The organism is Pseudoclavibacter sp. CFCC 14310 (genome assembly GCF_008831165.1).
In the GTDB taxonomy this organism is placed as follows: domain Bacteria; phylum Actinomycetota; class Actinomycetes; order Actinomycetales; family Microbacteriaceae; genus Pseudoclavibacter_A.
Window position 1 is genome coordinate 1 of the sequence record NZ_WBKC01000005.1, and the last position, 57,671, is coordinate 57,671.

Here is a 57,671-nt window from a genome sequence, read left to right on the forward strand (position 1 = left end):
CAGCAGGCACATGCACCGCACGATCAGCGCTGTCATTCGCCACACCATTGCCAGACTTCACAACAGTCAGACCAGTCGTCGTGCCGAACCCGAACCACTCATCCGAAGCCTGCAGATCCTTCCCCTCAGACTGACCCGTGACCGTCGCCGTGTTCTTGTAATCACCAGCAGCAACCGGACCATCAGCAGTGAACGTCACCGACGCACCAGCAGCCAACGTCCCGTCAAAACCAGCCGGGCTCTCGACCTGGCCAAGCCGATCATCATTGAGCACGACGCCTTCAGCAGGAACGTTCCCCGTATTCGTGACGGTGTAGTTGAACTTCACGTCGGAGGCGGCAGGAACTCTCACCGCTTTGTCCGCGGTTTCCGCTCGCGCACCGTTGCCAGTCTTGACAACCGTCAGACCGGTCTTCGTACCGAATCCGTACCAATCGTCATGCGCGGTGACGTCCTGTCCCGCCGACCTAGCCGTAGCGGTCGCCGTGTTCTTGTAATCGCCAGCAGCAACCGGACCATCAGCCGTGAACGTCACCGACGCACCAGCAGCCAACGTCCCATCGAAACCAGCCGGGCTCTCGACCGGACCAAGCCGATCATCATTGAGCACGACGCCTTCAGCAGGAACGTTCCCCGTATTCGTGACGGTGTACTTGAACGTGACATCAGACTCAGCGGGAACCCGAACAGCATCATCAGCACTCTCGTTGGACACCCCATTGCCGGTCTTCACCACGGTGAGGCCGGTCTCCACGGGGAACGGGTCGACGTTTGCAACCATTGTGTCTCCGTTGCCAGCCTCGTTCCAGGCCGAAACCCTGAACTGATAACTCTTCGACGGATCGAGTCCGGTGACCGTCGAAGAGTTCACAGTGTCGACCGGGGTATTGACCACTGCCCAGGTGACACCGTTGTCGGTCGACTGTTCGACGACGTAGTCCTTCAGCGGCGACTGTGCGACTGCGGTGACGCCAGTCGCCAATGCGTCCCAATCGAGCTTCACCGACGTGTTCGTCTGATCTGCGTACTGGGCTTTCAGCCCGGTGATGGGGTCAGGCGTTCGTGCGAAGATCTCCACCCGTGCGCTCGAAGTCCCTTCTGCGACGGTGAGATACATGAAGCCGCGGGAATCGAACGCGATGCCACGCACTGTGCTGAGCTGGCCGTCGGCGTTGCCCTGCCCGAAGGCCGAGAATCTTCCTGCGAACGTGCCACCAGAGGTGAAGACCGAAATCTGTCCGGATCGTTGCCCGACGTAGATGTCTCCGGAGCTCGGCTCGACCTGGATGGCGAAGGTCGCGTTAGTCTGATTGTCGCCGGTTGCGAGGTCGCCCAAGCCGATGGTGTCGATCACCTCGCACCGATCTCGGAGCGAGCCGGTCGGGTTGCCGACAGACTCAGTGGCGCACTTCGTCGGGTCGATCCGCTGGATGAAGCTCTGATTGCCGGCTCCCGGGTCGACATAGCCGACCAGCAGCGTGCCATCCTTCGGGTCAACCGCAATCGAGTACGGCGAACGGTAGCCGGCGTCAGCAGGATACAGCGTTGCAGCAGCCTGGTTGAGGTAGATATTGCGCACGAAGGTGCCATCTGCGTGATACTGCTTCAACAGTTCAGGAGTCTGACTCGTGACGATCATGTCGCCGTTCAGCATGCGTGCAATACCGACTGGGTAGTCGAACGACTGCGGGTCGTTGCGATTCGCCCAGTTATTGCCGGTGGGCCAGGTGGTCTTGCCGATCGCGCCAGCCTCGGTTCCGTCGGGGTTGACCATGCGGAGGGCGTGATTGGCGTGGTTCAGCCAGGCGTACCCGGCATCGGAGTCAAGCGTCCAGGCGACGCCGTCGTTGCTGACGGCCACACCACGCACTCCGCCGAACTGACCGCTTGGCATGTCGTTGCCGTCGAGAACCTGCGCGTCGGCGAGCGCGGCATAGTTCGCGCCGAGACCCGCGTTGATGCCATTGGCAGCGGCGCTGTAGGTTCCGTCGCCCTGATACTGCCCGATGCCCCAGTCAGGGTCAGTCGCGAGCGCATAACGATGAAGTTTGGAGTCGCCGACATAGCAGGCGTTTGAAGACTTCATGGTGCCTCCGTACCACACGCGACAGAGAAAACTGCTCGACGTCCACACGATCTTCGCGCTGTCGGTGACCCACAGCGACCCGTCTTTCGGGCTCAATGCGAGCCCATAGTTGTACACCGAGCCGGTGTCGGCCGAACGCGTCTCCACGTCGCCGGCGTAGCCCCAAAGGCCAGACCCGCGGGCCTTCCCGTCGGTCTGCGCAACGCTGGTCACGCCTTCGGGAGTCGACGAGACATCGACTCTTCCCACTTCCGCCTGCGCCGCCGCTGGCTGCACCAGAGCCATTCCTGATATAGCGATGGCACCGCTTAACAGCACCGCGCCAACTCGTCGCACACGCTTTGAGAGCGTCCTCTGCCATGAGAACTTCATGATTTCTTCCCCTAAACACAGCTGAAATGCACTTCGAATCGTGCACGCATGTTTCAACGCTATCAGAGGGACGCGACGGTCGACACCGTCATCTTCTCAGCTCTCGCCTCACCGACACTGACTCCTGACGCCGAGCATTCAACAGATGCCGACTCAGACGCACCGAGACGACGAAAGCCCCGGGCGAACCGGAGGGTTCGTCCGAGGCTTTCGAGCCGAATCGCAGGGCTGCTGCGTACCTCGGCAGAAGTCAGCTGGGTCTCAGCGGCGCAGGCCGAGGCGCTCGATCAGCTTGCGGTAACGATCGATGTCGACCTTCTGCAGGTAGCCGAGCATGCGACGGCGCTGGCCGACGAGCAGCAGCAGGCCACGACGTGAGTGATGGTCGTGCTTGTGCTCTTTCAGGTGCTCGGTGAGGTCGGTGATGCGACGGCTCAGCAGCGCAACCTGCACCTCGGGTGAGCCGGTGTCACCCTCGTGCGTCGCGTACTCGCTGATGATCTGCTGCTTGACATCAAGTGCCAGTGCCATGGTGATTCCTCTCACTCGCTGCGCGGTGCCGCTGAGGGAATTCTCAGTGGCGCTCTGGTTCCGCGGCCGATATACGGCGAACACTCGACTGTAGCACAGCCCGCGTCTCGTCGCAGTCCCGATGCATCTGCTCGATCAGCGGTTCGAGGCCCGTGAACGCGACCATACCGCGCAGCCGAGCCACGAAGACCACGCGAGCCCAGCGTCCGTAAAGATCGAAGTCGCCCACATGATCGTCGTCACGATCGATGACATGCGCCTCGACGGTTCGCGGCACGTCGTCGAAGGTCGGGTTCGTGCCCACCGAGACGGCCGCCGGGTACCGATGTACCTCACCCGTGTCTGCGCCGTCCGGCCCGCCGGCCGAGACGTCCAGCCAGCCTGCGTACACCCCGTCAGCGGGAACGAACCCCTCGACGCCACGCTGCTCGTGGGTGGCGGGGTCCTCCCCCGGCCCCAAGTTCGCCGTCGGGAACCCGAGCTCGCGACCGCGCTTCGCCCCGTGCACCACGAAACCGCCGACACTGGGCGACCGCCCGAGCACAGCGGCCGCCGTGTCGACGTCGCCCGCGCTCAGCGCCGCACGCACGCTCGACGACGAGAACTTCGGCTCGCCCGGCTGCGAGCGCAGCACGTCGGCGGCGATCACGTCGAATCCCAGGCGCACGCCTGCCTCGCGCAGCGTGTCGACATTGCCTGCGCCGAAGTGTCCGAAGCGAAAGTCCTCACCCACCAGCACCAGCTTGGCCTCGAGCCGCTCGACGATCACCTGCTGAATGAACTCCTCCGGCGTCAGCGACGCGAACGCACGGTCGAATGTCATGATGGCGAGCGCGTCAACACCGGTCTCGGCGATCAGCTGTGCCTGTCGGCGTTCGTCGGCCAGAGGCTGCGGGCATTTGTCCGGTGCGATCACGGCGAGCGGATGCCGATCGAACGTCGCGACGATAGAGGCCAGGCCGCGCTGTCGGGCCAGTTCGGTCAGCTGCGCGATGATCGCCTGATGACCACGATGCAGACCGTTGAACTTGCCGATCGTGACGGCGCTGGGCCCGAGATCCGACGCCTCTCGGTCGAGGTGCAGAACGCGCATCAGACGTTGTGCTCTGTGTCGGTCTTCGCCGCAGTGTCGGCAGAGCCGGCGACGCTCTGCGTACCCGGGCGGTGTCTGGCCAGCCACCAGAGGCCCAGCAGCGGCAGCACCAGCGGGATGAACCCGTAGCCCATGCCGAACCACGACCAGACCGTGCTCTCGATGCGTCCGTTCGGAGCATCAGGAGAGATGAACAGCTGCGGTGCCCAGGTCGTCAGCGCACCCACGACGAGCACGCCGACCAGCTCGAAGCCGATGGTGAGCAGCGCGATGCGGTGCCAGCCCGGCCGGTGATGGCGAGCCAGCGCGACGGTGGCCAGGATGTACACGAGAGCGGCGACTGCGCTCAGCGAGTACGCAAGCGGAGCGTGATTGAACTTCGTGAGAATCTGCACCAGTGACCGTGCGGTGGCCGCGAGCGCGAGAATCGCGTAGACCACGACCAGCAGTCGGCCGGCTCCGCTCAGCCGTGGCGATTCGTCGGCGTCACTGCGCGCGTCTTCGCCGCTCAATGGGGTGTGTGGGGTGAAAGCAGTCATCGGTCACTCATTCTAGTCAGCGTTCGAGGTGTCGCAGCAGCCGCTTCAGCCGACGCCGAGCGCCGTGGGCGCCAGGCCGGTCGCGCCCTGCAGAAACCAGATCTGGTCCATACGCCAGATCATCACCGCGATGGTGAGGGCCGCGATCGCGAGCACGACGTTCGACCACTTGGTGCGCTCGATGAGCCCCCAGAACACCGCGGCCGGCGGAATGATCAGCGCAGTCACCAGGTAGCCGACGAACTCGACTCCGCTGCCGGTCGGGCCGGGTCCCGTGTTCCACACCACGACCGTGACGACGATCTGTGCCACCAACAGCAGCTCGACCAGTGCGAGGCACCCAAGCGTCAGGTCGCTGGGAGCTCGCCCGACGAGCCCGAGCACGAGGCACAGAACGCCGACCCCGCAGCTCACGATGATCTGGGTCCACGTGAACCAGTCGATCAATGGTCTCGGCTTTCTTTCTGGACGTCTTCGCGCTTCGCGCGCTCTGTGGCCTGCGGTACGACGAGCACCGCCCGCGCCCGACCCCCGCGATTCTCCAGGATGCCGCGCAGCCCGCCAGCGTCGTCGAGGGCTGCGGTGAGCACCTTGGCGGTCGACGGATGCCGTGCCGCGCTGGCAGTGACCTGCTGCGGCGCCCCGGTCGGCTCGACACTCGGTGCCAGTCGTTTGCCGTGGCCGAGGTCGACGGCCTCCTGACTGGTCAGCAACCGGGTCGGGAAGACCGCGCTCGCCGCCTGGCCGAGCGTGAGCGTGGGCGGCGTCTCGACCTGCTCGATCGGCACCTCACGGCCGGGCAGAACCGCGGCATCCGCCACATCGAACGGCCCCACGCGCACACGCCGCAACGCGGTCAGGTGCCCGCCCACGCCCAGCGCACGACCGAGGTCGCGGGCGAGCGCACGAATGTACGTGCCCGAGCTGCAGTGCACCCGCGCATCGACGTCGACGAATCCCTCTTCGCCGCGGCGCACGTCGGTCACGGCGAACTCGTGGATCGTGACCGGCCGAGGTTCGAGTTCGACGCCCTCGCCTGCTCGCACCCGTGCATACGAACGCACGCCGTTCACCTTGATCGCACTGACCGACGAGGGCACCTGGTCGATGGCGCCGCTCAGCTGCGTCGCAACGATCTCGCGAATGCCGCTCTCGGTCACCGTGCGCAGCATCGCGGCGTCGGCCTGCTCGGTGATGTCGCCCTCGGCGTCATCGGTGACGGTCGCCTGGCCGAGTCGAATGGTCGCCTCGTAAACCTTGTCGAGCCCGACCAGATAGGTGAGCAGCTTCGTGCCGCGGTCGACGCCCAGTATCAGCAGCCCGGTGGCCATCGGATCGAGTGTGCCCGCGTGCCCCACGCGTCGCGTGGCGAAGATGCGCCGGCCTCGGGCGACCACGTCGTGGCTGGTCCAGCCCTGCGGCTTGTCGACGAGAACGATGGCATCGGGCATGGTCTCCAGTCTGCCACAGGGTTTCACCCGGCTTTCGCATACAGCGGTCTCTGCGCCGTAGAATCGCCCCATGAACGACGAGGTCACCCCCGCACAGACGCACGCTCCCCATCGCTCCAGCGACTCCTCTCCCGGCTCGGAGTCCTCTCCCGGTTCGGCTTCACCGGCACGCATCGCGGTCATCGGCTGCGGATCGATCGGGGGCGCGATGGCTGCGGCTCTCGATCGGGCAGGCTTCCAGGTCACCGTGACCGCTCGCGGTGCGCACCTGGCGGCGATTCAGGGCGAGGGGCTGCGAATGACCGGAGCGTTCGGCGACCATGTGGCGCACGTGCAGGCGGTGCCGGTGCTCGATGCGGCTCCCGATCTCGCCATCCTCACCACGAAGGCGCAGGATGCGGCAGCGGCGTTGGCCGACAACGCCGCGTGGCTGCGTGGTGTGACGCTGCTGGTGGTGCAGAACGGAGTCGAGGGCCCCACCACCGCCCACGAGGTGGTCGACGGGGCGAGCGTGCTGAGCGGCACCTCGTCGATCGGTGCCAATGTGCCTCGCCCGGGCGTCGTCGACGTCACCACGCCGGGCCCGACAGTGGTGTGCCCCGGCCCCGGCAGCGATCTGACCGAGGCTCGACGGGTCGTCTCGCTGCTGCAGTCGGCACTGCCCGCGCGTGCCGTCGAGAACACCGACGGCGTGCTCTGGACGAAGCTGATCGTCAACCAGGTCAACGCACTGCCTGCGATCACGGGGCTGAGCATTCAGCAGACGATCGCCGACGACCGACTGCGCCGGGTGCTCGTCGCCTCGATGCGCGAGGCCGTGCGGATCGCGCACGACTCAGGCATTCGCTTCGGCGGCGCGCAGGGGCTCGACGACAGCATGCTGACCGTGCTGGCCGAGGCACCGGCGGTCACGGCCGAATTCGTTCCGCTGCTGCTGGCTCAGCGCATGGGCGACGTGCCGAACACCGGCTCGACGCTGCAGTCAGTCGTCAGCGGCCGCACCACCGAGATCGATCACCTGCACGGAGCGGTGGTGCGCGCAGCCGAGCAGATCGGCCGACGTGCGCCCGTCAACGCGCTGTTGGTGCGGCTCGTGCACGAAGTCGAGAACGCCGCCCGGAGCGTTGACGGCAGGCCGGCGTTCCGCACGATCGACCAAGTCTGGGCCGAGGTCGAAGACCTGCTCTGACCGAGGCTTGTTCAGGCCTGACCTGCCGATTCGTCCTCAGACTCTTCGCCCGGCTTGCGGTAGGGATCGGCCTCGCCTGCGAAGCTCGACCCCTCTGAGGCCTTGCGTGCCGCATCGTCGCGCTCGTGCGCCGTCTGCAGCAGCGCCTCGATGTGTGCGGCGTTCTCGGGAATGGCGTCGAGGATGAACTCGATCGACGGGGTCAGTCGCAGCTTGATGTTGCGCCCGATCTCAGTGCGAATCATGCCGGTCGCGCTGCGCAGCGCGGCCTCGGTGTCAGCGCGCTCCTCGTCTGTGCCGAGCACCGTGTAGAAGATGCTCGCGTGCTGCAGATCGCCGGTCACCTTCACGTCGGTCACCGTCACGAAGCCGAGTCGAGGGTCTTTGACTCCGCGATCAAGCGTCTGAGCGACGACGACCTTGATGCGGTCGGCGACTCGTTCTGCGCGGCCAGCGGTCTGAGCCATGATGTTCTCCTCGGTTCGGTCTGTCGGGGCGATGGTGTCGGCCCCGTGTCGATGGTAGTTCACTCCCGGTCTCGCCGTGAACTGTGCGCAGAACGGTGGTCGCGGGGTGCGTCCGGTGACAGAGAAGCGCCCGCACCGCCGGGTTCCGGTGGTGCGGGCGCTTCTGTCAGAGCCTCAGCCGCTCAGGCTGGGTTCAGTCGCGCGGCTTCTCGCGCATCTCGTAGGTCTCGATCTCGTCGCCGACCTGGATGTCGTTGAAGCTGCCGAGCCCGATGCCGCACTCGACGCCCTTGATCACCTCGGTGACGTCGTCTTTGAAACGACGCAGCGATTCGATCGTGAGGTTGTCGCCGTGCACGACGCCGTCGCGCAGCACGCGCGCCTTCGAATTGCGCGTGACCTTGCCGGTCTGCACGAGCGTACCGGCGATGTTGCCGAACTTCGACGAACGGAACACCTCGCGGATCTCGGCCGTACCGGTGTGCACCTCTTCGAACTCCGGCTTGAGCAGGCCCTTGAGGGCCCCCTCGATGTCGTCGATCGCATCGTAGATGACCGAGTAGAACCGGATGTCGACGCCCTCTTTGTGCGCGGCCTCACGAGCCTTGCCGTCAGGACGCACGTTGAAGCCGATGACGATCGCGTTGTCGACCGTGGCCAGGTTGACGTCGCTCTCGGTGATCGCGCCGACACCACGGTGGATGATGCGCAGCTGCACCGAGTCGTCGACCTCGATCTTGAGCAGCGACTCCTCCAACGCCTCGACGGCACCGGAGACATCGCCCTTGATGATGAGGTTGAGGGTCTCGACCTTGCCTTCTTCGAGAGCCTTGGTGAAGTCTTCCAGGCTGATGCGCTTGCGGCTCTTGGCGAGCAGGGCGTTGCGCTGGGCGGCTTCACGCTTCTCGGCGATCTGACGGGCCGTGCGGTCGTCTTCGGTCACCAGGATGTTGTCGCCGGCGCGGGGCACCGAGGTGAGCCCCAGCACCTGCACCGGACGCGATGGCCCGGCATCCTGCATGTTCTCGCCGTTCTCATCGAACATGGCGCGCACACGCCCGTAGGCGGTGCCCGCAACGATGGCGTCACCGACGTGCAGGGTGCCGTTCTGCACCAGCACGGTGGCGACCGCACCGCGACCCTTGTCGAGGTTCGCCTCGATCGCCACGCCGCGCGCCTCACGCTCGGGGTTCGCGACCAGATCAAGCCCGGCATCCGCCGTCAGCAGAATCGCGTCGAGCAGATCGTCGATGCCGATGTTGCTCTTGGCCGAGACGTCGACGAACATCGTGTCGCCGCCGTACTCTTCGGCGACCAGGCCGAACTCGGTCAGCTGCTGGCGGATCTTCGCCGGATTCGCATCGGGCTTGTCGATCTTGTTGACGGCGACCACGATCGGCACGTCAGCGGCCTGGGCGTGGTTCAGCGCCTCGACCGTCTGCGGCATCACGCCGTCGTCAGCGGCCACCACCAGCACGGCGATGTCTGTCACCTTGGCACCGCGGGCACGCATGGCGGTGAACGCCTCGTGACCGGGGGTGTCGATGAAGGTGATGGCACGTTCGTGACCCTCATGCTCGGTCTGGACCTGGTAGGCACCGATGTGCTGGGTGATGCCGCCGGCCTCACCGGCGAGCACCTTGGTGTGCCGGATCGCATCGAGCAGTCGCGTCTTACCGTGATCGACGTGCCCCATGACGGTCACCACCGGAGGACGCTCCACGAGATCTTCGGGATCGTCGGCGTCTTCGAGGTCGATGTCGAACTGCTCGAGCAGCTCTTTGTCTTCGTCTTCAGGGCTGACGATCTGGATCTTGAAGCCGAGCTCGGCCCCAAGCAGCTGGAACGTGTCTTCGTCGAGCGACTCGGTGGCCGTGGCCATCTCGCCCAAGTGGAAGAGCACGGTGACCAACGATGCCGGGTTCGCACCGATCTTGTCGGCGAAGTCGGTCAGAGAGGCACCGCGACGCAGACGAATGATCTGCTCGCCGTTGCCGCGTGGCACCTTGACGCCGCCGAGCGTCGGGGCCTCCATCTGCTCGAACTCTTGCCGTTTCGTCCGCTTCGACTTGCGAGACTTGCCCGAGCGGCCTCCGCCGCGTCCGAACGCACCAGCTGTGCCGCCACGACCGCGACCACCGGGGCCGGGACGACCGCCGCCACCGCCGCGATTCGCGAAGCCGGGACCGCCACCCTGACCAGGACGATGCGGCCCACCGCTGAAGCCGCCCTGACCGGGACGCGGCCGAGCGCCGCCGCCCTGGCCGACGCGGTGCGGACCGCTGCCGCTGCCAGCGCCGCGACGCGGACCGAAGCCCTGTCCGGGACGCGGAGCGTGCGGGCGAGGACCGCCGCCGGCACCGGGACGCGGGGCGTGCGGACGAGGACCCGGACGGGGACCGCCGCTGTGCTTGGGCGAGAACGGGTTGTTCGCCGGTCGCGGCGCGCGCGGGCGCGGAATCGAACCGGGCGAAGGCCGCGGGATCGGCGAATGCGGCTTCTGCCCGTCGGAGTCAGACGTGCCTGCCTCTGCGGCCTGCGGTGCCGGACGGGCCGGTGCCGGAGCGGCAGGGGTACGCTTCTCGGCAGCGGGCTTCGGCGCCGCCGGAGATGCCGGTGCCGACGGAGCCGGCTGAGCCGAGCGCCCGGGACGAGCGGCTCTGGGAGCCGGGCTGGGCGTCTTGTCCGGAGCAGATGCCGTATCGGCCTCGGCTGCTGACTTCGCAGCAGTCGTGCGGGCGCCGGGCTTCGGCGCCGAGCTCTTCGCCGCCGTGCTGCGAGCAGCAGGCTTCTTGGCCGCGGCGGGCTTCTTGTCGTCTGCGGATTTCTGCTGCGGGAAGGCAGCCTTCAGTTTGCGCACGACTGGTGGTTCCAGGCTCGAAGAGGGGCCCTTGACGAACTCTCCCATGTCGTTGAGCTTGGCCAGCAGCTCTTTGCTCGTGACGCCGAGTTGCTTCGCAATCTCGTGTACGCGTGGTTTTGCCACAATTCTCCTGTCTCAGGTCTGCACCCGAGAGCGGGAGCAGACAATTACCTCTGACGTCTCATTTCGAGCCGTTCATTATGCGTCCATAAGCCGAATCAGCCTGTTCTGTGTGGATTCCGACATGCACATCGGGCACATGTCCAGTACGTCATCCTAGCGTGTTCTGGCTCAGACGCACAGCACCGGCGTGCCGTCTCGTGAAGACGGACACGCCGGCGCTTCGCGAAACCGAATCAGTTGTCGGCTTGGATGTCGATCTTGGCTCCGGTGAGCTTGGCCGCGAGACGGGCGTTCTGCCCCTCTTTTCCGATGGCCAGGGAAAGCTGGCTCTCTGGCACGAAGGCCCGCACAGCCCGCTGATCGGCGTCGAGCACCTCGGTGCGCGTCACCTTGGCGGGCGAGAGCGCACTGGCCACGAAAGCACCCAGGTCCTCGTTGGAGTCGACGATGTCGATCTTCTCGCCGTTCAGCTCTGCGGTCACCGCGCGCACACGCTGCCCCAGCTCGCCGATGCAGGCGCCCTTGGCGTTGATGCCGGGCTCGGTCGCACGAACCGCGATCTTGGTGCGGTGACCCGCCTCACGTGCGAGCGAGGTGATCTCGACGGCACCGGCGTGGATCTCAGGCACCTCGAGCTCGAAGAGCCCGCGGACCAACCCTGGATGGGTGCGGCTGACGGTGATGGTCGGCCCTTTGGCTGTGCGTGCGACCTGCGCGATGAACACGCGCAGGCGATCACCGTGGCGGTAGTGCTCGCCGGGCACCTGCTCTTCGGGCGGAAGCACCCCTTCGGCCGACCCCAGGTCGATCGGTATCAGACGAGGATTCTGTCCCTGCTGCACCACGCCAGCGGCGATGGTGCCCTCGCGATCTTTGTACTCGCCGAGCAGACTGTCGTCGGCCAGCGCGCGCAGGCGCTGGTTGATCTCCTGCCGAGCGGCGAGCGCGGCGACGCGTCCGAAGTCGTGCGGGGTGACATCGGTCTCACCGATGTCGTTGCCGTCTTCATCGGTCTGCCGTTCGAGAACGGCGACCTGCCCGGTCTTGCGATTGATCTCGACTCGGGCCGCAGACGTGTGGCCGGTGTGCTTCTGGTATGCAGTGAGAATCGCCTGCTCGAGAATCTCCAGCAGTTCGTTCAGGGGAATACCCTGTTCGCTCTCGAGAAGACGAAGTGCACTCAGATCGATATTCATACCGCCTCCTCTATTCAGCTGAGATGTTCAGTGTCGAACACCCTATCTTAGCGGGTCGTCAGACCTGCCGCTCCATGTGCGCCGGCAGCTCAGTCGCGACCGAGACGACGACGCAGCTCAGCCACGGCATCCTCGAGCGCGATCGGCTGCTTCGTGCCGGCGCGACGGTCCCAGAGCTCGAGCTGACCGTCGGCGAGACCTTTGCCCACCACGAGCACGTGCGGCATGCCCAGAAGCTCGGCGTCTTTGAACTTCGCTCCGGGCGAGACCTTGGGCCGATCGTCGAAGAGCACCTCGATGCCGACGCGCTCCAGCTCGTCGGCCAGATCGGAGCCGACGCGGTAGACATCGTCGCCCTTGCCGGTCGAGACGATGTGCACCTGGAACGGAGCGACCGCCTCTGGCCAGACCAGCCCTTTCTCGTCGCGATTCGCCTCGGCGAGAACGGCGAGCAGACGTGTGACCCCGATGCCGTATGACCCCATGGTCACAGTGACGAGCTTGCCGTTGCGATCGAGCACCTGCAGCCCGAGGGCCTCGGCATACTTACGACCGAGCTGGAAGACATGCCCGATCTCGACGCCGCGCGCAGCTCTCAGCGGGCCTGACCCGTCGGGAGCAGGGTCGCCGTCGCGCACGTTCGCCACATCTGCGATGCCGTCGGCGACGAAGTCGCGACCGGCCACGACGTGCAGCGCATGGCGGCGCTCGGCATTCGCGCCGGTGACCCACTCGGTGCCGGCTGAGACGCGAGGATCGACCAGATAGCGGATGCCGTCGACCGAACGCTCCCCCAGCGCGTAGGTGCCGGTCTCATCGGCCTGCGGACCGATGTAGCCGCGCACCAGGCCCGGATGGTGCTCGAAGTCGGCTTCGACAGCGGGTTCGACCTCTGCCGGAGCGAAGGCGATCTCGGCACGTTTCAGATCGACGTCGCGGTCACCGGGCAGGCCGACGACCACGAGCTCGCGCTTGCCGTCAGGGTGTGTGAGAGCGAGCACGACGTTCTTCAGCGTGTCGCCCGCCTGCCACTGTCCGTCGTGTTCGTCTGCATAGCGGTCGTTCAGCAGTGCGACCAGCGACTCGATCGTCGGGGCGTCAGGGGTGTCGACCGTCTGTGCCTCAGGCACGTGGCTGGCGTCGACCGGGTCTGCCGGATGCACGCTGACGGCCTCGACGTTGGCGGCGTAGCCGGCGTCGGTGTAGACGAAGGTGTCTTCGCCGATCGGCGACGGCGAGAGGAACTCCTCGCTCTTCGAACCGCCCATGGGCCCCGCGTCGGCCTTGACTGCGACGTATTTGACGCCCAGTCGGGTGAAGATGCGCTCGTAGGCGTCGCGCATGATCTGGTAGCTCTCATCGAGCCCCGCGTCGTCGACGTCAAACGAGTAGGCGTCTTTCATGACGAACTCTCGGCCGCGCAGCAGACCGGCGCGAGGGCGCGCCTCATCGCGGTACTTGGTCTGAATCTGGAAGAGGCTGACCGGCAGGTCTTTGTACGACGAGTAGAGATCTTTCACCAGCAGCGTGAAGACCTCTTCGTGCGTGGGGGCCAGCAGATAGTCGGCCTCTTTGCGGTCTTTGAGCGTGAAGATGTTGTCGCCGTATTCGTCCCAGCGCCCGGTGACTTGGTAGGGCTCACGCGGCAGCAGCCCGGGAAAGTGCACCTCCTGCGAGCCGGCGGCCTCCATCTCGGCGCGCACCACGGCCTCGACCTTGCGCAGCGCGCGCAGCCCCAGCGGCAGCCATGCGAAGATGCCCGGCGCCTCGCGTCGGATGTAGCCGGCGCGCACGAGCAGTTTGTGGCCCGCCACCTCGGCATCGTTGGGGTCTTCGCGCAGGGTGCGCAGGAACAGGTTCGACAGGCGTGTGGGCACTGGGCTGGGTCTTTCTCTGAACGGTCTGGGCTGTTCGCTGTGAGCAGCCAGCTCTCATCGTACCGCGTCGACCCAGCCGTCTCACATGAAGCGGTCGGGCAGGTTCTCCGGGTCTTTCTCAGGAGGCGGCCCTTTGAAACGAATCGCTGCGCCGAGCAGGATCATGATGCAGAGACCGTCGAGAATCCACCACAGCCACATCTGCATCTGCCAGAGCGGCAGGAAGACCAGTGCCACGAAGCTCAGGGCGACGCCCCATGCCCGATGCTGTGTGCGATACATCAGCGAGGCCATGATGATCGACATGACCACCACGGCCATGCCGAAGATGCGGTGCAGCAGCACCGCCTGACCGTCGAGCTGCACGAAGACGAGCACGATGCCGATGGCCGCCGACACGATGCCCATCGGCCGAAAGCCCCGCATGCCGTCGGGAACATGACTCTGATCGCTCATGCCGTCACCACCTCTACTCCGGAGCCTTCACTGGGGGTCATGCCCTCGGCGAGACGGTTCGCCTCGGCGATGAGCGTCTCGACGATGTCGGCCTCGGGCACCGTCTTGACGACCTCGCCCTTAACGAAGATCTGCCCTTTGCCGTTGCCGCTGGCCACTCCGAGATCGGCGTCGCGAGCTTCGCCCGGGCCGTTGACCACACAGCCCATGACGGCCACGCGCAGCGGCACCTTCATGCCTTCGAGGCCCTCGGTGACGCGTTCGGCCAGCGTGTAGACGTCGACCTGGGCGCGACCGCACGACGGGCACGAGACGATCTCGAGCTTGCGCTCTCTGAGGTTCAGCGACTCTAGAATCTTCAGGCCCACGCGCACCTCTTCGATCGGCGGTGCCGAGAGCGACACACGGATCGTGTCGCCGATGCCCTGTGCCAGCAGCACACCGAACGCGACCGACGACTTGATCGTGCCCTGGAACGCCGGCCCTGCCTCGGTCACACCGAGGTGGAGCGGCCAGTCGCCCTGTTCGGAGAGCATGCGATAGGTCTCGATCATCACGACGGGGTCGTGATGCTTGACCGAGATTGCGAAGTCGTGAAACCCCACTTCTTCGAACAGCGACGCCTCCCACACGGCAGACTCGACCATGGCCTCCGGAGTGGCCTTGCCGTACTTCTGCATCAGTCGTTTGTCGAGCGAGCCGGCGTTGACGCCGATGCGCAGCGCGACCCCGGCATCCGACGCCGCCTTGGCGATGTCGGCGATCTTGTCGTCGAATTTGCGGATGTTGCCGGGATTCACGCGCACTGCGGCGCAGCCCGCCTCGATCGCCTGAAAGACGTAGCGTGGCTGAAAGTGGATGTCGGCGACCACGGGGATGTTCGACTGCTGCGCGATGATCGGCAGCGCGTCGGCGTCGTCCTGGCTGGGCACGGCGACACGCACGATGTCGCAGCCCGCCGCGGTGAGCTCGGCGATCTGCTGAAGTGTGCCTCCGATGTCGGTGGTCTTGGTGGTGCACATCGACTGCACGCTGATCGGAGCGTCACCGCCGACGGCGACCTTTCCGACCTGGATCTGACGGGTCTTGCGTCGGGGCGCCAGCACGCGGGCCGGCCCCTTGGGCATCCCGAGATCGACAGCGGTCACGATGGCCTCCTTCATTCGGCGCGCGATGCGCCGATGCTCTGCAAGTCTAGAACGCCCGACCAATTCGATCTGCTGAGATCAGGCTGATGGGTGTCAGCCTCGTCAGCCGAGCACCTGGATCGGTTTCACGAGGTCGGCGTAGATCAGCAGCACACCCATCAGGGTGAGCGCGCCGAAGACGACCAGGGTGAGCGGCATCAGGCGGGCGGTGTCGAACGGCCCTGGGTCTCGACGCCCGAACAGTCGCGCGAGGCGGCGACGCAGCCCCTCGTAGAGCGCCCCGATGATGTGCCCGCCGTCGAGCGGCATCAGCGGAATCATGTTGAACGCGAAGAGCACCACGTTGAGCGATGCGGCCAGACCGACCAGGCTGGCCACCTTGTCGGTCAGGCCGATCTGGTCGCTCGAGGTGAGCTCACCGGCGACCCGGCCGACGCCGACGATGCTCATCGGCCCGTCGGGGTCGCGGGCTTCGCTGCCGAAGGCGGCCTGGGCGGCTCCGACCAGCTTCTGCGGCATCGAGATGATGCCCTCCCACGCCAGCTGCAGGTTGTCCCGCATCGCTGGAACGGCTGCGGTCACCGGCTGACGCACGCGTTCTGACGTGGGTGTGATGCCGATGAAGCCGACCGTCTCAGTCTTCTTCTGCCCGTCGGCGTCGCGTTCGACTCGACCGAACTTGTCGTAGACGAATCGCTCAACCGGCTGCGGGGTCAGGCTCACCGTCTGCACCTGCCCGTCGCGAAGCAGGGTCACGCTGACCGTCTGCCCGGCGAGCGGCTGCACGATCGACTGCACGTCGCTCCACCGTTCGACGTCTTCGCCATTGATGACGAGCAGCTGGTCTCCCGGCTTCAGGCCGGCTTCGGCGCCGGGTGCCGCCGGGTCGTCGGGTCGGCAGTCGCTGCGCTGCTCGGTCGTCGGCAGCACGCACTGGCTGACGCTCGACAGCGACGTCGTCGACTGCACCGTGCCGAAGGCGCTGACCAGCACGGCGTAACAGACCAGAGCGATGATCAGGTTCATCAGCGGCCCGCCGAACATGATCAGCAGTCGCTTCCAGACCGCCTGTCGGTAGAACGCCCGATGCTCTTCGCCGGGCGGGATGGTCTCGGCGCTGGCACGCCGTGCTCCGCGCACCATCTCGGCCAGTCGCCCCCGGGAGACCCGCACCGGCTCGCCGTCCGGCCGCGCGTCTGGGGCCGGCGGGTACATGCCGATCATCGAGATGTAGCCGCCGAGGGGAATCGCTTTGAAGCCGTACTCGGTCTCGCCGCGCCGCCACGAGAAGAGCGTCGGCCCGAAGCCGATCATGTACTGGTTGACGCGAATGCCGAAACGCTTGGCCCAGAAGAGGTGCCCCAGCTCATGCAGGGCGATCGACGCTGCCACGACGAAGGCGATCGCGACGATGCCGATGATGTACCAGAGAACCTGCATGATGACCGAGCCTAGACCTGATTGCTGTGAGCGAGCTGACGATTCGAGACGTGCTCAGACCTCGTCGAAGGTGGGTGCACCGACGCCGGCGACGACGGCGTGCGCCGCCCGTCGCGCCCACCGATCCGCGGCGAGCACAGCCTCGACCGTGAGCTCGGCATCCGGCTGACGCCACTGTTCGAGCACCCGGGAGATGCCGTCGACGATCATGGTGAAGCCGATGCGACCGGCGAGGAACTCGGCCACCATGACCTCGTTGGCGGCGTTGAAGACCGCCGGCCAGGTGCCGGCGCGCTCCCCCACCTGCTTCGCGACGCGTACCGCCGGAAACGCGTCGTGATCGATCGGCTCGAACGACCACTGCTGCGCCTGAGACCAGTCGACGGCGGGCACCGCGTCGGCAAGCCGGTGCGGCCAGTCGAGCGCCATGCTGATCGGCAGTCGCATGTCTGGCGGCGAGAGCTGTGCGACCGTCGCACCGTCGACGAACTGCACCATCGAGTGCACGATCGACTGCGGGTGCACCACGGCGTCGATGCGTTCGTACGGCGTGTCGAAGAGGTAGTGGGCCTCGATGATCTCGAGGCCTTTGTTGACCATCGTCGCCGAGTTGACGGTCACCAGCGATCCCATGTTCCAGGTGGGGTGGCGCAGTGCCTGCTGCGGCGTCACGTCTTCGAGTTCGGCTCTGCTGCGCCCCCGGAACGGGCCGCCGGATGCGGTGAGCACGAGTCGCGAGACCTCGTGGCGGCTGCCGGCGCGCAGGCACTGGGCGATCGCGGAGTGCTCGGAGTCGACGGGCACGATCTGTCCAGGTGCGGCCGCCGCCGCGACCAGGTCGCCGCCGATGACCAGGCTCTCCTTGTTGGCCAACGCCAGGGTCGCGCCGCAGTGCAGCACGGCCAGTGTCGCCGCCAGACCCGCTGCGCCGTCGATGGCGTTCAGCACCACGTCGGCCGTCACCTCGCGCACCAGACGCACGGCGGCATCCGTACCATGTCGAATCGTGACCGACGGGTCGACGCGACCGGCTTCGCGCTCGTCGACGCTCGGTTCGGCGACGGCAAGATCACGACAGCCGTGACGCCGGGCCAGATCGCGAAGAGCTGTGGTGTCATGGCCTGCGGCAAGGCCGACGACCTCGAACCGATCAGTCGCAGCGATCAGCTCCGACGCCTGTGTGCCGATCGACCCGGTCGCGCCCAGAATGATGACTCTGCGGCTCATTCGGCGCCGTCGCCTCGCCTCTCGACGCTCTCGGCCGGTGCGACCTTCTCCGTCGCCTGTGGCGTCTCAGGCTGTGCCTGAGACTCGGCACCCGATGTCGGTTCCGTCGCCGGGTCTTCTTCAGTAGCGGCCGACGGCGCGGTGACGGTGGAGTCGACGACGATCACCGAGACGTTGTCACGCCCGCCGTTCTCGAGGGCCTGCTCGACGAGGCGCTCTGCGGCGGCGAACGCTTCGTCGTTGTCGCGCAGAATCTCTTCGATGCGTTCGTTCGAGACCTCTTTCGTGAGCCCGTCGGAGCACACCAGCAGCCGCACCTGAGGCACGAGGTTGAGATGCCAGAAGTCGGGCCGCGGATCCATGCCGAAGCCGATGGCGCGCGTGATCGAGTTGCGCGCCGGGTGGCGTTCGGCGTCTTTCTCGCTGATCTGCCCGCTGTCGACCAGCCCCTGCACGACCGAATGGTCATGCGTGACCTGACGCAGCTGCCCCTCGTAGAAGCCGTAGGTGCGCGAGTCGCCGATGTTGAAGACGAGCCAGCCGGGCTCGTCTTTCACGACGTCGAACGCCACACCGGTGACCGTGGAACCGGACTGCCCGCCCGATGCGGCCGAGATCTGCTCGACGTCTTCGCTGGCGCGTCGCAGCGCCGCATAGATGTCTTGTGGCTGAGGGTCGCGCTCGAGCTGCGAAAGCTCTTCGACGATGGCTGCCGATGCCCGGTCGCCGGCTTCGTGCCCGCCCATGCCGTCGGCGACGGCGAGCACCGCTTCGGTCGCGACCACACTGTCTTCGTTCCGCTGACGCAGCAGGCCCGTGTCGGTCAGCGCTCCCCAGCGGGCACGCAGCCGGCTGCCGTCTGACAGTCTCGTCTCGAAGCTGCCTTGTGCAGCGCCAATCAGGGTCATCGATTGCCTTTCCCAGTGGGATTAGAGATGTCTCAGGCGCGGCGGCCAGGCCTCCGGCGAAGACAGACACCTGTCTCAGTCTACGGGTGATCGCCCAGATCAGCCTGTCGACGGGCGCAGTCGCACGCGAACCGACGCTGATATTCAGCAGATGATCACCCCTGATCATGCATGGATCCCGCTCACCACGCCCTTTTCACAGCGAGTCTTCCCTTTTGAGGGTCGCCTAACCTAGACTGTGGTCGTTATGAGTATCGAGTATTCAGCGTCAGCGTGGCATCCTTCGCAGTCACGGCGCTTCATGATCGCCGGAGACGACAGCGACCTTGCTGTGATCCAGCTCATGCTGTCAGCTCTGCCCCAGCGCGCCCATGGCCAGGTCTTCATCGAATACTCGCCCGAACACTCCGAGCCCGTGGTTCTGCACGGGCCGACACGCGTGAGCGTGCACTGGATTCCCACTCGCGACGACGCGCATGGCGAAGCCCTCGCGCAGGCCATCGATCTGTGGCGTAGCGAGTTTCTGACCGCGCCCGACTTCGATGACCCGAGCGAGTTCAAGGTCTGGATCGGCTGCGCCAGCTGCCCGATCGTCGCCGAGCTGAATCGCCAGATCGAATCGCAGATCCAGCCGCTCTGAGCGCACGTTCGGGCTGGCCGCGCACGCAGTTCGCGATCTTTCGGTGAAAGCCGCTCCACAGATCGTCCGCAGACGATGCTGGGTCCTTCTCACTCTTCCCTGATCTCCAGCAGCCAGTCAGTGCCCTCACCGCCACAGATGAGTCGCGCCCCGATACGATCGGCCGCCGCGACCAGCAGTGACTGATCGCTCTCGGTTCCCGTCGCCTCCGCCGCACGCTCTTCGGCACACTCGGCCAGAGCCCGGGTGAACGCGCCCTTCGACTTCTTGTTGAAGTGATTCAGCGGCCGATGCCGCCCGTCTTCGTCGCGCACCACGACTTCGACGACGTGGGCGTTCGGGTGCTTCGGCAGAGGTGCGAGCGCCGCGTAGGCCTTGGAGCGCAGGTCGATCACAGTCGCTCCGTCTGCGAGCAGGCGGTGCAGCACGGCCGCGCACGGCTCGTGCCAGACGGCGCTCAAGTCGTAGACCGACTTTCGGGTGCCGGCGGAAAGCCGGTAGGCCGGTATCTCGTCACCGAGCGAGATCAGCCCGAAGAGCGCAGACTGCACCAAGACATGGTCACCGAGCCAGGAGCGCATCTGTGGGGTCAGCGTCTGCTCACCGATCGCGTCGTAGAGCACGCCGGTGTATCGCTGCAGGGCAGGTTTCGTGGCTGCCTCGGCAAGGTCGCGATCGTCTTCGAGTGAGCGGGCCTGGCGCGCAGTCAGGCGCAGCGCCTGCGCCGCCGCATCGGGATCTCGACAGAGCTGAGTCAGCCAGCCGATCGTCTGTCTGCGTGCAGCCGTGAGCTCCGGTGCGAACGAGAGTCGTGCCGTGTCGAGTGCGAGCCCGCTGCCTCCCGTGGACTTGGTCTCGCTCGGCGGCAGCAGCAGCATGATGTCGGGCTTCTGCTGCGGGGACGGGGTCGCTGATGCGGCCGCAGAACTGGGCGAGACACTCCGCTGCACGCCGGGCTTGGTGCTGCTGGGTTCGGTACGTTGCATGGCACTGCGGGGTTCGGTACGCTGCTTCGCACTGCTGGGTGAGATGTTCTGCTGGGTCTGCACGATCTGGTGCTCCTGTACGTTTCACGCTCTCGGCTCAGTGACGCGGATTGGACGATATGGCCGCCGTTTGCAGGGAATCGGGCGATTTCGTCCAGTCCGTGGCGGCCCGGTCCAATCCGTGGTGGTGGCTCCGAGCGATCCGCGGTGAGGCTGCGGGGACATGCAAGAAGGGCGCCCACCCAGAGGTGGACGCCCTTCAGACACATCAGAGCAGAGCACTCGGCTCCGGCCGGTGAGCTCAGGCAGCGAGCTCGGCCACGCGAGCGACGACTCGCACAGCGTGGCGCTCGACCGAGAGGAAGCCGTCAGCGGCGGTCGCCTCGACCGTCTTGCCGTCTTCCAAGGTCACTCGAACGGGGCCATCGCCCAGCACGGCCAGCAGAGGCTCGTGGCCAGCCAGAACGCCGATCTCGCCCTCGATGGTGCGGGCGGTGATCTGCGTGGCACGGCCAGACCAGATGAGCTGCTCTGCCGAGACGATCTCGACGTCGAATGACTGAGCCATGGTTTACTCTCCGAGTTCCTTCTTGATCTGATCCCACTTGCGGAACACATCGTCGAGCGGGCCGACGTTGTAGAAGGCCTGCACCGGGATGTTGTCCACCTCGCCGTCGGCGATGGCGCGGAAGCCCTCGATCGTGTCTTTGATCGGCACGGTCGAACCCTCGACGCCCGTGAACTTCACGGCGGTGTAGGTGTTCTGCGACAGGAACTGCTCGATGCGACGTGCGCGCTCGACTACGATCTTGTCTTCTTCAGAGAGCTCGTCGACACCGAGGATGGCGATGATCTCCTGGAGTTCCTTGTTCTTCTGCAGGATCTGCTTGACGCGGATGGCCACGTCGTAGTGCTCCTGACCGACATACTGCGCATCGAGGATGCGCGAGGTCGAAGCGAGCGGATCGACAGCGGGGTACAGACCACGGCTGGCCAGGTCACGGGTCAGGTTCGTCGTCGCATCGAGGTGCGCGAACGTCGTCGCCGGGGCCGGGTCGGTGTAGTCGTCTGCGGGAACGTAGATCGCCTGCAGCGACGTGATCGAGTGACCACGCGTCGAGGTGATGCGCTCCTGCAGCAGACCCATCTCGTCAGCCAGGTTGGGCTGGTAGCCCACGGCCGAGGGCATACGACCCAGCAGGGTCGAGACCTCAGAACCGGCCTGAGTGAAACGGAAGATGTTGTCGATGAACAGCAGGACGTCCTGGGCCTGCTCATCGCGGAAGTACTCCGCCATGGTCAGGGCAGAAAGCGCGACGCGAAGACGCACGCCCGGCGGCTCATCCATCTGGCCGAAGACCAGGGCGGTCTTGTCGAGCACCCCTGCGTCGTCCATCTCGTGGATCAGGTCGTTGCCCTCACGGGTACGCTCGCCGACACCGGCGAAGACCGAAACGCCGTCGTGGTCTTTGGCCACACGAGCGATCATCTCCTGGATCAGCACGGTCTTGCCGACACCGGCACCACCGAACAGACCGATCTTGCCGCCCTGCACGTAGGGAGTCAGCAGGTCGATGACCTTGATGCCCGTCTGGAACATCTGGGTCTTCGACTCGAGCTGGTCGAAACGCGGGGGCTCGCGGTGGATTGACCAACGCTTCTCGAAGGTGATGTCTTCGCCTTCGGCTGCGTTGAGCACGTCGCCGGTCACGTTGAACACGTGGCCCTTGGTCGCGTCGCCGACCGGCACCGTGATCGGTGAACCGGAGTCGAACACGACCTGGCCGCGCACGAGGCCGTCAGTCGGCTTCAGCGCGATGGCGCGCACGAGATCGTCGCCGAGGTGCTGAGCAACCTCGAAGGTGATCGTGTACGTCTCGGCGCCGACGGTGACCTCGGTGCTCAGAGCGTTGTTGATCGGGGGCAGCGCGTCGTGAGCGAACTCGATGTCGACCACCGGGCCGGTCACTCGCACGATGCGCCCGACGTTACCGGTGGCCTCGGCCGCCGGCGTCTGGGTGCTTGATGCAGTTGCCATGTCTCTCTTCTCTTCTGTGTCGTCGTCTAGTTGGCGAGGGCGTCGGCGCCACCGACGATCTCACTGATCTGCTGGGTGATCTCGGCCTGTCGAGCGTTGTTCATCAACGTCGAGTAGGTGCGGATGAGCTTGTCAGCGTTGTCAGAGGCCGACTTCATGGCCTTCTGGCGACTGGCGTGCTCGCTGGCTGCGGATTCGAGTCGCGCATGGTAGATGCGTGATCCGATGTAGCGCGGCAGCAGCAGGCTGAGCACCTCGTCGGGATCCGGCTCGAACTCGTAGAGCGGCTCTTCGCGCTTCTCGGCGGGATCCGCACCCGCGTCGACGAGCTCGAGCGGCAGCAGTCGCAGCACGTCTGGAGTCTGCGAGACCCGGTTGAGGAACTTCGTGTAGACCAGATGAATCTCGTCCACGCCGCCCTCTGCCCCACCCTTGAGGTAGGAGTCAACCACTGCGCTGCCGATCTCATGAGCGACCTCGGTGCTCGGCTTGTCAGTGTCACCCGTCCAGCTGCGCACGAACTCGCGATCACGGAACTGGAAGTAGCCGACCGCCTTGCGCCCGATCAGGTAGAAGTCGACCTCACGCCCGTTCTGCCGAAGCATGTTGGCGAGACGATCGGTCTCTTTCAGGATCGCTGAGGAGAAGGCACCGGCCAGACCGCGGTCAGAAGTGAACACGACGACCGCGCTGCGGCGGATCTGCTCCCGCTCGCGCAGCAGCGGATGATCGATGTCTCCCGACAGCGCCGCCACCGCACCGACCGCGCGAGTGATTGCCTCGTCGTACGGTCGGGCGGCGTCGGTGCGCTGCTGAGCCTTCTGAATGCGGGAGGCTGCGATGAGCTCCATGGCGCGGGTGATCTTCTTAGTCGTCTGAGCAGACTTGATCTTCTGCTTGTAGACGCGAAGCTGCGCTCCCATGTGTTACTCCCTCGTCTCTCGACTACTTGCTCTGCTTGACGAGCTTGGCCTGGCCGACCTTGCTCGCGTCAAGCGCGGCGTCGTCTTCTGCGCCCGGAGCCGAGAGCCCCTGCACATCTGACTCGACGAAGTTCTTCTTGAACTCCGTCACAGCCGACTCGAGCTTCGCCTTGGTCTCGTCTTCGAGCTTGCCCGAATCGCGCAGAACGTCGAGCACGTCGGTGTTGCGCTTCAGGTAGTCGAGGAACTCGCCCTCGAAGCGCAGCACGTTCTCGACCGAAACGTCGTCGAGCTTGCCGGTGGTGCCCAGCCAGATCGACACGACCTGGTCTTCGACCGGGTACGGCGAGTACTGCGGCTGCTTGAGAAGCTCGGTCAGGCGCGCGCCACGATTCAGCTGCTGCTTCGACGCGGCGTCGAGGTCTGACGCGAACATCGCGAAGGCCTCGAGGTCACGGTACGAGGCGAGCTCGAGCTTGAGCGTTCCTGAGACCTTCTTGATGTGCTTGCGCTGAGCGTCGCCGCCGACTCGAGACACCGAGATGCCGACGTCGATGGCAGGACGCTGGTTGGCGTTGAAGAGGTCGGACTGCAGGAAGATCTGGCCGTCGGTGATCGAGATCACGTTGGTCGGGATGTAGGCCGACACGTCGTTCGCCTTGGTCTCGATGATCGGCAGTGCGGTCACCGAGCCGCCGCCAAGTTCGTCAGAGAGCTTGGCCGCACGCTCCAGCAGGCGGGAGTGTAAGTAGAACACGTCGCCGGGGTATGCCTCGCGGCCCGGCGGACGACGCAGCAGCAGCGAAACGGCACGGTAGGCCTCAGCCTGCTTTGACAGATCGTCATAGACGATGACGGTGTGCTTGCCCTGGTACATCCAGTGCTGGCTGAGTGCGGAACCGGTGTATGCCGAGAGGTACTTGAAGCCGGCCGGGTCTGACGCGGGCGAAGCGACGATGGTGGTGTACTCCATCGCGCCGGCCTTCTCGAGCGCCGCCTTCACGCTCGCGATGGTCGAGCCCTTCTGACCGATGGCGACGTAGATCGCGCGCACCTGCTGCTTGGGATCGCCCGACTCCCAGTTCTTACGCTGGTTGATGATGGTGTCGATCGCGATCGCGGTCTTACCGGTCTGGCGGTCGCCGATGATCAGCTGACGCTGGCCTCGACCGATCGGGATCATGGCGTCGATCGCCTTGATGCCGGTCTGCAGCGGCTCGTCGACGCTCTTGCGGCTCATCACGTTCGGAGCCTGTAGCTCGAGTTCGCGGCGGGTCTCTGCCTTGATCTCGCCGAGACCGTCGATCGGGTTGCCGAGCGGGTCGATGACTCGCCCGAGGAACTCGTCGCCGACGGGCACGGAGAGCACCTCGCCGGTGCGCTCGACGCGCTGGCCTTCGGCGATGCCGACGAACTCACCGAGAACGACGACGCCGATCTCATGCTCGTCGAGGTTCTGGGCGAGGCCCAGCACACCGTTCTCGAAGCGCACCAGCTCGTTGGCCTGCACACTCGGCAGGCCCTCGACGTGGGCGATGCCGTCGGCGGCACTGAGTACGTAGCCCACCTCGGCCTTCGTCGAGGAGGCTGGCTGGTACCCCTCGGCGAATTCCTTGAGAGCACCCCGGATCTCTTCGGGGCTGATTGCTACTTCTGCCATCATCTTCCTTACATTCGGTGGGGCCGCCGGCCCCGATCTACACCTGTTCAGTACCTGTCGAAATCGACTACGCGATGGCCTGTCGAAGCTGGGTCAGCTTCGTGCGAGCCGATGAGTCGATGAGGGTGTCGCCGAGACGAACGACGACGCCGCCGACGAGGGCGGGGTCGACTGACACGTTGACATGAACGGGGCCGCCCGCCTCGTTCTGCAACGCCTGAGCCAGAGCGGCTCGCTGCGGCTCGGAAAGCGGGCGCGCCGAGGTCACGTCTGCGACCTGTCGGCCGGCGACCGCTGAGACCCGCTCTGCGATCTCATGAAGTCGACGTGCGACCTTGCTGCCACGCACGCTGCTGACCGCACGGGTCGCCAAAAGCGTGGTCGCCGGCAGAGTCTGCTGCCCGAAGAGCCGATCCACGAGCTGGCGTTCAGCCTGTGGGTGCTCGCCCGGGTGTGAGAGGCTCAGCTGCAGCTCACGGCTGCCTTCGAACACCTGGGCGACCTGAAAGAGCTCATCTTCCAGGCGCTCCAGATTGCCCTCCTGCTGGGCCGTCAACGCCACCGCCGTCTCGCCGAGAGCCTCGATCGATGAGACGAACTCGTCGTCACTCGACCAGCGCAGTGCGGCGGTCTTCTCGACGAATGCGACCACGACATCCGCCACTTTGCCGGTGAACAGCCGGGTGATCAGACCGACACGCAGCTGTTCGTCAGTCGAGGGGTCGGCGATGAGTCCGCGAAGCTGAGCGCTCTCGCCCAGTGCGTCGGCGACCTCGAAGATTCCCTCTGCGGCGTCCAGGCCACGAACCTGGGTGTCGACGGTCAGAATCTCTGCGGCCCGCTCGAGTGAGTGTACGGTGGCGCTTCCCATGCCTACTTGGCCTCCGACTTCTCGAGGTCAGCGAGGAAGTGATCGACGACGGCCTTCGACTTCTGGTCGTCTTCGAGCGACTGACCGACGACCTGTGATGCGAGGTCGACCGACAGCACGCCGATCTCACTCTTCAGCTGGTCGAAGGCCGTCTTGCGATCTGCAGCGATCTGAGCGTGAGCCTGATCGCTGATTCGCTGGGCCTCGGTCGTCGCCTGCTCTTTGAGCTCGGCGACGATCTGCGCACCCTCTGATCGGGCGGCGTCCCGAATCTTCTGAGCCTCGACGCGTGCTTCGGCCAGCTGCGCGTTGTAGGCGTTCAGTGCGGCCGCGGCCTCTTCCTGAGCCTTCTGCGCCTGCTGGATGCCACCCTCGATCTTCTCTGAGCGCTCGTCCAGCGTCTTCTGCAGCTTGGGTACGATGACCTTCCACACGAAGATGAGCAGGACGAGGAAGATGATGAGCGACAGCGACCAGTCGTAGACGGCGGGGAAAAGAATGTTGTGCTCTTCCTCGGCGGCCTGTACGCCTGCTGTCAGCGCGAATTGAGCCATATTAGTGCCTTACGTCTGAGGTGGGTGTCGACTTACTGGAAGATGAAGCCCGCAGCGAGGCCGATGAGGGCCAGCGCCTCGGTGAATGCCACCGCCAGGAAGAAGGTGGTCTGCAGTCTGCCAGCGAGTTCGGGCTGACGAGCAATCGCCTCGACGGTCTTGCCGCCGGCGATGCCGATACCGATACCGGGGCCGATGGCTGCCAGGCCGTAGCCGACGCTGTTGATGTTGCCCGAAATCTCAGCGAGTGTGTTGATATCCACGGGTTTTCGTTTCCTTCCATAGTGTGGCCGGAGGTTTCCGGCCGCTTAGTGCTCTTCTGCCAGCGACGACTGAATGTAGGCCGTTGTCAGAAGAGTGAAGATGTATGCCTGCAGGGCTGCGACCAGAATCTCGAAGAGAGTGAACGCGAAGCCGAAGGCGAATGTGACGACGCTGAAGCTCTTGAGAATGCCGTCAGCGCTGAACAGGAAGAACCAGGTGGCACTGAAGCAGAGCACCAGGATGAGGTGGCCGGCGACCATGTTCATCAGAAGTCGAAGGGTCAGCGAGACCGGACGAATGACGAAAGTCGAGAGAAACTCGATCGGGGTGACCAGAAGGTACATCACCTTGGGCACTCCGGCCGGGAACAGGGCGTTCTTGAAGTACCCGGCGCCATGCTTCTTGATGCCTGCGTAGATGAAGACGATGTAGGCGACGAGTGCCAAGACCAGCGGAAAGCCGATGGTCGCCGAAGCTGCGAGGTTCAGGCCGGGAACGATGCCGGTGATGTTGAAGCCGAGCACCACGATGAAGATGGTGAACAGCAGCGGCACAAAGCGCTTGCCGTCTTTCTTGCCGAGCATCTCTTCGGCGATGTTGACCCGCACGAAGTCATATGCGAACTCGAGCATGCCCTGGCCGCGACCGGGAACGAGCTTCAGCTTGCGAGTTCCGAACCACAGCAGCGCGATGATCACGAGCATCACCAAGATGCGGATCAGTGCGATGCGGTTGAGCTCGAACGGCGTGCCCGCGAAGAAGATTGGTTCGGGGAAGAACTCGCTGATGCTCGGTGCGTGGAACTCGCCGTCAGCGGCGAGAGTCGGCGTTGTCAGCTGGGTCAGCGCGTGAATCAAAAGATCATTCTCCTGAGCGATGTCCGCAGTCTTCGCCACGGCGCGTATTGAGTGATTCGGCGGCCAGTGACAAGACCACCACGGGACATACTAGCAACATCTGGCCGCGAGTGCGGAACCGACTGTGCTGTTTGGGTGAGTTCGGGAGGGCCTGGCTCACTGCGGATCGTCGACATACGGCACCTTCGCACGCATCGCGGCGAAAGAGTCGGCGGCGAGAGAGCCGAGCACGGCGGCGACGATCGAACCGAAGAGCACGCCCTTCACGACGAACGGCACCGAGGTGATCAGAGCGAGCAGCCCGATGAACACGATGATCTTGACGATCCAGCCGCCGAGCACGATGGCCAGAAACGAGATGCCTCCCTGGCGGGATCCGAGCCACAGACTGCCGGCCGTGATCGCGGCGAAGGCGAGGGTGAGCGCAGCTCCGACGAGTGCGCTGAGCACGCCGTTCCAGCCGGCGACCGACCACCCGATGAGGCCTCCGACGATGGCGACGAGCACGGCGAGCGCCGCCGTGAGCAACAGCGAGAGTCGAAGCACGCTGACCAGACCGGGTGCGGCCTGTCGCTTCACCGGCTGCTCTTCGTCGTCTCCCACGAATTGCTCGTCGAATGCGGATGCGCTCTGGTCGTCTGGATGCTGGGCGCGGTCTTCGGGGGTGGTCATGCGGTCTCCTTCTTGCGGATGCGTCTGGCCGTCAGCTGCAGTTCGTTCGGTATCGGCGGCCCCCACCCCAGCTGGGGCTGCAGCACGGGCCAGAACGTGAGCACGATGCAGCAGAGGATGCCGATCACGGCGAAGACCACGACGAACGGCCAAGGCCACACCATGAACAGGAAGCATGAGAGGGACAGCACGATCGTCCAGCTGTAGAACACCGCCACTGCAGTGTACGTGTTGTGGCCGAGACCGAGCAGACGATGGTGCAGATGCTTGCGGTCCGGGCTGAACGGGCTCTTTCCTGCGCCAACGCGTCTGATGACCGCCAGAGCGAAGTCGACGAAGGGCAGTGAGAGCACGACGACGGGCACCAGCAGCGGCAGCCAGACGCTTGAGTCCGAGAGCGTCTGCGGGTCGATCTGACCGGTGACCGAGATCGCGCTCACCGCCAGCAGCATCCCCAGCAGCATCGCGCCGGAGTCACCCATGAAGATCTTGGCCGGGTGCCAGTTCCAGGGCAGAAAGCCGACGCATCCGCCGATCAGCAGCGCGGCGACCAGCGTCGCGAGGTTGAAGTAGTCGGTCGGCGAGGTGCGCACCGTCAGCAGATAGACGTAGAGGAAGAACACGCCTGAGGCGAGCAGGATGACGCCTGCGACCAGCCCGTCGAGCCCGTCGATGAAGTTGACGGCGTTCATCGTGAGCACGATGAGAATCGTGGTGAGCAGCGCGCTGACGACCCCCGAGCCGATCAGCGTGCCGCCGATCGGCAGCGACACGATCTGAAACCCCTGCCAGGTGAGGATGCCTGCCGCAAGAAACTGCCCCGCCAGCTTGGCGTACCAGACCATGTCATAGAGATCGTCGAAGACACCGATGAAGACGATCAGCAGGCTGGCCGCCGCCAGAGCGGCCATCTGACCCGGGTGTCTGAAGACCTCGCTGAACCACTCGATGCGGCTCGCCGTGAACAGCCCCAGCATGATGCCGATGAAGATGGCCACTCCCCCGAGTCTGGGCGTCGGGCGGGTGTGCACATCTCGCGCTCTGATGGCGGGATAGATGTGAAAGCGGAGCGCAAAGCGCAGCACGGCCCAAGTCAGCCCCCACGTCGCGACGGCGGCGACGAACGCGACCAGCGCATAGCCCTTCACTCGGTCAGCACCTTGCCGTCGCCGATCACCTCGGCGAGCTGCTCAGGGGTGACGCCGCCCTGCCGCACGATCCGCACCGCGCCGTTCACCTCGAAGAGCGTCGCATCAATGATGGTCGACGAGAGTCCGCTGTGACTGGTGCCATGGTCGAGGTAGACCTCGACGCTGTCGCCGAGCTGCTGCTGTGCGTCGTTGATCGTGGTTGCGGCCGGCTGGCTGTGCCGATTCGCCGAAGACACCGCGAGGGGCCCCGTCTCTTCGAGCACGGCGAGGGCAACCGGCTCGTCGGGAATGCGCAGCGCAACAGTGCCCTGCGTGTCGCCGAGGTCCCAGTTCAGGCTGCTGCGTGCGTTGAGAATGATGGTGAGCGCGCCCGGCCAGAACTTCTCAGCTGCCCGTTCGATGGGTTCGGGCACGTCTTCGGCCAGAGCATGCAGGCTGTTCAGACTCGGAATCAGCACCGGCGGCGGCGACTGACGTGTGCGCCCCTTCGCCTCGAGCAGCGCGTTGACCGCGTCTGGAGAGAAGGCGTCGGCGGCGATGCCGTAGACCGTGTCGGTGGGCATCACGACCAGTCGTCCGCGCCCGATGGCTCGGCGGGCCTCTCTCGTTCCGGTCAGTAGCTGCTCAGTGTCGCTGCAGTCGAACACGCTGCTCATGTCGAAGTCTCCTCGGGGTGTCTGTAGCAGTCTAGTCGCCGAGTCTGCGTGTGCCCTGTGTCGACTCGCGACCGAGTGCGTTCAGCGGCTCAGTGGCGCGACGGGTGTCGGGCTTCGGTGAATCGATCACGACCGGTCAGATCACGATGCGTCTGTGCTGCCTCGAACCCCGCCGTTTCGAGCAGCATGCGCACGTCCGAGCCCTGCTGCTCGGTGTGCTCCAAGAGGATGCTCCCTCCGGCCCGCAGCGCGGCGAACGCGGGCGCGACCAGCTCACGGATGAAGTCGAGACCGTCGGCGCCGGAGTAGAGCGCCGTGTCGGGGTCGGCTCGTGCCTCGGGCTCGAGCGGGATGTCTCCCGTCGGCACGTATGGCGGGTTCGACACGATCAGATCGAACGTGCCTGCTGACTCTGCCACGGGCCGGCCAGGCGTCATCTGCGCTGCCGCCTGTGCCCGTGACCGTGGGTGCGCTGGCAGCAGCGATGAGGAGGCGACGGCGAGGTCAGCGATCGCATCACCGGCGACGAGCTCGACGGTGCTGTCGGCCGCTGCCAGGGCATCGGTGTAGGCGACGATGTTGCGCCGCGCCCACGCTTCGGCGGCGGTCTCGAGTTCGACGGTGCGCACGTGCGTGTGCGGCAGCTCGGTGGCGATCGCGAGGCTGATCGCGGCCGAACCGGTGCCCGCTTCGAAGACTCGGAGGCGTCGTGGGGCGACGTCGCGTCGAGTGCCGTCTGTCAGGGCCTGGTCGACAGCGGCTGCGTCGTCACGGTCAGAGTCGGAAGTCTGCTCGGCGGCACGACGCTCGCTCAGCAGTTCGAGTGCGCGTTCGACCAGCAGCTCGGTCTCTGGGCGCGGCACGAACACGCCCTCCCCGATTGACAGATCAAGCGCGCGAAAGGGCGCCCTGCCGAGCACATGCTGCAGCGGGATGCGCCGCGCGCGTCGTTCGGTCAGCGTCTCGATGGTGTGCATCTGCTCGGCGCTCACCCGGAGTCGACCGGTGAGCTCGGCCAGGCTGAGGTCACCCAGGCTCACGTCGAGCACGTGCGCGACGATCTGTCGAGACTCGGCCCGAGCCGGGCCGACACCGGCCTCGGCCAGCCGCTGCAGCATCCGCAGGACCACCGGCCCCACCTCGCTGCCGCCAGCTGGATCGGTCACTGCCCCAGTGCCTCGAGACGGTGCGTCTCATCGGCGGCCACAGCTGACTCGATCACGGGATCGAGCTCGCCGTTCATCACCTGATCGAGGTTGTAGGCCTTGAACCCGGTGCGGTGGTCGGCAATGCGGTTCTCTGGAAAGTTGTAGGTGCGGATGCGCTCCGAACGGTCCATCGAGCGAATCTGACTGTGGCGCTGCTCGCTGGCTGCGGCGTCGAGCTCTTCCTGCTGTTTGGCGAGCAGGCGGGCCCGCAGCACGCGCATGGCGGCGTCACGGTTCTGGATCTGGCTCTTCTCGTTCTGCATCGACACCACGATGCCGGTCGGCAGGTGGGTGATGCGCACCGCCGAGTCGGTCGTGTTGACCGACTGACCGCCGGGGCCGGACGAACGGTAGACGTCGATGCGCAGATCGTTCTGATTGATCTGCACCTCTTCGGGCTCGTCGACCTCGGGGAACACCAGCACTCCGGTGGTCGAGGTGTGGATGCGACCCTGGCTCTCGGTGACCGGCACACGCTGTACGCGGTGCACGCCGCCTTCGTACTTGAGGTGCGCCCAGACGCCCTCAGCCGGGTTGTTCGAACGACCCTTGATAGCCACCGAGACGTCTTTGTACCCGCCGAGGTCGGATTCGGTGGAGTCGAGCATCTCGACCTTCCACCCCTTCTTCTCGGCGTAGTGCATGTACATGCGCAGCAGGTCGCCGGCGAAGAGGGCGGACTCCTCGCCGCCCTCACCGCCTTTGATCTCCATGATCACATCACGGCCGTCATCGGGATCGCGCGGAATCAGCAGTCGACGCAGGCGTTCGGCCGACGCGGTGAGCTCGGTCTCAAGACCGGGCACCTCCTCGGCGAACGAATCGTCTTCTTTGGCCAGCTCACGCGCGGCCTCGAGGTCTTCGTCAGTCTGCCGCCAGTGCTCGTAGGCGACCTTGATCGCATTGAGCTCGTTGTACCGACGACTGAGCTTTTTGGCCAGGGCCGGCTTGGTGTGCACCACCGGGTCGGCCAGCTGCACCTGCAGATCAGCGTGCTCGGCGAGCAGTTTGTCGACGGAGTCGAACATCGAGCTCACAGTCGAGGCCTCGCTCAACGCTGGCGCAGGCCGGGCACGTCATGTGCCTGCATGCGCATCAGGAACTCGACGTTCGACTTGGTCTCTTTCAGACCGTTGAACACGATCTCGATGGCCTGCTGCGGTTCGAGGCCGCCCAGTGCGCGACGCAGCTTCCAGACGATTTTGAGCTCGTCGGCCGGCAGCAGCAGCTCTTCGCGACGGGTGCCCGACGCGTTGACGTCGACCGCCGGGAAGATGCGCTTGTCGGCCAGCTGACGCGACAGGCGAAGCTCCATGTTGCCGGTGCCCTTGAACTCCTCGAAGATCACTTCGTCCATCTTCGAACCGGTCTCGACCAGCGCCGAGGCGATGATCGTCAGCGAGCCGCCGTTCTCGATGTTGCGCGCGGCGCCGAAGAAGCGCTTGGGCGGGTAGAGCGCCGAGGCGTCGACACCACCGGAGAGGATGCGACCCGAGGCCGGCGTCGACAGGTTGTAGGCACGGCCCAGACGGGTGATCGAGTCGAGCAGAACAACCACGTCGTGACCAAGCTCGACCAGGCGCTTTGCCCGCTCGATGGCCAGCTCGGCGACCGTGGTGTGGTCGTCGGCGGGGCGGTCGAACGTCGAGGCGATGACCTCGCCCTTGACCGTGCGCTGCATGTCGGTGACCTCTTCGGGGCGCTCGTCGACGAGTACGACCATGAGGTGCACCTCTGGGTTGTTCACCGTGATCGCGTTGGCGATCTGCTGCATGATGATCGTCTTGCCGGCCTTCGGCGGTGCGACGATCAGACCACGCTGACCCTTGCCGATCGGTGCGACCAGATCGATGACGCGACCGGTGAGCTTCTGCGGCTCGGTCTCGAGGCGCAGACGCTCTTGGGGGTACAGCGGCGTGAGCTTCGAGAACTCGACGCGCTGACGCGCCTCTTCGACCGTGGCACCGTTGACGGTGTCGAGCTTGACCAGTGCGTTGTACTTCTGACGGCTGCTGTTCTCGTTCTCACGCGGCTCTTTGATCGCGCCGACGACCGCGTCGCCCTTGCGCAGACCGTAGCGCTTGACCTGTCCGAGCGAGACGTACACGTCGTTCGGGCCGGGCAGGTAGCCGCTGGTGCGCACGAACGCGTAGTTGTCGAGCACCTCGAGCACACCTGCGATCGGAATCAAGGTGTCGTTCTCGGTGTACTCGGGCTCGTCTTCACGGCCGCGACGCTTGCGGTCACGGTTGCGGTTGCGGTTGCGGTTGCGGCCACGACGCTCGTCGTTGTCGTGATCGTCGCGACGCGAGTTGTCGTCGCCCTTCTCACCGCGTTCGCGACGGTCGCCCTTCTCGTGGCGGTCGTGCTTGTCATTCTTGTCGTTCTTGTCGCTGCGATCGTTCTTGTCGCTGCGGTCGTTGTTCTCGTCTTTGGCGTCTTTGCCCTCAGCCGACTCGTTGTCGTTCTGACGGTCGTTGTCACGCCCACGGCCACGCCCGCGCCCACGGCTGCGACGCCCTTCGCGGTGCTCATTGCGGCCCTCGTGGCCCTCGGTCTCACTGTCGGCGCTCTCGCCGTTCGACTCTGCTGAGGTGTTCTCTGCGTCAGTGCGCTGCTCGCTGCGGCGACCGCGCTTCGATTCGCGCTGCTCACCTGCCTGCGCCGTCTCGGACTGTGCGTTCTCAGCCGGCTCGTCGCTCTGAGCCGTCGCGTCTGCGGCGACCTCGTCGTGCGTGGCGTCGCTCTGGCTGCTGTCGGCATGTCGAGCGGCGGTCTGCTTCGAGCTGGCACGACGCGGGGCGCGCGCCTCGGTGCGCGGTGTCTCGGCCGTGCTCTGCTCAGCCTGAGCGCCGGGTGCGTCGAGCACCTCGACGGTGACCTCGGCGTTGACGCCATCGGCCACATCGGTCGTGGGCAGCGTCGCCCGACGCGAGCGGCGACCCGTGGTGGCACGGCGTGTCTGCGGCGCCTCGGCGGCCGGCTCGGCCTCGGCTGTGGCGGCGGCCGCAGTGGGCTGCTCGGTGGTGCTCGCTGCAGCTGCTGGCTCAGCGTCTCTGGTGTTGGTCGGCTCAGCGTTCGATGCGCCGGCCAGCTCGGCACGGCGATCGGTGATCGCTGAGATCAGTTCGCTCTTGCGGAGCTTCACGCCTGAGAGCCCCAGCTCTGCGGCGATGCTCTGCAGCTCTGCCACGCGCAGGGTGGTCAGCTTCGGCGTCTGGGTGGTGTTCTTGACATCAGTCACAGGAGGTTTTCCTCTCGCCTTGCCGTTTCGGCCAAGGAGATTCATCGATCGGTGGTCCCGATCGTCATTACAGAAGGGCACACATCTGAGAAAACGTGAGGTGCCGCTGGATCATGACCGAGAGCAGAGCTCTCAAAGTCACAGCTCTACTGTAGCACCCTCAGCGGCGATCGCCACCCGATGCGACTTCCATCGCACGGGCGTGTCATTCGAGGCGGAATCGACCAGGCCATCCGCCGCTGCCACGGCGTCGGCCTCAGCCGAGCTGGTCGCGAGCACGAGCACGGTCGGCCCCGCCCCGCTCAGCGCAGCCGCATGCCCCTGCGTGCGCAGATCGGTGATCATGCGATCGGTCGCCGGCATCGCCTGCGCACGGTACGGCTGATGCAGGCGGTCTTCGGTCGCTTCGAAGAGCAGGCTCGGGTCTTCGCCGAGAGCATGCACCAGCAGCGCCGAACGCGACAGGTTGAACACGGCGTCGGCGACCGGCACGCTCTCTGGCTGGAGCATGCGCATGGCGCTCGTCTTGGTCGTGTAGTCAGGCACCAGCAGTACCGCATGGATGCTCTCGTCGACCGTCATGGAGGCGCAGCGAGGGAGCCCCTCGGCATCGGTGTAGGCGATGGTCGCGCCGCCGTAGACGGCCGGAGCCGCGTTGTCCGGGTGCCCCTCGCAGGCGCTGGCCAGCCGGAAGACCTCGTCGCGGTCGGGCTGCCCGCCGGTGTGCAGTGCGAGCGCCGCGGCGACTCCGGCGACCACGGCCGACGCCGACGATCCGAGCCCTCCCGACTGCGGCACGCCGTTCACCGCACGCAGATGCGCCCCAGAGAGGCTGCCTCCGAGCTGCGCCGTGGTCTGCAGCAGGATGCGCACGAGAAGGTTGCGGCGGTCACGCGGCAGCCACTTCGCTCCCGCGCCCTGCACGTCGACCGTGAACCGGCCGGAGTCGTTCGGGACGACCTCGACTTCGTTCCACAGGTCGACGGCGATGCCGAGCGAGTCGAAGCCTGGCCCCAAATTGGCGCTGGTGCCCGGAACACGGACGCGCACAGACATGTCAGTCTCCCTCGACGCGCATGACGCCGATCACGGCGCGTACGGCAGAGGCCTCGGCCAGCTGCTCGACGGTGCGCTGCAGTCGGCCTTCTGTGGCACGGTGCGTGACCACGACGAGGCTGGCGTCTGCGGCGGAGTCGGCCAGCTGCTCCTGGTGCAGCGCACGAACCGAGATCTCGTTGCCTGCGAAGACAGCCGAGATCTGTTCGAGCACGCCGGGCTCGTCGGCTACGTGCAGGGTGATGTGCCAGCTCGACTCGACCTCTGAGATGTCGGCGATGCGCAGGTTCGCGTCGAAAGAGACGAACTCGGCCGGAGCACCGCGCACGATGCGCTTGGCGGCGAGCACGAAGTCGCTGAGCACGGTCGATGACGTCTCGACACCGCCGGCTCCCGCCCCATAGAACATCAGATCGCCGGCGTCGAGAGCCTCGACGAAGATCGCGTTCTTGCCGCCGTGCACCGCGGCGAGCGGGTGATCTGCCGGCACCATCGCCGGATACACGCGCACGTTGACCGCATCGCGTTCGCCCGGTTTCGCAGGCAGCCGCTCGGCGATCGCCAGCAGCTTCACCACGTAGCCGTCGCGTTTCGCGGCGACCAGCTGTTCGGTGGTGAGCTGTGTGATGCCCTCGGTGTGCACTGCAGACCGAGGCACGTGCGTGTGGAACGCGAGACCGGCCAGAATCGTCGCCTTGGCTGCTGCGTCATGCCCCTCGACGTCGGCACTCGGGTCGGCTTCGAGGTAGCCCAGACGGCTGGCCTCGGCAAGGGCCTCTTCGAGCGTGATGCCTGCGGTGTCGATGCGGTCGAGGATGTAGTTCGTGCTGCCGTTGACGATGCCGAGCACGCGGTTGATGCGGTCGCCCACGAGAGAGTCCTGCAGCGGCCGAATGATCGGGATCGCGGCCGCCGCGGCCGCCTCGTACCAGGTTTCGGCGCCGCCGCGGCGCCCGGCCTCGAAGATGTCGACCTGATGCGCGGCCAGCAGAGCCTTGTTCGCGGTGATGACGTCTTTGCCGTCGCTGAGCGCGCGCTCGATGTACGTGCGTGCTGGCTCGATGCCGCCGATCAGCTCGATCACGATGTCGGCCTCGTCGATGAGGCGGTCTGCGTCGGTGGTGAACAGCTGCTGTGGCAGCTCGACGTCACGGTGACCGTGCAGGTTTCGAACCGCGATGCCGATCAGCTCGAAGTCGGCACCGATGCGCTGCGCGAGCTCGGCACGCCGCTCGATCAGCTGGCGGGCCGTCTGAGCGCCGACCGAGCCGGCACCGAGCAGGGCCACTTTCAGCGTGCGGTGAGTCATCTGTCCTCCGTCTTGTTCGTGATCTCGAGACCGGCGTCACGGCGCAGCAGCGTCTCGATGCTCTCACCGTGCACCAGCAGGTGCGCGGCTCCGTCCCAGACGCCCACGACTGCCGGGCGCGGAAGCATGTTGTAGTTCGACGACAGCGAGAAGCAGTACGCTCCGGTGTCGGGCACGGCGAGCAGGTCGCCCCGCCGCACGTCTTCGGGCAGGTAGTCGGCCTGCACCACGATGTCGCCGCTCTCGCAGTGTTTGCCCACCACGCGCACGAGCACCGGCTCGGCGTCGCTGGTACGCGAGGCGAGTGCGGCCTGATAGTCGGCGCCGTACAGCTCGGGGCGCGGGTTGTCGCTCATTCCCCCGTCGACGGCGATGTACCGACGCGTATTGCCGGCAAGATGATCGACCTGCACGTCTTTGATCGTGCCGGTCTCGTAGAGCGTCACACCGGCACGCCCCACGATCGAACGACCCGGCTCGATTGCGATGTGCGGCACCTGAACGCCCTGAGCGAAGCAGGCACGCTGCAGGGTCGATGCGATGTTCTCGGCCATCTGCTCGATCGGTCGCGGCTGGTCGGCCTCGGTGTAGGCGATGCCGAAGCCGCCGCCCAGGTTGAGTTCGGGAACCGGTCCGCCTTCGAGCAGCCGCTTCTGCACCTCGATGAGACGCGTGATCGCTTCGTCGAACCCGAGCGCGTCGAAGATCTGCGACCCGATGTGCGAATGCATGCCCACGAATTCGACGCGGTCGATCGCGCGCAGACGGCGCACCGCTTCGTCGACATCGGCGAGCGCCACCCCGAACTTCTGGTCTTCGCGCGCGGTGGCCAGGAACTCATGCGTCGACGCGTGCACGCCCGTCGTCACACGCAGTCGCACGCGCTGTCGATACGACGGGTCGGCCAGCGGGCTGGACGCAGTAGGCGAACCGGCTGCCGCATCCGCCGCCGTCTCGGCGACCGCGTCTTCGATCACGGCCTGCAGCAGATCGATCTCGTCGAGCGAGTCGACCACGATCGTGCCCAGGCCGATGCCGACCGCGGCGCGCAGCTCGGCATACGACTTGTTGTTGCCGTGCAGGCCGATGCGCTGCGGCGGCATTCCTGCGGCGACGGCGATCGCGAGCTCGCCACCGCTCGAGACGTCGACGTTGAGCCCGGCGTCGCGCATCCAGCGCACGACATCTGAGGTGAGCAGGGCCTTCGAGGCGTAGTAGACGGTGACGTCGGTGCCGATCGCAGCGAGTGCGTTCGCGAATGCGTCACGGATGCGCGTGGCCTGTGCGACGGCGGTGGTCCGATCGACCACGTAGAGCGGCGTGCCGAAGGTCTCTGCGAGCTCGACGACCGACACTCCCCCGATCTCGACCGCCCCAGCGGCATTTCGGGTCGCGGTGTCTGGCCAGATGGAAGGGTCGAGGGTGTTCAGGTCTTCGGGAATGGCGAGCCATTCAGGAGCCAGCGGTTCGATGTGATCTGAGTGTGAGGGCACCCGCATATTCTACGTGGTCGGCACAGCGGCCTGCCCCAGCAGGAGCAAACCTACGACCCTGCCGCCGAGAGTGCGGAAGATGTGGTGTTCGGCGATGAGCCGGAGCCGAGTCGATGCCGAGAGTACAGAAGGTGCGGCCATCAGAGACTGATAGCCACAAGTTCTGCCAACTCGACGAAAAACCGGACAAAACCGCGGACCACACCACCCGGAGCCCGAAGTCACACCGCCGAAAGTACAGAAGATGCGACCACCAGAGCCCGATAGCCACAAGTTCTACCAACTCGACGAAAAACCAGACAGAACCGCGGACCACACCACCCGGAGCCCGAAGTCACACCGCCGAAAGTACAGAAGGTGCGGCCATCAGAGACTGATAGCCACAGGTTCTGCCAACTCAGCACGAAGTCGAAGACGACAACAACAACAAAGACAAACCAGGCAGAATCACATGCGCTCTGGGGCAGAGACGCCCAACAGATTCAGGCCGTTGCGCAGAACCTGTCCCGCGGCATCGTTGAGCGCCAGGCGCGCAGCGTGCACCGGCTCGACCGCTCCGTTGCTGAGCGGAATCACGCGGCAGTTGTCGTACCAACGGTGGAAATCGCTTGCGAGCTCTTCGAGATAGCGGGCCACGCGGTGCGGCTCGCGGAACTCCGCGGCCTTCGCCACCACGGCCGGGAACTGCGCGATCTTCGCGATCAGCTCGGTCTCGGTGGCGTGCGTGAGAGTCGACGGGTCGAAGTCGAAGGCCGAGACGGTGACCCCGGCAGCCGCCGACTTCGCAGCCGCGGCGCGCACCTGTTCGACGGCCTGCCCGGGCAGTGCCACGGCGATGCCCGCGGCAGCGGCGTTCAGCCCCACGTTGTGCGTGCGGGCATGCGCGTACTGCACGTAGAACACGGGATTGTCATTGGTACGGCTGCGCAGTTTCTCGCCGTCGAGATTCAGTGGAGAGTCTGCGGGGTACCGCGCCAGCCAGTAGCGCATCGCGTCGCTGCCGATCCAGGAGAGCAGATCGTCGAGCTCGATGATGTTACCTGCACGCTTCGAGAGCTTGGCTCCGTTGAGGTTCACCAGCTGCCCGATCAGCACGCTGATGTTCGTCTCGGGATCGTCGCCCGCCGCGGCCACGATCGCCTTCAGCCGGTTCACGTACCCGTGATGATCGGCGCCCAAGAAGTAAATGGCCTGCTCGTACCCCCGGCGGCGCTTGTCGAGATAGTACGCGGCATCGGCGGCGAAATACGTCTCTTCGCCGTTGGAGCGCACGACCACGCGGTCTTTGTCGTCGCCGAAGTCAGAGGTGCGCACCCAAGTCGCACCCTCCTGCTCGAAGACGCGACCCTGATCTCGCAGGTGCTGCACCGCATCCTGAATCAGGCTCGTACCGGTCTCGGGGTTGATCGCGTGCAGGCGACGTTCGCTGAACCACACGTCGAAGTGCACGTTGAACGTGTCGAGCGAGTGCTTGATCTCGGCGAGCTGCTTCGCGTAGGCGAGCTCGCGTGCGGTCGAGAGCTGCTCGTCGGCCGGCAGATCGAGAATGTCGGGTCGCTCGCCTTTGACGTAGGCGGCGAGGTCCTGGATGTACTGCCCCGGGTAGCCGCCCTCGGGCGTGGGCTCACCCTTGATCGCGGCGAGCACCGAGTCGGCGAACCGATTCATCTGACTGCCGGCGTCGTTGATGTAGTACTCGCTGACGACCTTCGCGCCGGATGCCCTGAGCAGCCGAGCGATCGAATCGCCCAGCGCCGCCCACCGAGTGTGCCCGATGTGCAGCGGGCCGGTCGGGTTGGCCGAGACGAACTCGAGGTCGATCGAGTGACCGGCGAGCGCCTCGTTGTCTCCGAAATGGTCGCCCTGGTCGATGACCGTCGGCAGGATGCTGGCTCCCGCAGCAGCGTCGAGCGTCACGTTGATGAACCCCGGGCCTGCGACGTCGACCTCGGCGATGCCGTCGACGTCGCGCAGACGCCCGGCGATCGTCTCGGCGAGCGCACGCGGAACCAGCCCGACGCGCTTGGCGTGCTGCAGCGCGACGTTGGTCGCCCAGTCACCGTGGTCGCGGCTCTTCGGCCGGTCGATGCGCGGGGCCGGCACCGAGGTGAGCTCGGCCGGCACGTCGCCTGACTCGGCGAGGCCGTGCAGGATGTCGACGATGGTCTGCGAAAGATCTTCAGGGGTCACGAGGGCCTATTCTAGCGACTGCGAGCGCGCCGCGCCCTGCATGGGCTGCGATCGATGCTATTCTGATGGGCGTCTGTGTGCGCCTGCGATGTGGGTGCGTGCGGTCTGCGCCCATAGCTCAGCTGGATAGAGCGTTGGTTTCCGGTACCAAAGGTCAGGGGTTCGAATCCCCTTGGGCGCACCGAATGCTGATAGCCGGTGTACCCGACGGTGTGCCCAAGGTGCAGCCGAGCCGGTGCTCGGTCAGCCCGACACCGGCTCGGCACTTCTGCTCCTCGCGCGTTCCTAGCGCCTCATTCCCCTGTCGAGGTCGAGGCATCGCTGGCCGGCCCGGTCGAATCGATCGTCAGCACGAACACCAGGGCCTCATGCTGCATCACCGCTCCGTCGCTGCTGCCATACGCCTCTGACGGCGGCACCACCGCCACCACCGTCGAGCCGACTTTCTGCCCGACCAGCGCCTTCACGAATCCGGGAATCAGCCCTGACTCGTCTGCAGTGCTCGATGCCGCGTCGCCGCCGTAGTTGCTCTCGACCTGCTTGCCGTCGCGCAGCTTGGTGAGCTGGTAGTGGAACGACACGCTGTTGCCCGCCGCCACCGTCTCTCCGTCACCCTGCTTGATGACCTTGACCTGTGTGGTCTTCGGCGTGACACCGGTCGTGATCGTGGTCGTGGGGTTTCCGGAGTCGTCGAGGGTCACAGTCGGAAAATCGGCATCGCCGAATGTGTCAGACAGCTCAGGATCGCTCGACTGCACGAGCCCGATGACGTCGACCACCATCGCCAACGGGGCGGAGTCGTCGAGACCGAAGTAGCTGCTCGCATTGCCCGCGCCGAGAAGGTCGGAGGCACTGCCGGTGATGCTCAGGCGAGTTCCGATCTTCTTGCCGTCGATCTGATCGGGCAGCGAGCTGAAGTACTGCTTCCACGACGCCAGGCTCGACGTGGTGTTGTAGGGCGAGAGATCTTTCTGATTGGTCGGGTCGTAGAGTGCCAGCCCGATCTCGACGTTGTCGTCTTTGCCGACGGTGTCGCCGTCGCCGTCGATCAGCGTCTTGACCTGCACCTTCGAGGTGTCGACGTCGCCCGAGACGCTGACGGCCGCCGCCGTGCCGAAGTCACCCGTGACGTCGACGCCGTTCGACCCGTTTGAGCATCCGGCCAATCCCACCATCGTCGCCGCGATCACTCCGGCTGTGAGCAACTTGCGCACGCTACCACTCTCCTGTCTCTGGCCATGTCGCAGCATGGCCTCGTCATCGTCTCAGATTCTGCTTCGATCGCTCCATTCGACGGATGCCATGGAGCCCCGGTCTTTCGGCTGGCGTGGGCCAGTATGTCTGAGGCGTTCGATCAATCCTGACCGCTGCGCATTCCGGTGACTCATGACTGCACTGTGAATTCGCTGAGCGTCTGTGCGCAGAGTGCCGTCCGAAGCACGCCGCCTCGGCACGGCAGCAAAAAGTGGCGCCGGCGAAAGCCGACGCCCCCTTCTGCCTCAACGAACGAAGCTCAGGCTCACTTCTTGGCGCCGGCAGCCTCGCGCTCGGCTTTCGCCGTGAGCTCGCTGGCAGCGGCCTGCGCACCGTGCGCCTCGCGTTCGTCGCGCGTCAGACGACGCAGCTGCGTGACGTGACCGGGGTTCAGTTCGTCAAGCGACGAGACGCCGAGCAGCTTCATGGTGCGGATGATCTCGTCGCGCAGAATCTGGATCGTGCGATCGACGCCCTGACGGCCACCGGCCATCAGCCCATACAGGTAGGCGCGGCCGATGAGCGTGAAGTTCGCGCCCTTGGCGATCGCCGCGACCACGTCGGCTCCAGACATGATGCCGGTGTCGACGCCGATCTCGGTGCGGTCGCCGACGGCTTTGACCACGTCGGGCAGCAGCTGGAACGGCACGGGGGCACGGTCGAGCTGGCGGCCGCCGTGGTTCGAGAGCACGATTCCGTCGACCCCCGCAGCGACCAGGTTCTTCGCGTCTTCGACGTTCTGCACGCCCTTGATCACGAGTTTGCCGGGCCACATCTCACGAATGACGTCGAGGTCATCGAAGCTGATGGTGGGGTCCATGGCGCTGTCGAGCAGCTCGCCGACCGTTCCGCCGGTCGAACTCAGCGAAGCGAACTCCAGTTCAGGAGTGGTGAGGAAGTCCCACCACCACCATGGCCGCGGAATCGCATTGATGACGGTGCCGAGCGAGATCTGCGGCGGAATCGAGAATCCGTTGCGCTTGTCTCGCAGGCGCTGCCCGGCGACCGGGGTGTCGACGGTGAAGAACAGTGTGTCGAACCCGGCTTTGGCCGCGCGACGAGTGAGCTCGTAGCTGATCTCACGGTCACGCATCACATAGAGCTGGAACCAGTTGCGCCCGTTGGGGTTGGCCGCTTTGACGTCTTCGATCGACGTGGTGCCCAAAGTCGACAGCGTGAACGGGATGCCCGCGGCGCCAGCAGCGCCGGCACCGGCGACCTCGCCCTCAGTCTGCATCAGGCGTGTGAACCCCGTGGGCGCGATGCCGAACGGAAGCGCAGACGAACCGCCGAAGATCTCGCAGCTCGTGTCGACATCCGTCGCCGGGTGCAGCACAGACGGATGCAGCTCGATATCGCGGAACGCCTGCCGGGCACGACGCAGCGAGATCTCATCTTCGGCCGCGCCATCGGTGTAGTCGAAGGCGGCTCGTGGGGTGCGCCGCGCTGCAATGCGGCGCAGATCCCAAATGGTCAGAGCCGAGTTGAGCCGCCGGCGGCGACCATTCAGATCGATAGGTTTGAAATGCAGCAGATCGAAGATCTCGCTGGGCTTGGGAAACTGCCTTGTCACCATGTTCGCCACTCTCCTATGAATCGCTGTCAGCGGCCCGCACGCCGATGTGGTCGGGCCACCAGTTCGTTTCGGTCAGCCTAATGAGTGGCAACGACGAAAGAAAGGGTTGCCTCGCCTCACTCATCACGCTATGAGTTGGTTCGCACTCTTCGGCCGACGGTCAGCAGTTCGCGTCGTCGTCGAGAACGACGGAATGCCAAGAAAGAACAGACGGGCTGTCCACTGCCGCTTGACTCTGCCGCGACGTCAACCGACAAAGTGGTAACCATGAACACGAACGCCGAGCCGTCAGGAGCAGTGACATGCGCGAATGGCCGATCAGAGATGTCGCCCGAGCTACTGGGCTCACCAGCAGAACCCTTCGACACTACGAGCAGATCGGGCTGCTTCGGCCCGCACGGGTGGCCCCAAACGGCTATCGCTTCTATGGCGAGCCCGAGCTGTCCCGTCTGTACAGGATTCTCTCGCTGCGCGCGCTCGAGCTGCCGCTTTCCAGCATTCGGATCGCTCTCGACGACGAAACGGCACTCGCCGACGTGGTGCGATCTCATCTCACACTGCTGGAAGACAAGAGAGCACGAGTCGAGCGACAGATCACTGCTGTCGAACAGACGCTCAGGGCGATCACAGAGGGAGAGAATATGACCATCAGACAGATGTTCGCCGGCTTCGACCAGAGTGAGCACGAGACCGAGGTGCGGCAACGCTGGGGCGACGAGGCTTGGGACCAGAGTGCGAAGCGTCGGCAGCGCCTGAACGATCAGGAGCGACGCGCCGACGACGAGCACAGCCTCGAGATCAACGAGGCTCTTCGTCGCGCAGCCGAAGCAGGCGATGACCCCGCAGGAGAACCGTTCCAAGCGCTCGTGGCCGCGCACCACCGTTGGGTCACCGACTTCTGGGGCGGCCGAGTCCCGGATCAGGCCGCCTACATCGGCCTCTCAGAGCTCTATGTCGCCGACGACCGATTCGCCGCGGTGTACGGAGGCAGAGAGAACGCAGAGGTCATCCGGACCGCCATGCAGACCTGGATCGCGCAACGGACTGAGTCAGCGGCCTGGGTCAGCGGCCTGAACACGCCGACGCGTCGCGGTGCGTGACGGGGATGCGGGAGTCACCCTGGTGGGTCTGCCTCCAGAACTGGGTCAGGCCGTTGTCGACCTGCTCGACATCACGCTCAGTGCCCAACAGCTCGAACCGATACAGTTCGGGCACCTGACACTTGGTCGCGATGATCGGCCCGGCATAGCAGTAGTACTCGCCGAAGTTCGTGTTGCCCGCGGTGATCACGCCGCGCAGCAGGCCTCGATTGACCGGGTCGTTGAGAAAGCGGATCACCTGTTTGGGCACGGCGCCATTGCGCACGCCGCCGCCATAGGTCGGCAGCACCAGCACGAAGGGACGCGAGACGCGCAGCATGCCCTCGGTGCGTGGGCGCAGCGGGATGCGCACAGCGTCGTGGCCCACACGCTCCACGAAACGACGGGTGTTCTCAGAGACGCTCGAGAAGTAGACCACCTCGGGTGACTCGTCTGCCCGAAGCTCTCGCACCGTCGCGGTGGTCGTCGACTGCATCACTTGTCCGACCTCATCCGTCTGCCCGACCTCATCCGTCTGCCCAACCTCCATATGTAGTGCCTCAGGCTCTCGTAACCCACAACATGTAGTATCCGCCGTTTCTCTGCGAAACAGATCAGGCGCTCCGAAGAGAACGATCTGGAATGCCGCACTTCGTGCGGGAAGAACAGGCCGATGACGACGACTCTGTGGGATCGTCGGCATCGGCCTGTGGTCTGGGATGCGCGCTGTCGCCTCGGCGACTCAGCGCGTCGATCCGAGCCGCGCGTCTTCGTTCTTCTCACGAAGGGCGGCTTCGGCCTCCTCTTCGCTGTGATGACGACGCAGTATCGTGAACAGCGCACTCGACGGCCCGAACAGGTACACGATGCCGAACGCGACGCCCAGCACCACACCGATCATGCCGCCCGACGAGGTGTCGAACGCATAGCTGAGCAGAATGCCGACCAACACGCAGACGGCAGCGATCAGCGGTGCCAGCCAGAGCATCCGCCAGATGCTCGACGTGAGCAGACGGGCGGTCGCACCGGGCACGATCAGCATCGACACCGCAAGGATCACGCCGACCGCCTGGAACGACACGACGACGGTCACCGCCAGCGCACCGAGCAGCAGACTGCTCAGCACGCGCGTCGACAGTCCCAGCGAACGGGCGTGAGTGGGGTCGAAGGCGAACAGGGTGAGGTCACGACGCTTCAGCAGCACGACGACAACAGTGATCGCACCGAGAACGATCACCTGCCACATGTCTGTCTTGGTGATGCCCAGCAGGTTGCCGAAGAGGATGTGATTCAGATCGGTCTGGCTGGGAGTGATCGATATCAGCACGGTACCGAAGGCGAACAGCGTCGTAAACACGATGCCGATCGCGGCATCCTCTTTCACCAGCCGCTGCCCGCGCATGCCTCCGATCAGGGTCACGGCGATCGCAGCGAAGAGCAGCGCGCCGACGGCGAAGGGAACTCCCCAGATGTACGCGAGCACCACGCCGGGCAGCACCGCGTGCGAGATCGCGTCACCCATCAGCGACCAGCCGATCAGCACCAGCCAGCAGCTGATCACGCCGCAGACGAGGGCGGTGACCATGCCGACGATCAGCGCGCGCTGCATGAAGGCATACTGCCAGGGGTCGACCAGCAGCGAGATCAGGTCGTTCATCGGATCACCTCTCTGGCCTCGTCGGCGCTCAGGTCGAACGCGCGGGCCAGGTTCTGCGGCTCCAGCACCGTCTTGGTCTCGCCATGCATGAGCACCGTGCGGTTGATCAGCACCGACTCGGCGCAGAGCGCAGGCAGCGAGTGCAGGTCATGTGTGGCGACCAGAATCGTCGCGCCATCGGCGACGAGATCGTGCAGCACGCTGACGATCGTGGCCTCAGACCGCTTGTCGACGCCGGCGAAGGGCTCGTCGAGCAGCAGCACACGTGCATGCTGAGCCAGGGCCCGGGCGACGAAGACGCGTTTGCGCTGACCGCCCGAGAGCTGCCCGATCTGTCTTTTGGCGAGACCGGTGAGTTCGACGCGCTCGATCGCCTCGGCGACCGCCTCACGGTCGACCGCGCGCGGGTGACGCAGCCAGTTCTGGTAGCCGTAGCGGCCGAGCATGACGACGTCCTGCACACTCAGAGGAAACGTCGTGTCGATGTCGTCATGCTGCGGTACGTATCCGATCATGCCGGCGCGGCGCGCCTTGACAGACGGCTCCCCGAGAAACGAGAGCCTGCCGCTGTGAATCGGAATGACGCCCATCAGCGATTTGAAGAGCGTCGACTTGCCGGCACCGTTCATGCCGACCAGACCGCAGATGCGGCCGGGCTTGATATGCACCGAGACGTCTCGCAGGGCACGCACTGCGCCATACGAGACGTTCAGATCGTCGACGGAGATGCCGTCGACAGCGGAGTCGATGCTCACTGGGCGCTGGCTCCGGTCAGACCGTCGGCGATGGTGTCGGCGTCGTGCTTGAGCAGGTCGACGTATGTGGGCACCGGACCGTCTTTCTCAGACAGCGAGTCGACGTAGAGCAGGTGTTCGGGATCAGTCTCGAAGCGAGCGCCGGTGGCCTCGGCCACCTGTTCCATCGCCGAGGTGTTGACGGTCGACTCGCAGAACACCACAGGCACGTTTGCGGCCTTCACCTTGTTCTCGACATCGGCCTTCTGCTGCGGTGTGCCCTCTGACTCGGCGTTGACCGGCCACATGTAGATCTCGTTCAGCCCCGAGTCACGGGTCAGGTACGAGAAGGCTCCTTCGCAGCTCACCAGAGTGCGCTGCCCCTCGGGAACGCTCGACAGGCGCTGCTCCAGACTGTCTGAGACGCCCTGGAGCTGCTTTTTGTAGTTCTCGCCGTTCTGTCTGTAGTCGGCGGCGTGGTCGGGGTCGAGGTCGCTGAAGGCCTTGACGATGTTGTCGACGTAGATCTGCCCGTTCTTCGGCGACATCCATGCATGGGGGTTCGGTTTGCCGCTGTACTCGCCCTCGCTGATGTCGATCGGGTCGACGCCCTCAGAGAGGTCGGCGCGCTTGGCCTTCGAGTCAGAGGTGAACTTCTCGAACCAGCGTTCCAGGCCCAAGCCGTTGTTCAGAATCAGGTCTGCCTTCGAGGCCTCTTTGATATCGCTCGGGGTCGGTTCGTAGTCGTGGATCTCAGCGCCGGGCTTCGTGATCGACTCGACTTTCAGATGGTCGCCGGCCACATTCTCGGCCATGTCGTCAAGCACGGTGAACGTGGTGAGCACGAGAGGCCTGCCGTCGCCGTCAGCCGACTTCTGCTCACTGCCGCCGTTCGAGGTGCAGGCGCTCAGAGATGCGACCACCACCGTCGCGGCGGCAGTCGCGGTCACGACGCGCAGGAGTCTTGATTTTGCCCACATATACAGGTGTCCTTTCACAGACGATCGAGTATTCGCTTTCATGCCAGCGCACCCAGTCGGGATTGCAGCGACAGCATCCACCGTAACCCAAACTGTTCGGTTACCCGAACTTTTATTTCAATGTGCTAGAACTAATTGCAGATGGACGTGCAAGGCTCGCCCACCACGCGCGAGCCTGCGGCTCGTGATCACCGGGAGTGCATGTAGAGGAGCACGCGAAATGTCCATCGAATCTGAGACGCGTCCGAAACGGGCCGACGGGTCGCGCAGGCGACTGATTCAGCCGGCGAACGGGCCGTCGCTGCAAGAGATCAACTCGACCGTGCGCACACCGCCCGCCCATGCCGGGTTCTGGCGAACGCTCGCCGCCTACAGCGGCCCCGGTGCGCTCGTCGCGGTCGGATATATGGATCCCGGCAACTGGGTGACCTCGATCGGCGGCGGCTCGCAGTTCGGCTATCTGCTGCTCAGTGTGATCCTGATCTCGAGCCTCACCGCGATGCTGCTGCAGTACATGGCTGCGAAGCTGGGCATCGTCACGGGCATGGATCTCGCCCAGGCGACGCGGGCGCACACGGGGCGAAAGACGGGCTTCGTGCTCTGGATCGTGACCGAGCTGGCCATCATGGCCACCGACGTGGCCGAAGTGATCGGTGCGGCCATCGCTCTGCACCTGCTCTTCGGCATGCCTCTCGTGGTGGGCGTCATTCTCACGGTGCTCGACGTGTTTCTGCTGCTCCTGCTGCTGCAGATCGGCTTTCGCAAGATCGAGGCCATCGTCGTCACGCTCATCCTCACGATCATGGTCGTCTTCATCTACGAGGTCGTCATCGCCCAGCCTGATCTGCCACAGGTGTTCGCCGGCTTCGTGCCGAAGGCCGACATCCTCAAACCTGAGCAGCTGACTCTCGCCCTTGGCATCGTCGGCGCCACCGTCATGCCGCACAACCTGTACCTGCACTCTGCCATCGTGCAGTCGCGCGACTACGCACGCGAAGACGACGTCGAGAAAAGGCGTGCGGTGCGCTTCGCGACGTGGGATTCAAACATCCAGCTCTCGGCCGCGTTCATCATCAACTGTCTGCTGCTGCTGCTCGGTGCGGCTCTGTTCTTCGGCGTCGAGAGCGACTTGGGCACGTTCGGCGCGCTGTACGACGCGCTCAAGGATTCCAGCCTCGCCGGTGCCGTCGCCAGCCCTGTGCTCAGCACGCTATTCGCCGTCGCCCTTCTCGCCTCGGGCCAGAACTCGACGATCACCGGCACGCTGACCGGTCAGGTCGTGATGGAAGGGTTCATCAAGATGCGGATGCCGCTGTGGGCCCGCCGCGTGATCACCCGAACGATCGCGGTGATTCCGGTGATCATCTGTACGGTGATGTACGGAGGCGACGAGCAGGCCCTCGACAACCTGTTGGTCAACTCTCAGGTGTTTCTCTGCATCGCACTGCCCGTCTCGATGGTGCCGCTGGTCTGGTTCACCTCGTCGAAGAAGATCATGGGCAGCTTCGCGAACCCGCGGTGGGCCGTTGTGCTTGGATGGCTCGCGACCGGCGTGCTGACCGTGCTGAACATCAAACTCATCTTCGAGACCGTCGGTGATATGTTCGGGGCGTGATTCTGACCCTTGCCGGCGCGCAGATCGATATGTTCGCCGTCGCCGTTGTGCGCGAAGTCGGAATGCTGCGCCACGACTGGGCCCTGCTCGATGCAGACGAACGGCGCCGAGCCGATCTGCTGCGCTCTCCCGCTCGGCGTGGTCTGTTCGTCGCCGCGCACGCTCGGCTGCGTCGAGAGGTCGGTGCACGTCTCGACTGTTCGCCCGCTGAGGTGCCTCTCGCACGGATGCCCTGCTCGCGCTGCGGCAGTTCGGCTCACGGCCATGGGCCTGAGACCCCGAACGGTCAGCCGGTCGCGCATGTGGCCTTGGCCGTGTAGCGATATGTGAGGCGAAGCCGTCACTACCCCACGAATTTCGCTACACGGCCCCCGCGAATACGGCCTGGACAGGCAAACAGACAGCGCAGAGAAAAGAAAAGAGAGCGGACAAGCAGGCTTCGCTCGATGACGACCGATGACAGTACGGAGCGCCGCAGCGCGGACTGAACGGACTGAACGGAGGACTGCACGGGCTGCGCGGACTGCACGGGCAGGGCGGACTGCACGGAGGTCTGCGCGGGCTGGGCGGACTGCACGGACTGCACGGAGGACTGCGCGGGCTGCGCGGACTGCACGGGCTGGGCGGACTGCGCGGAGGGCTGCACGGAATCTACCGAGATTGGACGGAATCAGCCGAAATTGGACGGAATCAGCCGATTTCGTCCGATCCAGGTCAGTCTGAGGCAATCGCCGCAGGTGCCCCCTTCGGCCGCACTGCTGTGCGCACGGCCGCGCTGCTCGGTGCCGTGCTGCTGATCTGGTTCACGCCCGAGCGAGTCGAGCGCAGCCTCGCGGCAAGGTGATGCGCGGGGCGGGAGTGCGTGGCCGGGGCCGAGCCTGATGTCGGCGGCCAGTGGCAGAATGTTCGAATGACCATCATCGCCTCTGCAGACGGATCAGCTCTCGGCAACCCCGGCCCCGCCGGCTGGGCCTGGTACGTCGACGACGACCACTGGGCGGCCGGGGGCTGGGAGCACAGCACCAACAACCGCGGCGAGCTGCAGGCCGTGCTCGAGCTGCTGAACGCGACGGCAGACCGCGACGAGCCGCTGCGCATCCTCTGTGACAGCCAGTACGTGATCAACTCGGTCACGAAGTGGATGCCCGGCTGGAAGCGCAAGGGCTGGAAGAAATCCGACGGCAAGCCGGTGCTCAACCGCGACCAGCTCGAGCAGATCGATGCGGCGCTGCAGGGGCGAGACGTGCAATTCGAGTGGGTCAAGGGGCACGCCGGGCATCACATGAACGAGGCCGCCGACGAACGCGCGCACGGTGCTGCCCTCGCCATCCAGGCGGGGCGTGCGGTGGATGCCGGGCCCGGTTTCGCCGCATCGGCTGCCCCGTCGTTCGCAGATACCGCGGCCGCGTCGACCGCAGATACCCTGGCAGATACCCCGGCGGACACCCCGTCAGACACCCCGGCAGACGCCGCCCCATCGAGTTCGGCTGCCTCGGACGCACTCGCAGCCGAACGACTGCTCGCCGACGCACGTGGCGCCCGCGACATCGCCACCGGCCGCAGCCTGCTCGACGAGGGATGCCGCATCATCGGCTCACGCGCCCTGCTGCCGGCCGCAGGCGATCAGCTCAGGTCGGCTGCGGCATCCGCCGTCACCGACGACGTCACCATCGTCACCTACGAGACCCGGTCACCGACGGTGGCCGCCCATTCGTCGGTCTGGGTTCGGCGCGAGGGGCACTGGCTGCTGAGCCTGCACCATGTCTCGTCCGGCGGGCTCGCCTGAGTCTGCCTCTGGTCACAGGTTCAGCGAAGCCCACCAGATCAGCAGCATGGTGACGCAGAACCCGCAGGCATAGTTGATCGCCAGAAAGCGCCGCCAACCGACGTTGGCCTGGGCCGAGCGCTCGTCGCTGATCGAACGAAACGGCCACACTGCGACGATGTACGGCACGACCAACAGCGCCCCCAGCGGCCCGGGCCAAGACGTGAAGAGCGTCAGCACGCCGGCCGCCGACCAGAGCCAGATGGCCAGCCGCACCGTTCGCCCCGCCCCCAGCACCGTCGCGATCGACGAGATGCCGCCCTCGCGATCAGGAATGACATCCTGCACCGCACCGAACGCATGACTGGCCATGCCCCAGAGGCCAAAGGCCACCAGCAGCGCGATCAGCGGCCAGGTGAGCTCGACGCCGGCGAAGGCGAGACCGCATACCGCCGGGGTGACGAAGTGCAGGCTCGAGGTGATCGAGTCGACGACGGGCCGCTCTTTGAACCGCAGCCCTGGCACCGAGTAGGCGACCACGAGAAACAGGCTGACGGCCAACGTGATCGCGCCGGCGACCATGGTGCCCAGATGCCAGGCGGCAACCAGCATGAGCGAGACGAACGGCGCTGCCGAGATCACGCCGCTGAGCACCACAGTGCGATGCAGCCGGGGCTCCAGCAGGGCGCCTTCCGCCCCGCCCTTGCGAGCGTTGCGCAGATCGCTCTCGTAGTCGAACACGTCGTTGATGCCGTACATGAGCAGGTTGTACGGCACCAGGAAGAACAGCGTGCCGGCCACCAGGCCCAGAGTCGGCCATGAGCCGGCAGCCGACACGGCGCTCAGTTGTGGGTCGCCGCCGCCGACGCCGAGTGCGAATGCGGCGGCGAACGGAAACGCCGTGTTGATCCAGCTCAGGGGTCGTGACGAGAGAAGCACCGTGCGTGCGGTGCGCTCATGATCACGCACGAAGACCCACAGTGCCGGCAGCAGCAGCAGCGCAGCGAGCGGGTAGGCGAAGTCCTCGATCGGAGCTCGGCCGATCTGCCAGCCGGTGCGCCCTTGGTCGGCGTAGGAGAAGAGCCCTGCCGCGATCATCACGTTGTCGAAGACCGCAGTGAGCAGCACGAGCCCCGCCAGCGCGATCGCGAATGCGCTCAGCACGCGGGTGATGCGCGGCCCCGACGAGGGCAGCGCTCCTGAGCCCGGCGCGTGCTGCGGAGGCTCCGAAGCGCGTCGAGCGCGGATGCGGCGTGCCAGCAGGCAGAGCGCCGCGGCTCCGGCGGCGACGGCGAGCATGACCAGGTTGAGCTGCGGATAGGTCATCGCTGCCGCCGTTCGAGCAGCCGCACGGCGGCACACCACAGCAGCATCGCAGACCAGCAGAGCAGCAGCAGGAACACCGGCTCTTCGATCGGCAGCTCTGGCGCGAGCAGCACCCCGAGCTGCCAGGGCCCGTCTGCCTGCCGAAAGTGTCCGTTTGCGATGCCGAACAGATCCCAGAGCACAAAGAAGACGACACCGCTGACGAGCACCATGACCGCCGTGACCGGCGCACGCCAGACGAACAGTCGCCACCGTCGGTCGAGCAGGGCGACGCCGAGCAGTGAGAGCAGCAGCAGAATCAGATACGCGGCGCTCATCGGTCGCTGCCTGCCGTCGGGCTGGGTGAGGGTTCGGGCAGCGGCCCCAGCGAGGAGTCGCCTCGCACGCGCTTCAGCATGATCTCGGCGCTGATCAGACACATCGGCAGGCCGACCCCTGGAATGCTCGATGTGCCCGCATAGTACAGCCCCGCCACCTTGCGCGAGGAGTTTCTGGCACGCAGCAGCGCACTCTGCCGCAGTGTGTGGGCTGGCCCCAATGCGCCTCCCTGCCAGGCGTTGAGATCTCTCGCGAAGTCGGCGGGAGCGACGGTGCGACGCACGACGATGCGCTCGGCCAGGTCGGGGATGTCTGCCCACTCAGAGATCTGTGCGATCGCGCGGTCGACGGCGGCCTCCACGGCCTGGTCTCCGGTGCCGTCGAGCCCTCCGGTGCCGATGCGGGTGTCTGCCGCAACGGGAATCAGCACGAACAGATTCTCATGGCCCGCCGGTGCGACGGCTGCGTCTGTGGCACTCGGTTTGCAGACGTAGCAGGATGCGGGGTCGGGGATGCCTGCGCGATCGGCGAAGATCGTGTCGAAGTTCGCCTTCCAGTCTGCGGTGAAGAAGAGCGAATGGTGTTCGAGCTGAGGCAGCCCGCCGCGAACCCCGAGCATCGCCAGCACTGCGCCCGGCCCCGGGTCACGACGCTGCCACCACGATGACGGGTAGGTGCGCAGCGGCGACGGCAGCAGCTCTGTCTCGGTGTGGTGCAGGTCTGCCGCCGACACCACGATATCGGCGAGGTGTCGACGACGACGACCGGTGTGATCGACGGTGGTCACGCCCGTCGCCTGAGCGCGCTGACGCCGTCTGCCGCCCTGGCTGCGGCCGCCCTTTGTGTCGATCGAGATCGCCCGACGATCAGTCACGACGGTCACTCCCGCATCGCGGGCGACGCGCTCGATGGCTGCGATCAGCGCGGTGAAACCTCCCTCGGGGTAGAGCACGCCGTCGTCGAGGTCGAGATGGCTCATCAGGTGATAGAGCGCAGGTGTGCGCTCGGGCGACGTACCGAGAAAGACCGCCGGGTAGCCGAGCACTTGGCGCAGCCTGCGGTCAGCGAACCGCGCCCCCACGAAGGCCTCCAGCGTCTGTGTCAGCAGACCTGGAAGACGCCGGATGTCACGCAGCACCGATGGCCGCAGCAGTGGCGTCAGCCGCTGCCACGATGTGTAGAGAAAGTGCTCCTTGGCGCTGCGGTAGGTCGCCGCCGACGAGTCCAGATATCGGCCGAGCGCCTTTCCTGCGCCGGTCTCGACGGCTTCGAACGCGGCCTGGTTCGCGCTGCGCGACCGGACGATGTCGAGCCGCGAGGCGGACTCGCCTGAGGCCGACGGTTCGAAGAACACCCGGTAGCCGGGATCGAGCGTCGTCAGTTCGAGCTGTTCCGCAGCGCTGGTGCCGAACAGTCTGAAGAAATGGTCGAACACCTCGGGCATCAGGTACCAGCTCGGCCCGGTGTCGAAGCGAAACCCGTCATGCTGCCAGGTGCCCGCGCGGCCGCCGAGCGCATCCTGCCCCTCGAGCAGCGTGACGGCGTGACCATCGCGTGCCAGGAGCGCGGCCGACGCCAGACCGGCGATGCCTCCGCCGATCACCACGGCACGCTGCCGCTGGTTCTGTGGTGGTCGCTGGTGCTTCCTCATCGTCTGCTCCCGTCGAGTGGCATCGGCGCCTTCGATCTGTCAGCCTCGCGGCCGCGTCGCCTGGCAACGCGCTCGTGCAGCATGCAGCGCGCCACGATCTGCGCCTTACGCCATCCGGGCACCCGAGTGCGGCTGGTCACGAGCATCTCGACCGGCGTCTGTCGAAGGCGCCGGGACAGCTCGGAGAACAGCGCATGCGCAGTGGCGACCGCCAGTCTGCTGCCCGCTGGCAGGTCTTCGATCGCCTCGCCGGACTGGGCGAGCTCGGCGTCGATGTCGTCGAGAATGCGATCTCGATCGGTCTCGGTCAGGCGGATGCTGCGATGCGGGCGTGCTGCCGCATCCGTCGCCGGAAGGGTCGTCTGCGCAGCCGGCGACTCATCTGCGTCGGGCCGCACCGGCTGACGATCTTCGACGACCACGACTGCGTCTGGAAAATAGTTGCGACCGCGCAGGTGCACATCGTCGCCCAGGTCACGCAGGAAGTTCACCTTCTGAAACGCGGAGCCCAGAGCACGTGCCCCCTCGCGCAGCCGTGCTCGATCGACGGGATCTTCGACGAAGCAGGCCAGGCACATCAGCCCGACGACCTCGGCAGAACCGTGGATGTAGGCCGGCATCTCTGCCGCAGTGAACGGGGCGGGGTCGAGGTCACGCCGCATCGAGGCGAAGAACGGCGCGATCAGCTCGGCGTCGATGCCGCGGCGGCGCGCCACGCTGGCGAAGGCGTGCACGATGGGATTCGTGCTGTGGCCGTCACGAATCGCCTCATACACTGTGTCTTCGAGCGCGTCGAGCGCATTCGCCTGCTGTGCTGTGGACATCCCCGCTTGCTCTGCGGCCCCGTCGACCGTTTCGTCGGCAATGCGCACCAGCGCATAGAGCGCCCTGATCTCGGGACGAAGCGCAGGTGCGAGCAGGCGACAGGCGAGCCCGAACGACGTCGAGTACCGCGCGACCACGAGTGCGGCGGCGTGCATCGCCGTGCGCTGGTATCGCTGTGCGTCGCTCTCTCTCATCGCTGCCGCCCTGCTATCGCGTCGAGGTGCGCCTGCATGCAGTCTCTGAGGCGCGGCGGCAGCGACTCGTCTTCGAGCAGGCTGCGGCTAAGACGCAGATGATCCCGCGCCCGCAGCTCGACCGCCGCACGGGCCCCGCAGGCGTTCAGCAGGTCGCGCGCTCGGGCCGCACGTGCGTCATCGAGTGTGGGGTCGCCGATCATGGTTTCGAGTTCGGCCCACACGGCTGTGTGCTGCGCGACGGCGATGAGCGCCGTGCGTGTGCCGCGCTGCAGGTCGACCTTGGTGCTTTTGCCGGTGATGTCGGCGTCGCCGAAGACGCCGATGAGATCGTCGGTCAGTTGGAAGGCGATGCCCGCATGGCGAGCCATGTCGCTGAGATTCGAGATCTGCCGCGCATCGGCGCCGGCCAGCATCGCGCCGATGCGTACAGGAGCGACAAAGCTGTATCGGGCCGTCTTGAGCTCGAGTGTCTGCTCGATCTGGCACAGCGCCTCGTCTGCCAGGGGCGGCACCGATGAGGTCTGAGCCGAGGCAGTCGACCGCGACTGAGGGCGTGCGGTCTGCTGCACGGTCGAGCGTGTCGGCTCAAGCGGTGAGACGCCGGCATCGGCCGCAGAGAGACGGCCCGTCGACGGCGAGGCGTCTGATATGAGCGACTGTGTGACATCCGCCAGCTCGCCGGCAGCAGAGAGGTGAATCGTCTCGTCGAACTCATCGAGGAGCTGATCTCGCAGCCGGTCTTCGACCCGCACGCCGGCCAGACGGCGAATGGCCGAGCTGAGCAGCAGATCGCCTCCGAGCGTTCCCGCCGCAAGCCCCCAGCTGCTTCCGGCTCCTGCGGAATGTGCGTTTCCGCGTGCGGAGAACTCGGCGATGGCGTTCGGGCGACCACGTCGCAGCAGATCGCCGTCGATGAGGTCGTCGTGAAGAAGAAAGGCTGCGTGCAGCATCTCGAGCGCCGCTGCTGCCTCGATGCAGGCCTCGCGATGCTTCTCCGGGCCGCCCAAGGCTGTGAAGGTGTCGATCAGCAGCGCCGGACGAACCCGTTTGCCGCCCCCGATGCCCGATCGCAGTGCCTGCCACAGCTGCACGAAACGATCGTCGACCTGTGCCGCCTGCCGCAGACTCGCGTCCAGCCCCTGCTGCAGCCGTTCGTCGACGTCGGCCAAGGTGATCGGCGCTGCGTGCGGACGCGTCGGCTCGGCGACATGACGGTTGTCGGTGGTCGATGCCGGGCGGGCGGACATATGGTCTCCTTCATGATCCGGCGATGACTGCTGCCGTCTAATCAAACTATATCTAACTTAGTTAGAGTTCTAGCTCAGAACCGCGTTCGCCCAGTAGGCTCAGAACAGGGCGACGCGACAGGATGCGCATCGCTGCACAGAGGAGAACACGATGTCTGAGAGAACTGGGCAGACCACAGGCGCACCATCCCCACATCCCATCGCGGGAACTGATCGTCGCCCGCATGCCTACTGGTATGACGAGGACACTGAGACCGGTGCCCGCCAGGTGCTCGAAGCGGTTCGTCGTCTGCACCGCGCAGACCAGGCCATGCGCCATCGATCAGAGCGATACATGAGGCTCAATGCGACCGATATGGAAGCGCTGCGACTCATCATGGCACGCGAACGCTGCGGCCTGGCGACCACTCCGGGCGACATCACCGCGCACCTCGACGTCACCAGTGCGGCAACCACCAAGCTTCTGGGCCGCCTCGAGGCCACAGGGTTCGTCACCCGGTCGCGAAACCCCCTCGACGGACGCGGCCAGCTGCTGCAGTCGACAGAGTCAGCGCACCGCGAAGTGCGCAGTTCGCTGGGCGACATGCATACACGCATGATCGAGCTGGCCTCCACTCTCGACGATGATCAGCAGCGAGCCGTCATCGGCTTTCTCGACGCGCTCGCAGAGCTCTTCGACGGTGGCCCTCACACCGACGGCCGCAGCTGA

At 65.6% G+C, this 57,671-nt stretch carries 52 protein-coding genes and 1 tRNA gene; 8 read left to right on the forward strand and 45 right to left on the reverse strand.

The window, feature by feature from the left end:
* The 6 genes from F8O06_RS11505 to truB form a co-directional block, all read right to left on the reverse strand.
* Positions 1-2,335, reverse strand: a 2,335-nt coding sequence (locus tag F8O06_RS11505) for a fibronectin type III domain-containing protein (RefSeq protein ID WP_192496945.1), incomplete at its 3' end; no start/stop codon positions are given.
* 384 nt (positions 2,336-2,719) lie between these two features.
* Positions 2,720-2,989: a 30S ribosomal protein S15 gene (gene rpsO / locus F8O06_RS11510; protein WP_158030926.1), complete on the reverse strand. Its 270-nt coding sequence runs from the start codon at positions 2,987-2,989 to the stop codon at positions 2,720-2,722.
* A gap of 43 nt (positions 2,990-3,032) precedes the next feature.
* Complete coding sequence (locus F8O06_RS11515; protein WP_158038709.1) at positions 3,033-4,082, reverse strand: bifunctional riboflavin kinase/FAD synthetase; 1,050 nt, start codon at positions 4,080-4,082, stop codon at positions 3,033-3,035.
* Positions 4,082-4,621 carry a hypothetical protein gene (locus F8O06_RS11520; RefSeq protein WP_225733500.1) on the reverse strand — a complete coding sequence of 180 codons (540 nt, stop codon included), beginning with the start codon at positions 4,619-4,621 and terminating at the stop codon, positions 4,082-4,084. Before F8O06_RS11520 ends, F8O06_RS11515 begins: the two co-directional genes overlap by 1 nt.
* A 45-nt stretch (positions 4,622-4,666) precedes the next feature.
* Positions 4,667-5,068, reverse strand: a complete 402-nt coding sequence (locus F8O06_RS11525) for a hypothetical protein (protein ID WP_158038710.1) — start codon at positions 5,066-5,068, stop codon at positions 4,667-4,669.
* On the reverse strand, positions 5,065-6,072 hold the full coding sequence (gene truB, locus F8O06_RS11530) for a tRNA pseudouridine(55) synthase TruB (RefSeq protein WP_158038711.1): 1,008 nt from the start codon (positions 6,070-6,072) through the stop codon (positions 5,065-5,067). The genes F8O06_RS11525 and truB overlap by 4 nt, the downstream gene beginning before the upstream one ends.
* A gap of 70 nt (positions 6,073-6,142) precedes the next feature.
* On the opposite strand from truB, the gene F8O06_RS11535 reads away from it, so the two are divergent.
* Positions 6,143-7,261, forward strand: coding sequence for a ketopantoate reductase family protein (locus tag F8O06_RS11535; protein WP_158038712.1), 1,119 nt, complete (start codon positions 6,143-6,145; stop codon positions 7,259-7,261).
* An 11-nt stretch (positions 7,262-7,272) separates the two neighbouring features.
* On the opposite strand, the gene rbfA is transcribed toward F8O06_RS11535, so the two are convergent.
* The 9 genes from rbfA to F8O06_RS11580 all read right to left on the reverse strand — a co-directional run bounded on the left by rbfA (position 7,273) and on the right by F8O06_RS11580 (position 18,966).
* Positions 7,273-7,728, reverse strand: coding sequence for a 30S ribosome-binding factor RbfA (gene rbfA / locus F8O06_RS11540; protein ID WP_158030921.1), 456 nt, complete (start codon positions 7,726-7,728; stop codon positions 7,273-7,275).
* A 193-nt stretch (positions 7,729-7,921) separates the two neighbouring features.
* Complete coding sequence (infB, locus tag F8O06_RS11545; protein ID WP_158038713.1) at positions 7,922-10,714, reverse strand: translation initiation factor IF-2; 2,793 nt, start codon at positions 10,712-10,714, stop codon at positions 7,922-7,924.
* Between the two features lie 233 nt (positions 10,715-10,947).
* Positions 10,948-11,910 carry a transcription termination factor NusA gene (nusA, locus tag F8O06_RS11550; protein WP_158038714.1) on the reverse strand — a complete coding sequence of 321 codons (963 nt, stop codon included), beginning with the start codon at positions 11,908-11,910 and terminating at the stop codon, positions 10,948-10,950.
* An 89-nt stretch (positions 11,911-11,999) separates the two neighbouring features.
* A complete protein-coding gene (locus F8O06_RS11555; RefSeq protein WP_192496946.1) occupies positions 12,000-13,787 on the reverse strand; it encodes a proline--tRNA ligase in 1,788 nt (595 codons plus the stop codon).
* An 81-nt stretch (positions 13,788-13,868) separates the two neighbouring features.
* The gene (locus tag F8O06_RS11560) at positions 13,869-14,243 is read right to left on the reverse strand and encodes a hypothetical protein (protein ID WP_158038715.1); all 375 of its coding nucleotides are present in this window, start codon (positions 14,241-14,243) and stop codon (positions 13,869-13,871) included.
* Complete coding sequence (gene ispG, locus F8O06_RS11565) at positions 14,240-15,370, reverse strand: flavodoxin-dependent (E)-4-hydroxy-3-methylbut-2-enyl-diphosphate synthase (protein ID WP_158031788.1); 1,131 nt, start codon at positions 15,368-15,370, stop codon at positions 14,240-14,242. Before ispG ends, F8O06_RS11560 begins: the two co-directional genes overlap by 4 nt.
* 123 nt (positions 15,371-15,493) lie before the next feature.
* Positions 15,494-16,831 carry a M50 family metallopeptidase gene (locus F8O06_RS11570; RefSeq protein WP_158038716.1) on the reverse strand — a complete coding sequence of 446 codons (1,338 nt, stop codon included), beginning with the start codon at positions 16,829-16,831 and terminating at the stop codon, positions 15,494-15,496.
* A gap of 54 nt (positions 16,832-16,885) precedes the next feature.
* A complete protein-coding gene (dxr, locus tag F8O06_RS11575) occupies positions 16,886-18,058 on the reverse strand; it encodes a 1-deoxy-D-xylulose-5-phosphate reductoisomerase (RefSeq protein ID WP_158038717.1) in 1,173 nt (390 codons plus the stop codon).
* A complete protein-coding gene (locus tag F8O06_RS11580; RefSeq protein ID WP_158038718.1) occupies positions 18,055-18,966 on the reverse strand; it encodes a PP2C family protein-serine/threonine phosphatase in 912 nt (303 codons plus the stop codon). The genes dxr and F8O06_RS11580 overlap by 4 nt, the downstream gene beginning before the upstream one ends.
* 247 nt (positions 18,967-19,213) lie before the next feature.
* Here F8O06_RS11580 and F8O06_RS11585 point away from each other — a divergent pair, with 247 nt between their 5' ends.
* Positions 19,214-19,606, forward strand: a complete 393-nt coding sequence (locus F8O06_RS11585; RefSeq protein ID WP_158030914.1) for an SIP domain-containing protein — start codon at positions 19,214-19,216, stop codon at positions 19,604-19,606.
* Positions 19,607-19,695: 89 nt separating this feature from the next.
* Here F8O06_RS11585 and F8O06_RS11590 read toward each other — a convergent pair whose 3' ends face one another.
* The 19 genes from F8O06_RS11590 to argS form a co-directional block, all read right to left on the reverse strand.
* Complete coding sequence (locus tag F8O06_RS11590; RefSeq protein WP_158038719.1) at positions 19,696-20,592, reverse strand: YaaA family protein; 897 nt, start codon at positions 20,590-20,592, stop codon at positions 19,696-19,698.
* Positions 20,593-20,893: 301 nt separating this feature from the next.
* Entirely contained in the window at positions 20,894-21,160 is a 267-nt protein-coding gene (locus F8O06_RS11595; RefSeq protein ID WP_158030912.1) for a F0F1 ATP synthase subunit epsilon, read from the reverse strand.
* Positions 21,161-21,163: 3 nt separating this feature from the next.
* Positions 21,164-22,630 (reverse strand): F0F1 ATP synthase subunit beta, encoded by a 1,467-nt coding sequence (gene atpD / locus F8O06_RS11600; protein ID WP_158030911.1) that lies wholly within the window; start codon positions 22,628-22,630, stop codon positions 21,164-21,166.
* Between the two features lie 26 nt (positions 22,631-22,656).
* Positions 22,657-23,553, reverse strand: a complete 897-nt coding sequence (locus F8O06_RS11605; protein WP_158038720.1) for a F0F1 ATP synthase subunit gamma — start codon at positions 23,551-23,553, stop codon at positions 22,657-22,659.
* Positions 23,554-23,575: 22 nt separating this feature from the next.
* Entirely contained in the window at positions 23,576-25,213 is a 1,638-nt protein-coding gene (gene atpA / locus F8O06_RS11610) for a F0F1 ATP synthase subunit alpha (protein WP_158038721.1), read from the reverse strand.
* A gap of 67 nt (positions 25,214-25,280) precedes the next feature.
* On the reverse strand, positions 25,281-26,084 hold the full coding sequence (locus tag F8O06_RS11615; protein WP_158038722.1) for a F0F1 ATP synthase subunit delta: 804 nt from the start codon (positions 26,082-26,084) through the stop codon (positions 25,281-25,283).
* 2 nt (positions 26,085-26,086) lie between these two features.
* Positions 26,087-26,638, reverse strand: a complete 552-nt coding sequence (locus F8O06_RS11620; RefSeq protein WP_158030907.1) for a F0F1 ATP synthase subunit B — start codon at positions 26,636-26,638, stop codon at positions 26,087-26,089.
* A gap of 32 nt (positions 26,639-26,670) precedes the next feature.
* Positions 26,671-26,901 (reverse strand): ATP synthase F0 subunit C, encoded by a 231-nt coding sequence (gene atpE / locus F8O06_RS11625; RefSeq protein WP_158038723.1) that lies wholly within the window; start codon positions 26,899-26,901, stop codon positions 26,671-26,673.
* A gap of 45 nt (positions 26,902-26,946) precedes the next feature.
* Positions 26,947-27,798 carry a F0F1 ATP synthase subunit A gene (atpB, locus tag F8O06_RS11630; protein WP_412973466.1) on the reverse strand — a complete coding sequence of 284 codons (852 nt, stop codon included), beginning with the start codon at positions 27,796-27,798 and terminating at the stop codon, positions 26,947-26,949.
* Between the two features lie 117 nt (positions 27,799-27,915).
* Positions 27,916-28,431, reverse strand: coding sequence for a hypothetical protein (locus F8O06_RS11635; protein ID WP_158038724.1), 516 nt, complete (start codon positions 28,429-28,431; stop codon positions 27,916-27,918).
* On the reverse strand, positions 28,428-29,579 hold the full coding sequence (locus F8O06_RS11640) for an MraY family glycosyltransferase (protein WP_158038725.1): 1,152 nt from the start codon (positions 29,577-29,579) through the stop codon (positions 28,428-28,430). Before F8O06_RS11640 ends, F8O06_RS11635 begins: the two co-directional genes overlap by 4 nt.
* Positions 29,576-30,238 carry an L-threonylcarbamoyladenylate synthase gene (locus F8O06_RS11645; RefSeq protein WP_158038726.1) on the reverse strand — a complete coding sequence of 221 codons (663 nt, stop codon included), beginning with the start codon at positions 30,236-30,238 and terminating at the stop codon, positions 29,576-29,578. The genes F8O06_RS11640 and F8O06_RS11645 overlap by 4 nt, the downstream gene beginning before the upstream one ends.
* An 89-nt stretch (positions 30,239-30,327) precedes the next feature.
* Positions 30,328-31,404, reverse strand: coding sequence for a N5-glutamine methyltransferase family protein (locus F8O06_RS11650; protein WP_158038727.1), 1,077 nt, complete (start codon positions 31,402-31,404; stop codon positions 30,328-30,330).
* Positions 31,401-32,474 carry a peptide chain release factor 1 gene (prfA, locus tag F8O06_RS11655; RefSeq protein WP_158030901.1) on the reverse strand — a complete coding sequence of 358 codons (1,074 nt, stop codon included), beginning with the start codon at positions 32,472-32,474 and terminating at the stop codon, positions 31,401-31,403. The genes F8O06_RS11650 and prfA overlap by 4 nt, the downstream gene beginning before the upstream one ends.
* 23 nt (positions 32,475-32,497) lie before the next feature.
* On the reverse strand, positions 32,498-34,690 hold the full coding sequence (gene rho, locus F8O06_RS11660) for a transcription termination factor Rho (RefSeq protein ID WP_225733501.1): 2,193 nt from the start codon (positions 34,688-34,690) through the stop codon (positions 32,498-32,500).
* 138 nt (positions 34,691-34,828) lie between these two features.
* Positions 34,829-35,746, reverse strand: a complete 918-nt coding sequence (gene thrB / locus F8O06_RS11665) for a homoserine kinase (protein WP_158038729.1) — start codon at positions 35,744-35,746, stop codon at positions 34,829-34,831.
* Position 35,747: 1 nt separating this feature from the next.
* Entirely contained in the window at positions 35,748-37,055 is a 1,308-nt protein-coding gene (locus tag F8O06_RS11670) for a homoserine dehydrogenase (protein ID WP_158038730.1), read from the reverse strand.
* Positions 37,052-38,548: a diaminopimelate decarboxylase family protein gene (locus F8O06_RS11675; RefSeq protein ID WP_412973467.1), complete on the reverse strand. Its 1,497-nt coding sequence runs from the start codon at positions 38,546-38,548 to the stop codon at positions 37,052-37,054. The genes F8O06_RS11670 and F8O06_RS11675 overlap by 4 nt, the downstream gene beginning before the upstream one ends.
* A gap of 447 nt (positions 38,549-38,995) precedes the next feature.
* Entirely contained in the window at positions 38,996-40,738 is a 1,743-nt protein-coding gene (gene argS, locus F8O06_RS11680; protein WP_158038732.1) for an arginine--tRNA ligase, read from the reverse strand.
* Positions 40,739-40,845: 107 nt separating this feature from the next.
* Between argS and F8O06_RS11685 the strand changes: the two genes are divergently transcribed.
* A tRNA-Arg gene (locus F8O06_RS11685) sits at positions 40,846-40,919 on the forward strand.
* A gap of 112 nt (positions 40,920-41,031) precedes the next feature.
* Here the strand turns inward: F8O06_RS11685 and F8O06_RS11690 are convergent.
* Positions 41,032-41,952: an FKBP-type peptidyl-prolyl cis-trans isomerase gene (locus tag F8O06_RS11690; RefSeq protein WP_192496947.1), complete on the reverse strand. Its 921-nt coding sequence runs from the start codon at positions 41,950-41,952 to the stop codon at positions 41,032-41,034.
* Positions 41,953-42,257: 305 nt separating this feature from the next.
* Positions 42,258-43,568 carry an alpha-hydroxy acid oxidase gene (locus F8O06_RS11695; protein ID WP_158038734.1) on the reverse strand — a complete coding sequence of 437 codons (1,311 nt, stop codon included), beginning with the start codon at positions 43,566-43,568 and terminating at the stop codon, positions 42,258-42,260.
* A 302-nt stretch (positions 43,569-43,870) separates the two neighbouring features.
* Here F8O06_RS11695 and F8O06_RS11700 point away from each other — a divergent pair, with 302 nt between their 5' ends.
* On the forward strand, positions 43,871-44,668 hold the full coding sequence (locus tag F8O06_RS11700; RefSeq protein WP_158038735.1) for a MerR family transcriptional regulator: 798 nt from the start codon (positions 43,871-43,873) through the stop codon (positions 44,666-44,668).
* On the opposite strand, the gene nrdI is transcribed toward F8O06_RS11700, so the two are convergent.
* From nrdI to F8O06_RS11720, 4 genes are all read right to left on the reverse strand, one after another.
* Entirely contained in the window at positions 44,631-45,143 is a 513-nt protein-coding gene (gene nrdI / locus F8O06_RS11705) for a class Ib ribonucleoside-diphosphate reductase assembly flavoprotein NrdI (RefSeq protein ID WP_158038798.1), read from the reverse strand. The genes F8O06_RS11700 and nrdI overlap by 38 nt on opposite strands.
* Positions 45,144-45,389: 246 nt before the next feature.
* Positions 45,390-46,304, reverse strand: coding sequence for a metal ABC transporter permease (locus F8O06_RS11710; protein WP_158038736.1), 915 nt, complete (start codon positions 46,302-46,304; stop codon positions 45,390-45,392).
* Entirely contained in the window at positions 46,301-47,059 is a 759-nt protein-coding gene (locus tag F8O06_RS11715) for a metal ABC transporter ATP-binding protein (protein WP_225732858.1), read from the reverse strand. Before F8O06_RS11715 ends, F8O06_RS11710 begins: the two co-directional genes overlap by 4 nt.
* Positions 47,056-48,018, reverse strand: coding sequence for a metal ABC transporter substrate-binding protein (locus tag F8O06_RS11720; protein ID WP_158038737.1), 963 nt, complete (start codon positions 48,016-48,018; stop codon positions 47,056-47,058). Before F8O06_RS11720 ends, F8O06_RS11715 begins: the two co-directional genes overlap by 4 nt.
* A 220-nt stretch (positions 48,019-48,238) precedes the next feature.
* Between F8O06_RS11720 and F8O06_RS11725 the strand changes: the two genes are divergently transcribed.
* From F8O06_RS11725 to F8O06_RS11735, 3 genes are all read left to right on the forward strand, one after another.
* Positions 48,239-49,633 (forward strand): Nramp family divalent metal transporter, encoded by a 1,395-nt coding sequence (locus F8O06_RS11725; RefSeq protein WP_158038738.1) that lies wholly within the window; start codon positions 48,239-48,241, stop codon positions 49,631-49,633.
* A complete protein-coding gene (locus F8O06_RS11730) occupies positions 49,630-49,953 on the forward strand; it encodes a hypothetical protein (protein WP_158038739.1) in 324 nt (107 codons plus the stop codon). Before F8O06_RS11725 ends, F8O06_RS11730 begins: the two co-directional genes overlap by 4 nt.
* Positions 49,954-50,543: 590 nt before the next feature.
* The gene (locus F8O06_RS11735) at positions 50,544-51,419 is read left to right on the forward strand and encodes a ribonuclease H family protein (RefSeq protein WP_158038740.1); all 876 of its coding nucleotides are present in this window, start codon (positions 50,544-50,546) and stop codon (positions 51,417-51,419) included.
* A 12-nt stretch (positions 51,420-51,431) separates the two neighbouring features.
* Here F8O06_RS11735 and F8O06_RS11740 read toward each other — a convergent pair whose 3' ends face one another.
* Genes F8O06_RS11740 through F8O06_RS11760 form a run of 5 tightly spaced genes read right to left on the reverse strand, consistent with a single transcriptional unit; the run spans position 51,432 to position 56,962 of the window.
* Entirely contained in the window at positions 51,432-52,724 is a 1,293-nt protein-coding gene (locus F8O06_RS11740; protein ID WP_318655871.1) for a prenyltransferase, read from the reverse strand.
* Positions 52,721-53,041 carry a lycopene cyclase domain-containing protein gene (locus tag F8O06_RS11745; RefSeq protein WP_158038741.1) on the reverse strand — a complete coding sequence of 107 codons (321 nt, stop codon included), beginning with the start codon at positions 53,039-53,041 and terminating at the stop codon, positions 52,721-52,723. Before F8O06_RS11745 ends, F8O06_RS11740 begins: the two co-directional genes overlap by 4 nt.
* Complete coding sequence (gene crtI, locus F8O06_RS11750) at positions 53,038-54,693, reverse strand: phytoene desaturase family protein (RefSeq protein WP_158038742.1); 1,656 nt, start codon at positions 54,691-54,693, stop codon at positions 53,038-53,040. The genes F8O06_RS11745 and crtI overlap by 4 nt, the downstream gene beginning before the upstream one ends.
* Complete coding sequence (locus F8O06_RS11755; RefSeq protein WP_158038743.1) at positions 54,690-55,712, reverse strand: phytoene/squalene synthase family protein; 1,023 nt, start codon at positions 55,710-55,712, stop codon at positions 54,690-54,692. The genes crtI and F8O06_RS11755 overlap by 4 nt, the downstream gene beginning before the upstream one ends.
* Positions 55,709-56,962: a polyprenyl synthetase family protein gene (locus F8O06_RS11760; RefSeq protein WP_158038744.1), complete on the reverse strand. Its 1,254-nt coding sequence runs from the start codon at positions 56,960-56,962 to the stop codon at positions 55,709-55,711. Before F8O06_RS11760 ends, F8O06_RS11755 begins: the two co-directional genes overlap by 4 nt.
* A gap of 151 nt (positions 56,963-57,113) precedes the next feature.
* Between F8O06_RS11760 and F8O06_RS11765 the strand changes: the two genes are divergently transcribed.
* Positions 57,114-57,671, forward strand: coding sequence for a MarR family winged helix-turn-helix transcriptional regulator (locus F8O06_RS11765; protein ID WP_158038745.1), 558 nt, complete (start codon positions 57,114-57,116; stop codon positions 57,669-57,671).

Bases quoted from the DNA above. Each gene is read 5' to 3' on its own strand.
- atpD (WP_158030911.1), bottom strand. From the start codon at position 22,630: ATGGCAACTGCATCAAGCACCCAGACGCCGGCGGCCGAGGCCACCGGT.
- F8O06_RS11515 (WP_158038709.1), bottom strand. From the start codon at position 4,082: ATGCGCGTTCTGCACCTCGACCGAGAGGCGTCGGATCTCGGGCCCAGC.
- F8O06_RS11615 (WP_158038722.1), bottom strand. From the start codon at position 26,084: ATGGGAAGCGCCACCGTACACTCACTCGAGCGGGCCGCAGAGATTCTG.
- dxr (WP_158038717.1), bottom strand. From the start codon at position 18,058: ATGAGCCGCAGAGTCATCATTCTGGGCGCGACCGGGTCGATCGGCACA.
- F8O06_RS11635 (WP_158038724.1), bottom strand. From the start codon at position 28,431: ATGACCACCCCCGAAGACCGCGCCCAGCATCCAGACGACCAGAGCGCA.
- F8O06_RS11710 (WP_158038736.1), bottom strand. From the start codon at position 46,304: ATGAACGACCTGATCTCGCTGCTGGTCGACCCCTGGCAGTATGCCTTC.
- rbfA (WP_158030921.1), bottom strand. From the start codon at position 7,728: ATGGCTCAGACCGCTGGCCGCGCAGAACGAGTCGCCGACCGCATCAAG.
- F8O06_RS11700 (WP_158038735.1), top strand. From the start codon at position 43,871: ATGCGCGAATGGCCGATCAGAGATGTCGCCCGAGCTACTGGGCTCACC.
- F8O06_RS11535 (WP_158038712.1), top strand. From the start codon at position 6,143: ATGAACGACGAGGTCACCCCCGCACAGACGCACGCTCCCCATCGCTCC.
- ispG (WP_158031788.1), bottom strand. From the start codon at position 15,370: ATGCCCAAGGGGCCGGCCCGCGTGCTGGCGCCCCGACGCAAGACCCGT.
- F8O06_RS11595 (WP_158030912.1), bottom strand. From the start codon at position 21,160: ATGGCTCAGTCATTCGACGTCGAGATCGTCTCGGCAGAGCAGCTCATC.
- F8O06_RS11720 (WP_158038737.1), bottom strand. From the start codon at position 48,018: ATGTGGGCAAAATCAAGACTCCTGCGCGTCGTGACCGCGACTGCCGCC.
- F8O06_RS11570 (WP_158038716.1), bottom strand. From the start codon at position 16,831: ATGCAGGTTCTCTGGTACATCATCGGCATCGTCGCGATCGCCTTCGTC.
- thrB (WP_158038729.1), bottom strand. From the start codon at position 35,746: ATGTCTGTGCGCGTCCGTGTTCCGGGCACCAGCGCCAATTTGGGGCCA.
- F8O06_RS11620 (WP_158030907.1), bottom strand. From the start codon at position 26,638: ATGGCTCAATTCGCGCTGACAGCAGGCGTACAGGCCGCCGAGGAAGAG.
- F8O06_RS11605 (WP_158038720.1), bottom strand. From the start codon at position 23,553: ATGGGAGCGCAGCTTCGCGTCTACAAGCAGAAGATCAAGTCTGCTCAG.
- F8O06_RS11755 (WP_158038743.1), bottom strand. From the start codon at position 55,712: ATGAGAGAGAGCGACGCACAGCGATACCAGCGCACGGCGATGCACGCC.
- truB (WP_158038711.1), bottom strand. From the start codon at position 6,072: ATGCCCGATGCCATCGTTCTCGTCGACAAGCCGCAGGGCTGGACCAGC.
- F8O06_RS11740 (WP_318655871.1), bottom strand. From the start codon at position 52,724: ATGACCTATCCGCAGCTCAACCTGGTCATGCTCGCCGTCGCCGCCGGA.
- F8O06_RS11760 (WP_158038744.1), bottom strand. From the start codon at position 56,962: ATGTCCGCCCGCCCGGCATCGACCACCGACAACCGTCATGTCGCCGAG.
- F8O06_RS11695 (WP_158038734.1), bottom strand. From the start codon at position 43,568: ATGGTGACAAGGCAGTTTCCCAAGCCCAGCGAGATCTTCGATCTGCTG.
- F8O06_RS11645 (WP_158038726.1), bottom strand. From the start codon at position 30,238: ATGAGCAGCGTGTTCGACTGCAGCGACACTGAGCAGCTACTGACCGGA.
- nusA (WP_158038714.1), bottom strand. From the start codon at position 11,910: ATGAATATCGATCTGAGTGCACTTCGTCTTCTCGAGAGCGAACAGGGT.
- nrdI (WP_158038798.1), bottom strand. From the start codon at position 45,143: ATGCAGTCGACGACCACCGCGACGGTGCGAGAGCTTCGGGCAGACGAG.
- F8O06_RS11765 (WP_158038745.1), top strand. From the start codon at position 57,114: ATGTCTGAGAGAACTGGGCAGACCACAGGCGCACCATCCCCACATCCC.
- atpA (WP_158038721.1), bottom strand. From the start codon at position 25,213: ATGGCAGAAGTAGCAATCAGCCCCGAAGAGATCCGGGGTGCTCTCAAG.
- F8O06_RS11580 (WP_158038718.1), bottom strand. From the start codon at position 18,966: ATGACCCTGATTGGCGCTGCACAAGGCAGCTTCGAGACGAGACTGTCA.
- rpsO (WP_158030926.1), bottom strand. From the start codon at position 2,989: ATGGCACTGGCACTTGATGTCAAGCAGCAGATCATCAGCGAGTACGCG.
- F8O06_RS11670 (WP_158038730.1), bottom strand. From the start codon at position 37,055: ATGACTCACCGCACGCTGAAAGTGGCCCTGCTCGGTGCCGGCTCGGTC.
- prfA (WP_158030901.1), bottom strand. From the start codon at position 32,474: ATGTTCGACTCCGTCGACAAACTGCTCGCCGAGCACGCTGATCTGCAG.
- F8O06_RS11735 (WP_158038740.1), top strand. From the start codon at position 50,544: ATGACCATCATCGCCTCTGCAGACGGATCAGCTCTCGGCAACCCCGGC.
- crtI (WP_158038742.1), bottom strand. From the start codon at position 54,693: ATGAGGAAGCACCAGCGACCACCACAGAACCAGCGGCAGCGTGCCGTG.
- F8O06_RS11745 (WP_158038741.1), bottom strand. From the start codon at position 53,041: ATGAGCGCCGCGTATCTGATTCTGCTGCTGCTCTCACTGCTCGGCGTC.
- F8O06_RS11725 (WP_158038738.1), top strand. From the start codon at position 48,239: ATGTCCATCGAATCTGAGACGCGTCCGAAACGGGCCGACGGGTCGCGC.
- F8O06_RS11560 (WP_158038715.1), bottom strand. From the start codon at position 14,243: ATGAGCGATCAGAGTCATGTTCCCGACGGCATGCGGGGCTTTCGGCCG.
- F8O06_RS11520 (WP_225733500.1), bottom strand. From the start codon at position 4,621: ATGACTGCTTTCACCCCACACACCCCATTGAGCGGCGAAGACGCGCGC.
- F8O06_RS11590 (WP_158038719.1), bottom strand. From the start codon at position 20,592: ATGCAACGTACCGAACCCAGCAGCACCAAGCCCGGCGTGCAGCGGAGT.
- F8O06_RS11585 (WP_158030914.1), top strand. From the start codon at position 19,214: ATGAGTATCGAGTATTCAGCGTCAGCGTGGCATCCTTCGCAGTCACGG.